The 57671-nt window shown below is 57.3% G+C and carries 51 protein-coding genes and 1 pseudogene (1 of these 52 running past the window's edge); 22 read left to right on the forward strand and 30 right to left on the reverse strand.

The features are described 5' to 3' along the window. Positions 1-290 precede the first annotated feature (290 nt). The 7 genes from pssA to radC form a co-directional block, all read right to left on the reverse strand. On the reverse strand, positions 291-1184 hold the full coding sequence (pssA, locus tag R84865_RS09315; RefSeq protein WP_435631744.1) for a CDP-diacylglycerol--serine O-phosphatidyltransferase: 894 nt from the start codon (positions 1182-1184) through the stop codon (positions 291-293). Between the two features lie 42 nt (positions 1185-1226). Beyond that, on the reverse strand, positions 1227-2240 hold the full coding sequence (gene trpS / locus R84865_RS09320) for a tryptophan--tRNA ligase (protein ID WP_435639486.1): 1014 nt from the start codon (positions 2238-2240) through the stop codon (positions 1227-1229). Positions 2241-2357: 117 nt separating this feature from the next. Then, on the reverse strand, positions 2358-3548 hold the full coding sequence (locus tag R84865_RS09325; protein WP_435639487.1) for a class I SAM-dependent rRNA methyltransferase: 1191 nt from the start codon (positions 3546-3548) through the stop codon (positions 2358-2360). A 34-nt stretch (positions 3549-3582) separates the two neighbouring features. Further along, positions 3583-4398 carry a bifunctional DNA-formamidopyrimidine glycosylase/DNA-(apurinic or apyrimidinic site) lyase gene (mutM, locus tag R84865_RS09330; protein WP_435639488.1) on the reverse strand — a complete coding sequence of 272 codons (816 nt, stop codon included), beginning with the start codon at positions 4396-4398 and terminating at the stop codon, positions 3583-3585. A gap of 150 nt (positions 4399-4548) precedes the next feature. Next, positions 4549-4704, reverse strand: a complete 156-nt coding sequence (rpmG, locus tag R84865_RS09335) for a 50S ribosomal protein L33 (RefSeq protein WP_025733537.1) — start codon at positions 4702-4704, stop codon at positions 4549-4551. A 210-nt stretch (positions 4705-4914) separates the two neighbouring features. Further along, positions 4915-5151: a 50S ribosomal protein L28 gene (gene rpmB / locus R84865_RS09340; protein ID WP_435631748.1), complete on the reverse strand. Its 237-nt coding sequence runs from the start codon at positions 5149-5151 to the stop codon at positions 4915-4917. 313 nt (positions 5152-5464) lie between these two features. After that, a complete protein-coding gene (gene radC, locus R84865_RS09345) occupies positions 5465-6139 on the reverse strand; it encodes a RadC family protein (protein WP_435631749.1) in 675 nt (224 codons plus the stop codon). A 236-nt stretch (positions 6140-6375) separates the two neighbouring features. On the opposite strand from radC, the gene gpmA reads away from it, so the two are divergent. The 5 genes from gpmA to slmA all read left to right on the forward strand — a co-directional run bounded on the left by gpmA (position 6376) and on the right by slmA (position 10516). After that, on the forward strand, positions 6376-7071 hold the full coding sequence (gpmA, locus tag R84865_RS09350; RefSeq protein WP_435631750.1) for a 2,3-diphosphoglycerate-dependent phosphoglycerate mutase: 696 nt from the start codon (positions 6376-6378) through the stop codon (positions 7069-7071). A gap of 48 nt (positions 7072-7119) precedes the next feature. Further along, positions 7120-8373, forward strand: coding sequence for a bifunctional phosphopantothenoylcysteine decarboxylase/phosphopantothenate--cysteine ligase CoaBC (gene coaBC / locus R84865_RS09355; RefSeq protein ID WP_435639489.1), 1254 nt, complete (start codon positions 7120-7122; stop codon positions 8371-8373). Between the two features lie 52 nt (positions 8374-8425). Then, entirely contained in the window at positions 8426-8878 is a 453-nt protein-coding gene (gene dut / locus R84865_RS09360) for a dUTP diphosphatase (protein ID WP_435631752.1), read from the forward strand. Positions 8879-8923: 45 nt separating this feature from the next. Beyond that, entirely contained in the window at positions 8924-9832 is a 909-nt protein-coding gene (gene argB, locus R84865_RS09365) for an acetylglutamate kinase (RefSeq protein WP_435631753.1), read from the forward strand. A gap of 81 nt (positions 9833-9913) precedes the next feature. Next, the gene (slmA, locus tag R84865_RS09370) at positions 9914-10516 is read left to right on the forward strand and encodes a nucleoid occlusion factor SlmA (protein WP_435639490.1); all 603 of its coding nucleotides are present in this window, start codon (positions 9914-9916) and stop codon (positions 10514-10516) included. A 77-nt stretch (positions 10517-10593) separates the two neighbouring features. Here the strand turns inward: slmA and rpoH are convergent, their stop codons facing one another. The 4 genes from rpoH to ftsY form a co-directional block, all read right to left on the reverse strand. Beyond that, entirely contained in the window at positions 10594-11469 is an 876-nt protein-coding gene (gene rpoH, locus R84865_RS09375; protein WP_435639574.1) for an RNA polymerase sigma factor RpoH, read from the reverse strand. Between the two features lie 289 nt (positions 11470-11758). Beyond that, positions 11759-12796, reverse strand: coding sequence for a permease-like cell division protein FtsX (ftsX, locus tag R84865_RS09380; protein ID WP_435631755.1), 1038 nt, complete (start codon positions 12794-12796; stop codon positions 11759-11761). Continuing rightward, positions 12793-13461 (reverse strand): cell division ATP-binding protein FtsE, encoded by a 669-nt coding sequence (gene ftsE / locus R84865_RS09385; RefSeq protein ID WP_435631943.1) that lies wholly within the window; start codon positions 13459-13461, stop codon positions 12793-12795. Before ftsE ends, ftsX begins: the two co-directional genes overlap by 4 nt. A 9-nt stretch (positions 13462-13470) precedes the next feature. Beyond that, positions 13471-15021: a signal recognition particle-docking protein FtsY gene (ftsY, locus tag R84865_RS09390; RefSeq protein WP_435639491.1), complete on the reverse strand. Its 1551-nt coding sequence runs from the start codon at positions 15019-15021 to the stop codon at positions 13471-13473. Between the two features lie 159 nt (positions 15022-15180). Between ftsY and rsmD the strand changes: the two genes are divergently transcribed. Both rsmD and R84865_RS09400 read left to right on the forward strand, forming a co-directional pair. Then, on the forward strand, positions 15181-15783 hold the full coding sequence (gene rsmD / locus R84865_RS09395; protein ID WP_435639492.1) for a 16S rRNA (guanine(966)-N(2))-methyltransferase RsmD: 603 nt from the start codon (positions 15181-15183) through the stop codon (positions 15781-15783). Between the two features lie 144 nt (positions 15784-15927). Next, on the forward strand, positions 15928-16215 hold the full coding sequence (locus tag R84865_RS09400; RefSeq protein ID WP_435631758.1) for a cell division protein ZapB: 288 nt from the start codon (positions 15928-15930) through the stop codon (positions 16213-16215). A gap of 80 nt (positions 16216-16295) precedes the next feature. Here the strand turns inward: R84865_RS09400 and R84865_RS09405 are convergent, their stop codons facing one another. The 7 genes from R84865_RS09405 to prfB form a co-directional block, all read right to left on the reverse strand. After that, positions 16296-16589, reverse strand: a complete 294-nt coding sequence (locus tag R84865_RS09405; protein WP_435631759.1) for a GNAT family N-acetyltransferase — start codon at positions 16587-16589, stop codon at positions 16296-16298. Between the two features lie 167 nt (positions 16590-16756). Further along, positions 16757-17671 (reverse strand): hypothetical protein, encoded by a 915-nt coding sequence (locus R84865_RS09410; RefSeq protein WP_435639493.1) that lies wholly within the window; start codon positions 17669-17671, stop codon positions 16757-16759. Between the two features lie 26 nt (positions 17672-17697). Further along, complete coding sequence (locus R84865_RS09415; protein WP_435631761.1) at positions 17698-18009, reverse strand: BolA family protein; 312 nt, start codon at positions 18007-18009, stop codon at positions 17698-17700. A 46-nt stretch (positions 18010-18055) separates the two neighbouring features. Then, positions 18056-19492, reverse strand: a complete 1437-nt coding sequence (locus R84865_RS09420) for an MFS transporter (RefSeq protein ID WP_435639494.1) — start codon at positions 19490-19492, stop codon at positions 18056-18058. A gap of 5 nt (positions 19493-19497) precedes the next feature. Further along, positions 19498-19869 carry a hypothetical protein gene (locus R84865_RS09425; RefSeq protein ID WP_435631763.1) on the reverse strand — a complete coding sequence of 124 codons (372 nt, stop codon included), beginning with the start codon at positions 19867-19869 and terminating at the stop codon, positions 19498-19500. Positions 19870-19933: 64 nt separating this feature from the next. Further along, positions 19934-21475, reverse strand: coding sequence for a lysine--tRNA ligase (gene lysS / locus R84865_RS09430; RefSeq protein ID WP_435631764.1), 1542 nt, complete (start codon positions 21473-21475; stop codon positions 19934-19936). 114 nt (positions 21476-21589) lie between these two features. Beyond that, positions 21590-22688, reverse strand: a protein-coding gene (prfB, locus tag R84865_RS09435) for a peptide chain release factor 2 (protein ID WP_435639495.1) whose coding sequence is annotated in 2 segments (ribosomal slippage) — positions 21590-22612 and positions 22614-22688 — 1098 coding nt in all. Because the reading frame shifts where the segments join, the coding sequence is not laid out codon by codon here. Between the two features lie 478 nt (positions 22689-23166). Here prfB and R84865_RS09440 point away from each other — a divergent pair. The 8 genes from R84865_RS09440 (at position 23167) to R84865_RS09475 (ending at position 35321) form a co-directional block, all read left to right on the forward strand. Continuing rightward, a complete protein-coding gene (locus tag R84865_RS09440; protein ID WP_435631766.1) occupies positions 23167-24738 on the forward strand; it encodes a peptide ABC transporter substrate-binding protein in 1572 nt (523 codons plus the stop codon). A gap of 222 nt (positions 24739-24960) precedes the next feature. Continuing rightward, on the forward strand, positions 24961-26565 hold the full coding sequence (locus R84865_RS09445; RefSeq protein ID WP_435631767.1) for a peptide ABC transporter substrate-binding protein: 1605 nt from the start codon (positions 24961-24963) through the stop codon (positions 26563-26565). Between the two features lie 86 nt (positions 26566-26651). Then, complete coding sequence (locus tag R84865_RS09450) at positions 26652-28244, forward strand: peptide ABC transporter substrate-binding protein (RefSeq protein ID WP_435639496.1); 1593 nt, start codon at positions 26652-26654, stop codon at positions 28242-28244. 268 nt (positions 28245-28512) lie between these two features. Next, positions 28513-30129: a peptide ABC transporter substrate-binding protein gene (locus tag R84865_RS09455; RefSeq protein ID WP_435639497.1), complete on the forward strand. Its 1617-nt coding sequence runs from the start codon at positions 28513-28515 to the stop codon at positions 30127-30129. 50 nt (positions 30130-30179) lie between these two features. Next, a complete protein-coding gene (oppB, locus tag R84865_RS09460; RefSeq protein ID WP_435639498.1) occupies positions 30180-31106 on the forward strand; it encodes an oligopeptide ABC transporter permease OppB in 927 nt (308 codons plus the stop codon). A gap of 96 nt (positions 31107-31202) precedes the next feature. Further along, entirely contained in the window at positions 31203-32102 is a 900-nt protein-coding gene (locus R84865_RS09465; RefSeq protein ID WP_435637411.1) for an ABC transporter permease, read from the forward strand. 12 nt (positions 32103-32114) lie between these two features. Beyond that, positions 32115-33764 carry an ABC transporter ATP-binding protein gene (locus R84865_RS09470; RefSeq protein ID WP_435639499.1) on the forward strand — a complete coding sequence of 550 codons (1650 nt, stop codon included), beginning with the start codon at positions 32115-32117 and terminating at the stop codon, positions 33762-33764. 411 nt (positions 33765-34175) lie between these two features. Continuing rightward, complete coding sequence (locus R84865_RS09475) at positions 34176-35321, forward strand: porin (RefSeq protein ID WP_435631773.1); 1146 nt, start codon at positions 34176-34178, stop codon at positions 35319-35321. A 107-nt stretch (positions 35322-35428) separates the two neighbouring features. Here the strand turns inward: R84865_RS09475 and recJ are convergent, their stop codons facing one another. From recJ to ffh, 10 genes are all read right to left on the reverse strand, one after another. Further along, the gene (recJ, locus tag R84865_RS09480; protein ID WP_435639500.1) at positions 35429-37237 is read right to left on the reverse strand and encodes a single-stranded-DNA-specific exonuclease RecJ; all 1809 of its coding nucleotides are present in this window, start codon (positions 37235-37237) and stop codon (positions 35429-35431) included. Then, positions 37237-38628: a threonine synthase gene (thrC, locus tag R84865_RS09485; RefSeq protein WP_435631775.1), complete on the reverse strand. Its 1392-nt coding sequence runs from the start codon at positions 38626-38628 to the stop codon at positions 37237-37239. The genes recJ and thrC overlap by 1 nt, the downstream gene beginning before the upstream one ends. Before the next feature lie 25 nt (positions 38629-38653). Further along, positions 38654-39994 carry a homoserine dehydrogenase gene (locus tag R84865_RS09490; RefSeq protein ID WP_435639501.1) on the reverse strand — a complete coding sequence of 447 codons (1341 nt, stop codon included), beginning with the start codon at positions 39992-39994 and terminating at the stop codon, positions 38654-38656. A gap of 138 nt (positions 39995-40132) precedes the next feature. Beyond that, positions 40133-40885, reverse strand: a complete 753-nt coding sequence (locus R84865_RS09495; protein WP_435639502.1) for a DsbC family protein — start codon at positions 40883-40885, stop codon at positions 40133-40135. 27 nt (positions 40886-40912) lie between these two features. Continuing rightward, complete coding sequence (gene xerD / locus R84865_RS09500; RefSeq protein ID WP_435631778.1) at positions 40913-41800, reverse strand: site-specific tyrosine recombinase XerD; 888 nt, start codon at positions 41798-41800, stop codon at positions 40913-40915. Positions 41801-42021: 221 nt separating this feature from the next. Next, positions 42022-42378, reverse strand: coding sequence for a 50S ribosomal protein L19 (rplS, locus tag R84865_RS09505; RefSeq protein ID WP_025733502.1), 357 nt, complete (start codon positions 42376-42378; stop codon positions 42022-42024). A 101-nt stretch (positions 42379-42479) separates the two neighbouring features. Beyond that, complete coding sequence (gene trmD / locus R84865_RS09510; protein ID WP_435639503.1) at positions 42480-43295, reverse strand: tRNA (guanosine(37)-N1)-methyltransferase TrmD; 816 nt, start codon at positions 43293-43295, stop codon at positions 42480-42482. A gap of 34 nt (positions 43296-43329) precedes the next feature. Then, positions 43330-43866 (reverse strand): ribosome maturation factor RimM, encoded by a 537-nt coding sequence (rimM, locus tag R84865_RS09515; protein WP_435639575.1) that lies wholly within the window; start codon positions 43864-43866, stop codon positions 43330-43332. A gap of 83 nt (positions 43867-43949) precedes the next feature. Further along, positions 43950-44201 carry a 30S ribosomal protein S16 gene (gene rpsP / locus R84865_RS09520; RefSeq protein ID WP_435631780.1) on the reverse strand — a complete coding sequence of 84 codons (252 nt, stop codon included), beginning with the start codon at positions 44199-44201 and terminating at the stop codon, positions 43950-43952. A gap of 278 nt (positions 44202-44479) precedes the next feature. Beyond that, a complete protein-coding gene (gene ffh, locus R84865_RS09525; RefSeq protein WP_435631781.1) occupies positions 44480-45877 on the reverse strand; it encodes a signal recognition particle protein in 1398 nt (465 codons plus the stop codon). Positions 45878-46088: 211 nt separating this feature from the next. Between ffh and R84865_RS09530 the strand changes: the two genes are divergently transcribed. The 4 genes from R84865_RS09530 to R84865_RS09545 all read left to right on the forward strand — a co-directional run bounded on the left by R84865_RS09530 (position 46089) and on the right by R84865_RS09545 (position 49572). After that, on the forward strand, positions 46089-46886 hold the full coding sequence (locus tag R84865_RS09530; protein WP_435631782.1) for a cytochrome C assembly family protein: 798 nt from the start codon (positions 46089-46091) through the stop codon (positions 46884-46886). 343 nt (positions 46887-47229) lie between these two features. Continuing rightward, complete coding sequence (locus tag R84865_RS09535; RefSeq protein ID WP_435631783.1) at positions 47230-47559, forward strand: PepSY domain-containing protein; 330 nt, start codon at positions 47230-47232, stop codon at positions 47557-47559. A 16-nt stretch (positions 47560-47575) separates the two neighbouring features. Then, entirely contained in the window at positions 47576-48262 is a 687-nt protein-coding gene (locus tag R84865_RS09540) for a response regulator transcription factor (protein ID WP_435631784.1), read from the forward strand. 53 nt (positions 48263-48315) lie between these two features. After that, the gene (locus R84865_RS09545; protein WP_435639504.1) at positions 48316-49572 is read left to right on the forward strand and encodes an ATP-binding protein; all 1257 of its coding nucleotides are present in this window, start codon (positions 48316-48318) and stop codon (positions 49570-49572) included. A 66-nt stretch (positions 49573-49638) separates the two neighbouring features. Here R84865_RS09545 and R84865_RS09550 read toward each other — a convergent pair whose 3' ends face one another. Further along, positions 49639-51558: an MFS transporter gene (locus tag R84865_RS09550; protein WP_435631786.1), complete on the reverse strand. Its 1920-nt coding sequence runs from the start codon at positions 51556-51558 to the stop codon at positions 49639-49641. Beyond that, entirely contained in the window at positions 51555-52169 is a 615-nt protein-coding gene (locus R84865_RS09555; protein ID WP_435637419.1) for a TetR/AcrR family transcriptional regulator, read from the reverse strand. Before R84865_RS09555 ends, R84865_RS09550 begins: the two co-directional genes overlap by 4 nt. A 383-nt stretch (positions 52170-52552) precedes the next feature. Here R84865_RS09555 and R84865_RS09560 point away from each other — a divergent pair, with 383 nt between their 5' ends. The 3 genes and pseudogenes from R84865_RS09560 to R84865_RS09570 form a co-directional block, all read left to right on the forward strand. Next, positions 52553-55438: an insulinase family protein gene (locus R84865_RS09560; RefSeq protein ID WP_435639505.1), complete on the forward strand. Its 2886-nt coding sequence runs from the start codon at positions 52553-52555 to the stop codon at positions 55436-55438. A gap of 333 nt (positions 55439-55771) precedes the next feature. Further along, positions 55772-56173 (forward strand): annotated as a pseudogene (locus R84865_RS09565) (heavy-metal-associated domain-containing protein); the annotation flags it as partial. Positions 56174-56404: 231 nt separating this feature from the next. Next, positions 56405-57671, forward strand: partial view of a heavy metal translocating P-type ATPase gene (locus R84865_RS09570; protein ID WP_435639576.1) — the 5' portion only. The gene runs 1235 nt beyond the window's last position; only the first 1267 of its 2502 coding nucleotides appear in the window; the start codon lies at positions 56405-56407; the stop codon falls past the right edge of the window.

A 57671-nucleotide genomic window follows, 5' to 3' on the forward strand; every position in this document is an offset into this window, starting at 1 on the left:
ATCGAAACGAGCGCCCACACAAATTGTCTGATCGATTTGTTAAAGAGCGTCGAACTGAAGCGCTAAACCGTGCCCCGTTCGAGTGGATGCGTATTCTACGCAATCCGGTGTAGAAGTCAATCGCTTTTTTGCTTTCGTTAACGTTTCCGTTAGCTCAACAACACCGCGCTTTACCTCCGGAAATCAACGGCTTAACAAATCCGCCAACTTCCCACTGCTGAGGACCTGCCCCAGCGGTGGAGGCGTACTTTACGCACCATCTCGGTGCTTTGCAAGGCGTTTTTTCGAAATCAATTTCTTTCTCTGCGTTTACGCCGTTTTGAGCGCAAACGAGCGCCGCGTATCAACGCAACAACCATCCCTGATAGCGCATAGCCGCCGAACAGGATGAGCAGCACAACAGAGGGCTGAATAGAGATCACCACGAAGGCAAGCACAACAACCAACAGCGCTACGAATGGCACTCGGCCCCTGAAATCGACTTCCTTGAAGCTGTAATAGCGGATATTGCTGACCATCAGTATTCCACCCAGCGCCACTAGAATGCCGATCAATAAATCGAGCATTTGCGAATGCACTTCGAAATTGTGGAATGACCACACGCAACTCGCCACGATAGCCGCTGCCGATGGACTGGGCAGGCCAACGAACCATTTTTTGTCGACCTGGGCCAGCTGTACGTTGAAACGAGCGAGACGCAGCGCACCTCCTGCCACGAACACGAAGGCGCAAATCCAGCCGAATTTACCCAATGAATGCAGCGACCAACTGAAAGCAAGCACTGCTGGCGCTACCGCAAACGACAGCATGTCTGCCAGACTGTCGTATTCTGCGCCGAACGCACTTTGGGTATTGGTCATTCGCGCTACACGGCCATCGCAGCCATCGAGCACCATCGACACGAAGATCGCGATAGCGGCTGTGGAGAAATCTCCTTTAACAGCAGACACTACCGAAAAGAACCCGGCAAAAAGCGCCCCGGTGGTAAACAGGTTCGGCAGTAGATAGATTCCTCGATGCCTTTCCGTTTCACCGTTATGAGTCACCTCCTCGACAACTTCACTATCCTCGAAGAAATCCTTGAAGGGATCGGTCGGCCAATTGCGCTTGTTGCCTTTCTGGGAAGAAGGCTCTCCGCCTGGCTGCGACTCGTCATGTGCAGACGAACCGGTGTCGTTAGTCATGAGCACTCCCGTTGTAATAGCTGACGTATTTTGGAGCTGCCATCATACGAATTGCCCCAGCCCTACTACGGAGCGCAGCCGCTCAACAAAGGGGGCCGCCTCAGCGCGAGCACGCTCAGCGCCTTGCTTGAGCACTGACTCAATGTGTGCGGGGTCTTCAAGCAGTGCCTGATAGCGTTCCCGCGGTTCCTTCAAATGCTCGTTAAGACATTCGAACACGATATCCTTGACCTCACCCCAACCGATGCCTTCCTGATAGCGTTTGCGCATGTCGTCCGCGCCGGCTTGATCAACAAAGGCGCTATATATCTGAAACAACGTACAGCCGTCGGCATCCTTCGGCTCGCCAGGCTCCAGAGAGTTGGTTTTGATCTTGCGCACCAGCTTGAGCAGCTTCTTCTCGGTGCAAAACATTGGGATGGTGTTGTCATAGCTCTTGGACATTTTTCGACCATCCAGACCATTGAGCACCTGCACTCGCTCGTCTACCTGAGCTTCAGGCAGAGTGAAGTAATTGCCCTTATAGATGTGGTTGAAGCGTCCCGCGATATCACGCGCCATTTCAATGTGCTGAATCTGATCACGCCCAACGGGCACGCGATTCGCGTTGAAGAGCAGAATATCCGCTGCCATCAGCACCGGATAGCTGAACAGCCCCATTGAGATTCCCCGATCGGGGTCCGGGCTTCCGCCTTCTTCATTGGCCGCCACCGCTGCTTTATACGCATGCGCGCGGTTCATCAGTCCTTTGGCACAGACACAGTTCAGCATCCAGCACAGTTCATTAACTTCAGGCACATCTGACTGACGATAGAAAAGCGCGTTATCGGTATCCAATCCCAGCGCGAGCCAGGTTGCCGCGATCTCGAGCCGCGACTGCTGCACTCGCTTGGGATCCTGCGCCTTGATAAGCGCATGCAAATCCGCAAGGAAAAAATAGGGCTGCACGGTGTCATCGCGACTGGCCTCGATGGCCGGACGGATGGCCCCCACATAATTTCCTAGATGAGGAGTGCCGGAAGTAGTAATACCGGTAAGAACGCGCGTTTTAGTCATGGAACTCTGTTAGCTCTTGCAGAAAGATTTTCAATGCTGGCACCGCTTGCTCGCCAGTGATCACAGCAATAATGCCCATAATCAGTAAAGGGAGGGCGTGCCAGCACTCATAAAATGTTAGTCGCGAAAGATACGCACGCCCAGCGCCTTCAGGTAGGCGGTTTCAGGAATGGCGGGATGCACCGGATGATCGGCACCCTGACGCCCTTCGTAAATGATTTGGGCATTGCGATCCTGATGGCGAGCAGCGCCCCTAACGATATCCGTTAGGTGGGTGGGATCCAGATGCATGGAGCACGAGCCAGGCATCAGCAAACCATCTTTCTTGATCAGCCTGATGGCTTCCCGATTAAGGCGTGCGTATGCCCGTTCGCCGCTAGCGATATCCTTTCGCTTGCGAATAAAGGCGGGCGGATCGACGATCACGATATCAAATTGTTCGCCCTCGGAACGCAGCGCAGCCAGCGCCTCAAACGCATCGCCTTCGGCCATGGTAACGCGATCTTCAACGCCATTGAGCGCCGCGTTCTCGGCCACTCGGTCTAGTGCTGCTGCGGAGCTATCAACACAGGTAACGCTCTCTGCCCCCTTGGCAGCCGCTTGAATACCCCAGCCGCCAATATAGCTGAAGACATCCAGCACACGCTTGCCCGACACCAACTGATTGAGCCATGCACGATTGGGCCGATGATCGTAAAACCAGCCGGTTTTCTGCCCTTCCAGCGCTGAAGCACGAAACTTCACGCCGTTCTCCTCCACATTGATAATGCCGTCGAATTCACCTTTCACAACGTCGATATGCTGCTCCAGGTTTTCGATGCGGCGCCCGCTGGTGTCGTTGCGGAGGACAATAACCCGCGGATTGAGCACTTTCTCAAGCGCGTCGATTACTTCATCGCGGAGCAGATCCATGCCCAGGGTGTTGAGCTGTACCACCACAACGTCGTCGAACCGATCGATAATCAGTCCGGGAAGAAGATCGCCTTCACTATGTACCAGGCGGTAAAAAGGCGTAGCAAAAAGCTGTTGGCGCAGGCTTAACGCCTGATTGAGGCGATGCGCCAACAGTGATCGATCAAGTCGCATCGACGTATTTCGTGACACGATGCGTGCGCAAATCAGCGAGTGCGGATTGGCATAAGCGACCGCTATGGCGCGTCCATTGGATTCTTCGATGATAACCTGCTGCCCTGGTTCGACCTGCTTCAGTGGCGTGGCAGCGTTATCGATCTCGTTGGAAAATATCCATAGGTGGCCGGCCTTGAGACGACGTTCCGCATTCTTCTTCAAGCGCAAATGTTGAGTCACTACATACATCCTGAAATAAACAGAGGAGCCAGTGTTAACGCTGGCACTTCGGACAGTATACCGTGGCGCGCTGGCCAATCACGACATGGCGCAGTGTGGTATCGCAATGGCGGCACGCTGCACCTGCTCGGCCGTATGCGTTCAGTCGCTGTGCGAAATAACCAGGTTCGCCCTGCCCGCTAACAAAATCCCGTAGCGTGGTGCCGCCCTGCTCGATTGCCGCAGCCAGTACGGTTTTAATGGCCTCGGCCAAGCGCCAATAGCGTTCGCGGGAGATTCGTCCCGCAGCGCGCCGAGGATCGATGCCAGCAGCATAAAGCGCTTCGGTCGCGTAAATGTTGCCAACGCCAACCACTGTTGCATTTTCCATGATAAAGGCTTTTACAGCGATCTTCCTGTTTCTTGACGCTAGGTATAGATGGTCGCCGCTGAAGGCTTCAGACAAGGGCTCAGGGCCCAACAATGCCAAGCGTTTATCGTCGTTCGGTGGACCAGCAATGAAATCAACGAAGCCAAAGCGTCGCGGATCGTGGTAACGAAGGCACCAGCCAGAACTCATACCAAGCTCGATGTGGTCGTGCTTTTTCAACGGAGCATCAGGCTTTACCAGCCGCAGCGAGCCTGACATTCCCAGGTGCCACAGCATATGCCCGTTGCCTATCGGCATAAGCAAATATTTGGCGCGGCGCGACATCTTGCCAACCGTCTTACCGCCTACGCTGTCCGCAAACGATAGCGGTACCGGAGAGCGCAATCGGCGCTCACGAATGTTTATGCGATCGATGCGAGCGCCTTCAACGAAGGGGGCGATACCGCGCAGCGTGGTCTCAACCTCTGGTAGCTCTGGCATTCATATCCCCTTTATTGGCCAACCCACAGCACTACCCATCGTTGACTGATCTATAACGCACTAAACCCGGCACAAGGCCGGGTTTAATCGCCTGGGACAAACCCCGGCAATAACCGCTCACACGCCGAACGCGGCGTGCGAAAAATACGATTACTTGATTTTAGCTTCGCGATAAACCACGTGCTTACGCACGACGGGATCGTATTTTTTGAATTCCAACTTGTCAGGCGTATTACGCTTGTTCTTGTTGGTGGTGTAGAAGTGACCGGTACCTGCAGAAGAAACCAGTTTGATCTTGTCACGCATGATAAAACTCTCCGGCTCGTTTAGAGCAATTAGACGGGCATTTGGCCCGGCCCAGGATATCTGACGTCAACGCAGCAGTGCGTTGGGGAGCGCTAGTGCATGTATCGCTGACTAGTGAGCCCGCTAGCTCACACTCTGGAAGTTTGCCGCAGCGCGGCGTGTAAAATTCCAGAGCGTGAACAACTGGCACCCACAGGAATAGCGATCTACTTAGACGCGCTCACCGCGAGCACGCAGCTCGCCCAGAACCTGATCGATACCTTTTTTGTCGATGATGCGCATGCCCTTGGTGGATACGCGCAGTTTGACGAAACGTTTTTCGCTCTCAACCCAGAAGCGATGCGTGTGCAGGTTCGGAACGAACCGACGACGCGTTTTACGCTGGGAGTGAGATACATTGTTACCCGTCACCGGACGCTTGCCGGTGACCTGACATACCTGGGACATGCGTGCCTCCAATCGTTAGTCTGGCCGATCGAACTCGTGGGTGACGGGTCCAACCAGAAAATCGTCTACCGAATTCCTTCGCCAGGCAAAACAGTGCTTGATGCCGTGACGACAAGCCACATGCAAGCAAGCGATACCACGACTGCCGCACGTAGCGAAGAAATTCAAAAACTTGTGTTCCCGATATCCTAAGAAGCCTGGACAATTCAAGCACGCACTGACTGGCCTGCAGTAAACACGGCGAATCGAAGCTCAGATATCAAAGGCGGCATTTTATACCAGAATGGCGAATAATCCACAACCCTAAGCACGTTTACAGAAGGCCGCGTTCGGCAAACGATACTACTTCGCCATCGCCCACCACAAAATGATCGAGCACCTTGATATCCACCAGCGCAAGGCCGTCGGTCAGGCGCCGCGTCAAACGAATATCCGCCTCACTTGGCGTGGCTGTCCCCGAAGGGTGGTTATGAGCAAAAATGATCGCGGCAGCGCCGTGCGCCAATGCCTTCTTGATGACCTCACGAGGATATACCGCCGCTGCATTCAAGGTGCCGTGAAACAGATGCTCGAACTCCAGCATGCGATGCTGGGAATCCAGAAACAGGGCGGAAAACACTTCGTGATCGAAATCACGCAGCTGCGCCACAAGAAAGCGTCGCACGGCATTGGGCGATTCGAATGCCGACTCCATCGCGAGTTCCGAGTGATAATGGCGCCGCCCTAGCTCAAGGGCTGCCTGCAGGGTAACGAAAGCCGCCATCCCGAACCCTTTGCCACGGCAAAACTCCAATTGACTGGCACACAATAGCTCCCGCAGTCCGCCGAACTGGAGCAGTTGTTGACGCGCTACATCGACCGCTGACATGCCGGTGATGCCGACCCGAAGAAAAATGGCCAGCAGCTCAGCGTCGGAGAGTGCACGTACGCCATGTTTCACTGCTTTTTCCCGTGGCCGCTCATTAGCGGGCCAGTGCTTGATACTCATCGTGCAGCCTCTAGAGAATATGAGCGAAACGTACCCGAACCACCGGCTCTTTATCGGCTGCATCTTTCCTTTTTTAAGCAACAAGTAGAAAGTGTGGCGACAGCTCAAGGTATAGAGGCCCCTACCCTCGGCGGGCCTGATATACTCAACGCATTAAAGGGTCGACAGCCTCACACTGTTGGCGCGAGCATGTTGCTTCATCCAATACACCGTTTTATCCGATCAAGGAGCATTCAATGGCTAAGCTGGTACTGGTTCGTCACGGCGAGAGCGAATGGAACAAGGAAAATCTGTTTACTGGCTGGGTCGACGTTGACCTTTCCGAACAGGGTGTGAAGGAAGCCAAACTGGCCGGCCAGCGACTCAAGCAAGCTGGCATCACATTCGACATCGCCTACACCTCAGTGCTGAAGCGCGCCATCAAAACGCTTCACTATGCGTTGGAAGAACTCGGGCAGCTGTGGCTTGAAGAACACAAGTCGTGGCGCCTCAATGAGCGTCACTATGGTGCACTGTCCGGACTGAACAAAAAGGAAACCGCCGAGAAGTACGGCGATGAGCAAGTGCATATCTGGCGTCGCAGCTACGATGTTCTGCCTCCGCTGCTGGATAAAAGCGACAAATACCACCCGGCCAATGATCCACGCTACAAAGACCTGGATCCGCGCGTTTTGCCTGCTGGTGAAAACCTGAAGGTAACGCTTGAGCGCGTTATTCCCTTCTGGAACGACCGCATTGCGCCACAGCTGCGCGACGACAAAACCGTGCTGGTAGCGGCCCACGGCAACAGCTTGCGCGCGCTGGTCAAATACCTTGAGTCAATCAGCGATGACGACATCATGGAACTGAACATTCCAACCGGTGTACCGCTGGTATATGAGCTCAACGATGAGCTGGGCGTCGAGAACAAATACTACCTCGACAAAGACTGATCATAAGCAGCCGCCTCACTGGGGCGGCGCTTGTATCTGGAGACGTCCATGAGTGCTCAGGCAGCCCTGCCGACATTACAGGGCAAACACATTGTGCTTGGGGTAAGTGGCGGAATTGCCGCTTACAAGAGTGCGTTGTTGGCACGCCTGCTGAAAAAAGCGGGCGCTGATATAAAGGTAGTAATGACCCAGGGCGCTCACGCCTTTATTACGCCTCTCACCTTTCAGGCACTTACCGGCAACAGCGTTCACGACACCTTGCTAGACGCTGACGCTGAAGCCGGCATGGGGCATATCGAGCTGGCACGCTGGGCCGATCTGGTTGTGATTGCGCCAGCCACTGCCAATGTGATCGCGCGCTTGGCGAACGGCCATGCCGATGATCTGCTCACTACTATTTGCCTTGCCAGCCCTGCGCCCAAGTATTTGGCCCCCGCCATGAACCAGCAGATGTGGAGCAATCCCATCGTTCGCGCCAATACCGAGCGACTGGAGACATTTGGCTGGAGCTTGCTGGGCCCCGATGATGGCGAACAAGCCTGCGGCGATGTCGGCAGCGGCAGGATGCTCGAGCCGGAAACCATTGTTGAGCGCTTGCTCAGCAGTACATCCTCTCCTGCCGAGCGAGCATCACACAGCGGCATCAGCGGCAAAAAAGTGGTGATTACCGCTGGCCCAACCCGCGAAGCGCTCGATCCAGTGCGCTATCTCAGCAACTACAGCTCGGGCAAGATGGGCTATGCGCTCGCCGCTGCCGCTTATGCAGCAGGAGCCAGCGTCACGCTTATCAGCGGCCCTGTTCAGTTGGAGCCACCCCGCGGCGTAACGGTAGTTAACGTTACCAGCGCGGAACAGATGCTCGATGCGGCCCGCAGTGAAAGCAGCGATGCTGATATTTTCATCGCTGCCGCCGCTGTCGCCGACTTTCGACCGCAGCAGGTTGCTGAACACAAAATCAAAAAAGGCGGCGACAGCACGGCTTCGCTTGAGTTGGTCAAGAACCCCGATATCGTGGCGACCATCGCTGGCGAATATGCGTCGCTTTTCTGCGTTGGCTTCGCCGCTGAAACACAATCGCTGCTCGAGAATGCCAGCAGTAAGCTGACGCGCAAGAAGCTCGACATGATTGTCGCCAATCAGGTAGGCGAAGGCCTCGCATTCGATCAGGACAGCAATGCCGTTACGCTGCTGTGGCAGGATGCACAGCAAACGCTTCAGCAGCGCGCATTCCCGATGCAATCGAAACACCAATTGGCGCGCCAACTTCTGGACGCCATTTTCGCCCATTACCAAGCGCAATAAAGCACGCCGCGCTTGAGCGTTAACGGATATACCTTGCAAGGAGAACGCCTCAATGCCGCGCATTGAAGTCAAGATTTTGGATCCACGGGTGAAGCAGCACCCTCTCCCTCACTATGCAACGGAAGGCAGCGCGGGCATGGATTTGCGCGCCCTGCTGGACGCACCGCTCACGCTTGAGCCCGGCGATACCGAACTGGTACGCACCGGATTAGCGCTGCATATCAAGGACCCCGCTTACGCAGGCGTAGTGCTACCTCGCTCGGGCCTTGGCCATAAGCATGGCATCGTGCTGGGCAATCTGGTGGGGCTGATCGACTCTGATTACCAGGGAGAGCTGATGGTATCGATGTGGAATCGCGGCCAGAACACCGTCACTATCGAGCCTTTCGAGCGCATCGCTCAGTATGTGCTGGTACCCGTCATCAAGGCGGAGCTCGAGGTGGTGGATGAGTTCGAGGAAAGCAGCCGCGGTGCCGGCGGTTTCGGTAGCTCAGGTCGCCAGTAGTTCACACCGCACCCTTCGCTTTCGTTCCATTCAATCGAGGACAGCATGAAGCATCCTATTCCGGCAGCACACTCCCACGATCCCGCCACTATCGTTGAAATTCTGGCGGAGGCGCTGCCCTATATCCAGCGTTACGAAGGCAAAACCATTGTCGTGAAGTACGGCGGCAACGCCATGACCGACGACACCCTGGTCGACTCTTTCGCACGCGATATTGTGCTAATGAAGACCGTTGGCCTGAACCCAGTGGTGGTTCACGGCGGCGGTCCGCAAATTGGCATCGTGCTGGAGCAGTTGGGCATGAAGTCGACGTTCATCGAAGGCATGCGCGTGACCGACAGCGATACCATGGATGTCGTCGAGATGGTGCTGGGCGGTCAGGTCAACAAAAGTATCGTCAATCAGATCAATCTGGCGGGCGGCAAAGCCATCGGTCTGACCGGCAAGGACAATGCCCAGCTTCACGCCCAGCCGATGAAGATCACGGACCAGCAGGGAACAGCTGTTGATTTGGGCCACGTGGGCGAGATTACCCACGTGTCTACCGACCTGATCGAAATGCTGACCGGGGCCGACTATATTCCCGTTATTGCGCCGATTGGCGTTGATGAGCACGGCGCCTCGTTCAATATCAATGCCGATGTTGTCGCCGGCAAGGTCGCTGAAGCGCTGAAGGCAGAGCGTCTTATGCTGCTCACCAACGTGGCGGGATTGCTTGATACTGAAGGCAATGTGATGACGGGCTTGAGCATCGCTGACGTCAACCGATTGATCGACGATGGCACCATTTACGGCGGTATGCTGCCGAAGATTCGCTGCGCGCTTGAAGCTGTGGAAGGCGGCGTCGACAGCGCGGTGATCGTGGACGGCCGAGTGCCCCACGCCACTCTGCTCGAGATATTCACCAACGCGGGGGCAGGTACCCTGATTGGCGCCACGCCGGACAGTGTCTGATATGTTGGCATCACACACCAGACAGGCCGCCACTAGCTCACAGCGAATATACCTTTTGTCTTTACTAGAAATGATCGGATCATGACGCAGCAAACCACTACGCAAAGCCGCCGCGAACACATTCTCCAAACACTCGCGGAGATGCTTGAGAAAGACAGCGGTGGACGCATTACCACCGCCGCGCTTTCCAAACAGGTAGGCGTATCGGAGGCAGCGCTCTATCGCCACTTCCCCAGCAAGGCGAAGATGTTTGAAGCGTTGATTGGCTTTATTGAGGAGTCGGTGTTCTCGCAGATTCACCGACTCATTGAGGCGACACGTGAAGATGACATATCGATCGATGAGCGTTTGCGCTTGATTCTTACCTTTGTGTTGGCTTTTGCAGAGCGCAATCCCGGCCTGTGCAGGCTGCTTAATGGTGAGGTACTCAGCGGAGATGTAGCGCGCTTGCGCCCGAGAATCGCGCAGTTTTACGAACGCGTTGAAACCCAGCTGAAGCAACTGTTGCGCGAAGCCGAGCTCGCTCAACACCTGCATCTGCCGTGCACCATTACCGCCTACGCCAACCTGATTGGTGGCGTTATTGAAGGGCGCATAGGTCAATACGTGAGAAGTAATTTCAGGCGCAAACCCACGGATATGTGGCAAGACCAGTGGCGCGTGCTGGCTGCGCCGCTAGTGTAATATTTGCGCGAGCAGCCGCCATAAAAAATCCGCCGACCCCATTGGGACGGCGGATTTTTTGTTCAGATGAAAAGAACTTAAGAGGCGAAGGCGAGTGATTCTTCACCCATCATGTCGCGCACCTTTTTCATCGCGCTCTTTTCAAGCTGACGAATACGCTCGGCGGAGACACCGTAAGTATCAGCCAACTCATGTAGCGTAGCTTTGCTGTCGCTCAACCAGCGCTGCTGAAGGATATCGCGAGCACGATCATCAAGCTTCGCCATGGCATCGCTCAAGCGACGAGTAGCGTCCTGCTCGTAATCTTCGTCTTCGAGCTGCTGCGCAGGGTTAGCGCGCATATCTTCCAGGTAGTTGGCAGGTGCCAAATATGCCTGATCGTCGTCATCGTTGGCAAAGCCATCGAAGCCGGCATCAGTAGAAGAAAGGCGGCCTTCCATCTCACGAACCACGTGTGGCTTAACATCGAGGTCCTTGGCAATGGCATCGACTTCGTTGTTGTTCAGCCATGCGAGACGCTTTTTAGCACTGCGCAAGTTGAAGAACAGCTTGCGCTGCGCCTTGGTGGTGGCCACTTTCACGATACGCCAGTTACGCAGTACGTATTCGTGAATTTCTGCCTTGATCCAATGCACTGCAAAGGACACCAGACGAACGCCTTGAGTAGGATCGAAGCGTTTGACGGCTTTCATCAGACCCACGTTACCTTCCTGCACCAGATCGGCCTGCGGCAGACCATAGCCAGAGTAGCTGCGGGCAATGTGTACCACGAAACGAAGGTGGGACATTACCAGTCGACGTGCAGCAGAAATATCGCCGTTTTCACGCAGACGTGTGCCCAACTCGCGCTCTTCCTCTACGGAGAGAACGGGAATGGAGTTAACGGTCTGGATGTAGCCGTTAAGGTCGTGCCCCGGCGAAAGCTCGCCAGTAGCCTGAAGGTTGTTACCCATTGTGGTTTGAAGACTCTTGCTCATCTGTAGCTGTCTCCTGAAAGTGCCTGCATGCTGCGCCTTTGCGCAGTCCCGATGCTCAGGGAGATGACGGCAGGCGAGTATAGACAATAACTGAATACGGATACCTGAAAGACACTCACTACGCTTTTACATTGTCTTCCTGAATGTTTCCTGTCTGAGATGTGGAGCAAAAACGGGTAAACCGATTAAACACGTGCGAATGCGTTAGTGCACCGCTGCTATTAAGACCGCTGATCTGATCAGTAGTTCCCTTCGAGAGGGAGAATTACCGGGCTCGGATATCGGCCAAGTGCCTGCCTACTGCGATCCAAGCGCCCAATAGCCCTAACAGTATACTACAAATCAGCAATAACAGCGAACCGCCAACCCCTAGCGACGGCATCGTGTAATCGCTGCCGTAACTTTGCGCTAGAGAGCTAATAGGCGACGACAACCAGCCTCTTCCCAGCGTCAGCAAGGCAACGGCCAGCACGCCACCGCCGAGGCCATACCAGGCACCGCTATACAAAAACGGACGCCGCACGAAGGCGTGGGTAGCACCAATCAAGGTGACTACTTCGATTTCCTTGCGCCGGTTCTCGACGGCCAAACGAATGGTATTACCCACCACCAACAGCACGCCGAGACCGAACAACACCGCCAAACCAAGCGTGACACGCTGTCCCAACACCCCTATTTCGTGCAGACGCTCTAGCCACTCAAGATCGACGCGCGCTTCGTCGACGCCGTCCATTTCGCCGAGCTGCTGGCTCAGCGACTGCACCGCGCCCGGCTCACGCTCTTTCGGCGTCACCAATAAGGTAGCGGGCAGCGGATTGGTATCGAGCAGTGACGTGGCATCGTTGACGCCCAAGGCTTGCTGGAATTCGTGCAGCCCTTCGTCAGCGGTAATCACTTTTACCGACCCGACGCTTTGCTCGTCGCGGATCTTATCGGCAAGATTGGACACCTGCTGAGAAGACGCCCCGCTTTCCATGTAAACCGTGACACGGGCGCTGCTATCCAGATCGTAATCGAGCGCTCGAACGCTACCCAGCCCTAGCCACAGCATTGCCGGTAGCACCAGCGCGATCGCGATCGCCAGCATGGTAAGAATCGACGCCACCGGATGACGAATGAGCCGTTCGGCGCTGTCTACTGCGACCTGACGGTGGTGGCGTAGCCAGGACTCATAACGCGCATCGAGGGAAAGCTTGCTGGTGTTGGCACCACGCTTACGCTTTTGCACCGTGCCTGCGGATTGAGCAGCAGCCTTTTGCTGCGCCGATGATTTGCCAGCGCTGTTTTTATCGGGTTGCGTCATGCCCCCTCCTCGTCAGCTATCAAACGCCCTTGACGCAGGCGCAGAATACGGTGGCGTAAACGGGCAATAAGTGCCAGATCGTGGCTCGCCAGCAGTACCGTCGTGCCAATGCGATTGAAATCCTCGAACAGCCGCATGATATCGGCGGAAAGCTGTGGGTCGAGGTTACCGGTTGGTTCGTCAGCCAACAGCAGCGCAGGCTTATTGACCACCGCACGGGCAATGCCAACACGCTGCTGCTCACCGCCGGAAAGCTCAATCGGCAGCGCCTTCTCACGGTACAGCAGCCCCACTTTATCGAGCGCCGCACGCACGCGGCGGGCGGCATCCTGCGGGGGGATACCCTGAATCAATAGCGGCAGCGCAACGTTGTCGAACACAGTGCGGTCGAACAGCAGTTGGTGATCCTGAAAAACTACGCCAATTTGACGCCGATAGAACGGAATCTGTGCATTCCTTAGCGTATTCAGGTCACGCCCGCCGACTACCACTTTGCCGCGCGTCGGGCGCTCAAGGCAGGTCAGCAGCTTGAGCACCGAGCTTTTACCGGCACCGGAGTGACCGGTAAGAAACACCATCTCGCCTCTTTCAATCGAAAAATTGAGATCGGCAACCGCCTCGAAACGGCCCCCGTAGCGTTTACCCACATGCTCAAAGCTAATGATTGCCATTGATTATGCTCGCTCGTCGAACAGTGCATCGGTGAAAGGTTTCGCCTCGAACGGACGTAAATCCTCAAGCGTTTCTCCTACACCAATATAGCGAATGGGAATGCCGGTTTGCTTGGCCATCGCGAAAATTACGCCGCCCTTGGCGGTGCCATCCAGCTTGGTCATCACCACGCCGGTAATCGGCACTGCATCACTGAAGGTTTCGGCCTGACTAATGGCATTTTGACCAGTGCCCGCATCCACCACCAGCATGACCTCGTGCGGTGCGCTGTCATCCAGTTTGCCCATCACGCGGCGCACCTTCTTCAGCTCCTCCATCAGGTGAGCCTTGTTGTGCAGGCGTCCCGCCGTGTCGGCAATCAAGACATCGACATTACGTGCGCGCGCCGCTGACAGCGCATCATAGATAACGGATGCGCTGTCAGCGCCGGTGTGCTGAGCCACTACCGGCACGTCGTTACGCTCACCCCATACCTTGAGCTGTTCGACGGCAGCGGCCCTGAAGGTATCGCCCGCCGCCAGCATGACTGAGCGCCCTTCGCTTCTATAACGTTTGGCAAGCTTGCCAATGGTGGTGGTTTTACCCACCCCATTAACGCCAATGACCAGAATGACAAACGGCCCTTCGCCTTTGGGCGGCAGCTGCAGCGGCTGTTCGACAGGAGCGAGAATAGTCGTCAGTTCTTCCTGCAACGCCTTGTAGAGGGATGAAGCGCTCGATAGTTCCTTACGCGAGACACGCTCGGTCAGGCGATCAATGATCTCGGTGGTTGCTTCCACCCCGATATCCGCCACCAATAGCTGAGTCTCAAGGTCTTCGATCAATTCATCGTCGATCTCTTTCTCACCCAGAAACAGCGTTGCCAAGCCGCCGGTCAGATTACTGCGGGTTTTACTCAGCCCCTTGCGGATACGCGAAAAGAAGCCACCGCGCGAACTTTCCTCTTCAGCCTGCTGAGGAGTTTCAGAGACTACTGGTGCGGGCTCCTCAGAGGGCGCATTGCTTGGCGCATCACGCTCGCTGGACGTAGTAACGGCGCTGCTTGCGGATGCGTCTGAATGCGCTGTCGCAGCGCTGGAGGATGAAGCTGTTTCCGACGGGTCGGTATGGGCGCTGTGCTGCGATTCGGTTGACGGCGCGTCTGCTTCTTCCTGGCGAGCATCGGCAGGTGCTTCTACTGACGGGATCGTCGGCGCTTGGTCGGTGATTTGCTCGCGCTGAAGGTCGGATTTGCGCTCCTCAGCGTCGACCTCTTCACTACCAGCACCAGCGTCGTCGACGCTGGACGACGATGCCTGCTCATCGGCAGATTCGACGCGTGCGGTTTCAGTGAAAGACTGCTCATCATCCTCGCGCTCATCGATGATGGTAGGTGCTGCGGTCGGTGTAGATGCCTGATCAGACGGTTGTTCCGATGCGTCGGGCTCGATAGTAACCGGTGCTGCATCTTCTGACGCCTCCGGCGCTTCCTCGACGGCGGGAGCCTGTTCAACCGATGATGACTGATCGTCGGCGTCGTTATGCTGCTTTTTGCGCTTGAAAAAACGGAACATGGAGAGCTTTCATGCCTGTAAAAAATAGATGACGATACGGTAGCGCTAACGCTACAGCGCCTGACTGACTGATCGAGCCTGACCGCCGCTGTGGTGTGACGCATTCAATATCTCAGCATCCTACCATTTGCGACCGCTACACGGGTACAATCGTGCACCATGAGTAAACACTCTTCTTCCCATCGACGCCAGCGCAGTGCCACTGGTCGCGTACGCTTGATTGGCGGCCGCCTAAAGCGTAGCCAACTGGACGTGATCGATAGCCCTGGGCTGCGGCCCACGCCCGATAGAGTACGCGAAACGCTGTTTAACTGGCTATCCTTCGACGTGCCCGGCAAACGCGTACTCGATCCCTTCGCCGGTACCGGCGCGCTCGCCTTCGAAGCAATTTCACGCGGCGCCAGTGATGCCTGGCTCATCGAGCAGCAGCCCAAGGTAGCCGCACTGCTCGAGCACAACGCTGAGCGCCTGAAGGTGGCCGACCAACTGAAGGTGACCAAGGGTGACGCGCTCGCCTTACTGGCGACACCGGCGTCCTATCGCGCTGGGTTGGTATTTCTCGATCCCCCTTTCCATCACGGGCTGGCCAGCAGTGCGGCGCAACTGCTGGAACACCACGGGTGGCTAGAGGACGAGGCACTCATCTACCTTGAGTGTGAATCCAGCCAGCCGGCACAGGTTCCCGACAACTGGACCCAACTGCGCTGCACTCAGGCTGGAGAGAGCATGGCCTTCCTGTATCAGCGACAACCATCTTCGTAAGCCTTCGCTTGAGCAGTAGCCGCTGTATGCATAAGATGCCCTCTCAGCTTTCGCTACCGTTTTTTCTACTGCATTGGCTGGATAACAGCAGCATTAAAATACCGCGTCACCTTGATCGCGATTAGTCCCAGGAGAATAGTAGATATGAGCACCGAACTCTTCGATCAGCTCGAACAGAAAGTCAGCCACGCGCTCGAAACCATCGAAATGCTACGCCTGGAGGTAGAGGAGCTGCGCGACGAGAACCAGAAGCTGAAAGGCGACCGTGACAACGGAGCGTCACGGCTTAACGACATTCTGGCGCGTTTTTCGCAGTTGGAGCAGTCGTCTTCAAGCGACACTGATAGCGATAGTGCCCCAGCAGCCGGCGGCGAGCATTCGCCAAGTGAGCAGCACACCTCGCAGCCGCACCATCCATCTCACCAGTTCTAAGCATCACTGGTAATTTGGCCGATCCAAAAACGCCCGACCGCATAACAGCAGTCGGGCGTTTTGATTTGACGCACTGGCGCCTATTGGTTGTCAGCGAGCGCGTTCCACGACATCAGTAGCGCGTCTTCACGTCCGCCATCCGGCGTAGGGTAATAGCCGCGCCGGCGACCATCGAGCGCAAAGCCGCACTGTTGATACAGCGCCAAGGCTGGTGCGTTGGAGGCCCTTACCTCGAGCAGCAGCCGTTCGCGTTGCTCTTCGTGCAGCCGCGCTTGCGCCGCTGCCACTAACTGCCTGGCGACACCGCGACGACGCCACTGGTGCGCCACCGCCAGCATTTCGATCTCGATATCGAAAGGGCCTATCGACACCATGCAGAATCCTCCCGCACAGCTCGCGTTCGCGGGCAGCCATAGCGCAACCTCCACACTCTCGCTTTGCGCAGATGTGCGTAACGTAGCGTCATTCCATGAGGGATCAGCGGCGATTGCCGCGAGTTGGCTTGCCGAGTGATCGTCGAGTGAGGCCCGCCACTGAATCATCAGCGTGCTGCGGGCGTGTCGAGCAGTTGCTGCTGTATCGGCAGCAGCTGCCGCCATAGCTGGCGCTTGGCATCGGCGCTGGTCATAACGTCATCGAGCGATGCCGCACGTACCATTGGCAGCGAGAGTAGCTGGCTGCGTCCTTCTGCTATGTTAAGCACCTCCGACAGCACTTGCGCGTGTTCATCCTGTGGGTCGGCAAATAGCCATACGCACTCGGGCGCGCCGCCTTGATGCTTGCGCCCTTCCGCAAAGGCGCGCATTCCTTCACGTGCCTCTTCAAGCGGTGCTTCCGAAGAGAAGCCATCGATCATCGGCCAATGGAAATCGACGGGGCGCGTTGCCGTACGGTGCGGCTCGCCCAGCGCAGATAGCACCGCATCAAGAAACGCCAGCACCGGCGCGGTAAAGGCACCATCGGTGGTTAGAATCAGCCAGCGCTGCCCAAGCATCAGTGCGTTGAAAGCGAACCGCAGCGGTGCCTGAGGCTCGGCTGAAGCGGCAGCGGGCGTGGCTTGCTCCGAAGGGGGCGGCTGCGCGGCGTCAGCGGAGGGGGCGACTTCGTGGTCAGGCGTCGGGGCCTGATCCGCTTTTTGTGCGTCCGGCGTTAACAGCGAGCGGATTTGCGCGGAATGCTGCGCACCTCCCCCCTGCTGAGGAGGGACCTCTGCGGCTTCAGGCTGATGCGGCGTAGTGGGCACAGCAGACGTCTGAGCGGTTTCGGCGTCCTTGAGCAGTTGGTGCAGCCCTTGTGTCGAGGCGGTATCAGGTGCGGCTTGCGACTCGGGCCATTCGCACTCGCTGCTTGCCTGCGCATTGGGCAACCGATAGCGCGGCACCCACAGCGTAATGCCCATGGCGTCGAGATACTGCGCCTGCTGGTGGGTGGGCAACGCCTGTGAATGCTGTGACATGGTAGGTCTCTTAAAGTAGCCAGTGCTTAGGGGCGAGCGCCGCCGCGACAGTTAGGCGATGCCGGAATATCACCCGCGCGACGATCCCATTCAGCGGGCGTGTAGAGGTGCAGAGCGAGTGCATGCACCGGCCCGGCAAGCTCTTCATCCAGCACACTGTAAATCCGCTGGTGGCGCTTGACCGGCATCAGTCCCTCGAAGGCACTGGACACGACCGTCACTTTGAAATGTGTCTCCGAATTGGGCGGAACATGATGACGATGGCTTTCGTTCTCGACGTCAACAAAGCGAGGCGCCAACACCTTCAGCTTTGCCTCGATATGCTGCTGCACACTCATGACACTCTCCACACAACTATTGATTTGGCCTGCCAGCGCAGACCTATTACTGCTGCGGTGTACGCAGCGCGATCAGGCGAATGCAGCCACACAGCACTGCGATCAGCGCAAATACCCAGGCAATCCAGAACGCATTATTGACCAGAGCGCCGCTGTGCTGTGAAGCACTCGCGCCCGACAGTGCAAGCGCCACCAGCGCCGCGCCGATGGCCTGCGCAAAGGTACGCACGGTCGCCTGTACCCCCGATGCTCTGCTGCTCAGCTGGCGCGGCACCGAGCCCATTAGCTCGCGGTTATTGGGCGACTGGAACACCGCGAAGCCCAGACCACACAGCGCGGTACAGAGCAAAATGACCGCTACGTTAGCGCAATTGAACAGCGCCATTAGCGCTAGCAACAACACGGCGATACTGAAGATGCTCGATCCTATCACCGACAATTTAGGCGCCGATACTCGATCAGCCAAACGGCCTGTTAACGGTGCTACTACCATAATCAGCAGCGGCCAAGGCGTAAACAGTAAGCCGGACGCCAGTGGCGAGTAGCCGTAGCCATTCTGGAGCAGAAAAGGCAGCGCAAACAGCGCCATGGTTTGAGCAATGAAGCTAAACAGCGACGCCAGCGCTGCCATGCTGAAGCGCCTTTCCGCAAACATCGATAGCGGCAGCAGAGGTCGCGATGAGCGCCGCTGACGAACAATAAATGCCGCAGCGGCAATGACTGCTATCGCCAGCCAACTCCAGGCCACTCTCGCGGAGGAGGCGTGTCCCACCATGCCCAGCCCCACCACGCTAGTGCTGAGCATTACAATGGAGAGCAGCGCACCCACGCCGTCGAAGCGTTGCTGAACGGGCGCTTCACGCGGCAGAAAACGCCACGCCATTACCAGCGCCGCGCCCCCCACTGGAATATTGACCAGAAATAGCCAGCGCCAGTCGGCAATGGCCAGCACGACACCGGTAAAGGCTGGGCCTATGGCGAGCGCCGCCGCCACAATCATCGCTACCATACCGATGCCGCTGCCCAGCAGGCGCGAGGGAAAAATGCGTCGGTTAAGGGAAGGCCCCAGGCTCATGACTGCCGCCGCGCCCACACCCTGGATGCAGCGCCATACCAGCAACGCACTAAACCCTTGCGCCAAGGCACATCCCAGAGAGGCCAGCACGAACAGCGCCAATCCTGCGATATAGAGCCGGCCGGGGCCGATGCGATCCGCCAGGGCCGCGCAGCTTAGAATCAGCGACGCCGCGATCAGTTGGTAGCCGTTGCTGATCCATACCGAAGAAGAGGCCGCGACACCGAGCGCCTGCCCCAGATGCGGCAGTGCGGTGCTCATCATCGAGCCATCGAGCACCACCAGCAAGGTACCCAGCAGGATCGACCACAGCGCAGGAAGGCGACGTTCGGGCGGTAACCCGTCGTCGCCTTCCTGATGAGAACGTAATCCTTGAGTAGGGCTAGCCGCCTTGCGTGCTGAAAACATTCGAATCAAATGTCATCGTCATCGGCGAACTCGGAAGCTTCGAGCGTTTCTTCATCGTCAAGATCGACCGCCAGATAGCTGTGCTCGATGCGCAGGAAGCGATCGAACAGCGCGCGATCGACTTCATCGGGCCACAGCCGCTCGTCGCTCTCCCACGCCTGTAGCTCATTCTCGAGGATGTCGAGATAGCGATCATCGATATAGGCACGCAGCGCTTCTTCGCTGTCCATTTCGGGAATCAGATAAATGGTGCTCTCATGTTCCACATCGGCAAGGATGAGATCATCCTCGCCAGCGGTAGCCTCAAGCAGATTTATCCAATCGACGAACGCTTGGGTGGGAGTGACGCTGAGTGCCGAACGGTTAACCAGTTTCATGAAGACGCCCTCCAATGAGCAATTGCCCGATGATACCCCAATACGCCAGCGATGCGCAGAACGATTAATCGGCCTGCGGACGCATGGCCGGGAACAGCAGCACATCACGAATCGATGCACTGTTGGTCAGCAGCATGACCAGACGGTCGATGCCAATGCCCTCTCCTGCGGTCGGCGGCAAGCCGTACTCTAGCGCACGTACATAGTCGGCGTCGTAATACATGGCTTCGAGATCACCCGCGTCCTTCTCGGCCACCTGAGCACGGAAGCGCTCCGCCTGATCTTCTGCGTCGTTAAGCTCCGAGAAACCGTTGGCGATTTCACGACCGCCGACAAAGAACTCGAAACGGTCGGTCAGTTCAGGGTGCTCGTCGTTGCGGCGCGACAGCGGACTCACTTCGGCGGGATACGCGGTAATGAAGGTCGGCTGAAGCAGACGATGCTCGGCCACCTCTTCGAAAATCTCGGATAGCAGCTTGCCCTGCCCCCAGCCTTCCTTCACGTCGATACCCAGCTCTTTGGCCAGTGCTGCCGAGCTGTCGCGATCGGCCAGCTGCTCGCTGGTAATGCCATCACCGTACTTGATCACAGCGTCGTGCATGGTCAAACGATCGAAAGGCTGGGCCAGATCGATGTCGAAGGCGTCGTCGTCATGACCAACGGTAACACGCGTATCGCCGAGCACTTTCGTGGCAACCTCGCGAATCATCTCTTCGGTCAGCTTGATCAGGTCGTTGTAATCGGCATAGCCCCAGTAGAACTCAAGCATGGTGAATTCGGGGTTATGGCGGGTGGAAAGCCCTTCGTTGCGGAAGTTACGGTTGATCTCGAACACTCGCTCGAAACCGCCTACCACCAACCGCTTCAGGTAAAGCTCCGGCGCTACACGCAAGTACATGTCCTGATCGAGCGCGTTGTGGTGCGTGGTGAAGGGACGCGCCGTCGCGCCGCCGGGAATCGGGTGCAGCATGGGGGTTTCGACCTCCATGAAGGCACGCTCACTCAGAAACTGGCGAATCGCCGAGATAACGCCGGCGCGAATCCGGAAGGTATCGCGCACTTCAGGATTAACGATCAGATCGACATAACGCTGGCGATAGCGCTGCTCCTGATCGGTCAAGCCGTGGAATTTGTCGGGCAGCGGACGCAGCCCTTTGGTCAGGGTGCGGGCTTCTTCCATATTCACGTAAAGATCGCCGCGGCCAGACTTATGCACCGGCCCTTTAGCCGCCACAATATCGCCGATATCCCAGCCCTTGACGGTTTCGACCGTCTCTTCCGGCAGCGCTTTCTTGTTGAAATACAGCTGGATGCGGCCACTCACGTCTTGCAGCACAATAAATGGGCCACGCTTGGTCATCACGCGTCCGGCTACCGCCGCCTGACGGTTGAGCGCTTCCAGTTCGTCCTTTTCCTTGTCGCCAAGTTCTTCGCTCAGCTCGCCAGCCAGACTATCGCGACGAAAATCGTTCGGAAACGCACTCGTGCCATGCTCACGCGCTTTTTCGCGCAGCGCGGCAAGCTTGTCGCGACGCTCCTGGATCAGACGATTGTCCGATTCCTGACTGTGTTCGGCGGTCTGTCCATTGGGAGTGTGCTGTGACATGGCAAATTTCCTGTTGAGCGCCGCTGTGCCCTGTAATGCAAGCGACGCCAGATATATCAATATAGAGAGAAGAACACGCTCAACCACCCAGTGGTCAAGCGCTATGCACTAACATTACAGCCCTTGCTTCAGGCTGGCTTCGATAAAGTCGTCGAGATCGCCATCGAGCACCTTGTCGCAGTTACTCGACTGCACCCCGGTACGCAGATCCTTGATACGCTGATCGTCCAGCACATAGGAGCGGATTTGGCTGCCCCAGCCGATGTCAGACTTGCTGTCTTCGAGCTTCTGCTTTTCGGCGTTACGCTCTTGAACTTCCCGCTCGTAGAGGCGTGCTTTCAGCATTTTCATCGCCTGATCGCGGTTGGAATGCTGTGAACGCTCGGACTGACACGCTACCACCACACCGGTCGGTTCGTGGGTAATACGCACCGCAGAGTCGGTGGTGTTGACGTGCTGACCGCCCGCGCCGCTGGAGCGGTAGGTATCGACGCGCAAATCAGCCGGATTGATATCGATCTCGATGTTGTCGTCGATTTCGGGAGAAACGAACACCGACGCAAACGAAGTATGGCGACGACCGCCCGAGTCGAAGGGACTTTTGCGTACCAACCGGTGCACGCCGGTTTCAGTGCGCAGCCAGCCGTAGGCGTAATCGCCTTTTATGTGCAGCGTGGCCGATTTGATACCGGCGACTTCGCCAGCACTGACTTCTACCACTTCGGTAGTGAAGCCATGATGCTCGCTCCAGCGCAGATACATGCGCAGCAGGATATTGCCCCAGTCCTGGGCTTCAGTACCGCCAGAACCCGCCTGAATATCAAGATAGGCGTTATTGGCGTCCATCTCGCCAGAGAACATGCGCTGGAATTCGAGCTTGTCGAGATGCGCCTCGAGGCGCTGCAGGTCGTTAATGACCTCCTCGACGGTGTCCTCGTCTTCTTCTGCAACCGCTAGCTCCAGCAGTTCGGTGTTATCGGTGACACCGCTTTCCAACGCTTCGATAGTGGTAACGATTTGCTCAAGCTGGGCGCGTTCACGGCCCAGTTTTTGTGCGTAATCAGGGTTATCCCATACGCTAGGCACTTCCAGTTCGCGAGTTACCTCTTCCAGCCGATCCTTCTTTTCGGCATAGTCAAAGATACCCCCTCAGGACATTGGCGCGCTCGGCCAGGTCCTTGAGCTGGTTATAAATGGGATTGATCTCTTGCATGGTGGCATCCCCAACAAAACAAGTAGGCAACGGCGATACAGTGCCGCTCGTTGCTAACAGAAACGATGCGCCAGGCGGCGCATGAAAGAGCGCTATTGTAGGGCATTAGAGGGCTTAGCGTCATCCCGTTGACGCTCACGCGCGCACCATCACGGTAACTGCACCGCTGCCAGGCAACGCGCCTAGCAACTTCGACGATTGCCGGTGACGATGCAGCCATTGTGCTGCGCAATCCGCTAACATTGACGACCGCTGATAAGCACAACGCTTATAAGAACATACCCAACGCTTATTGGCTGTTACCAAGCCGAGCTGTTTACAGTGAGCCTGAAAAGCTGTGCCTGACCAACAGCGGCCGCTTAGGCCCCTGCGCACGCAAAAACCGCAATAACGTCACTGATTTCACGCTAAAAGCCTCGCTTCGTCGCCGCACCACCAGACGATCAGCGCTGCACCATAACCAAAAGAGATAGACACGATGAAGCGCACTCTGCTTAACGCCTCGCTACTGTTTACCGCTTTGGCCCTGCCGGGGCTTTCGTCAGCAGCCACATTGAACGTGGGCATTATTGACGATCCTGCGTCGCTGAGCCCGCCCAAAATTACCGGCGGCGTATGGGAGGAAGATGTACTGCGCGACATCTTTGCTGGGCTGGTCGATGTTTCAAAGGAAGGGAAGGTGATCCCGGGGGTGGCGACGCGCTGGGATATTTCCGACAACGGCAAGACCTATACTTTCCATCTGCGCGATTCCAAGTGGTCGGACGGCAAGCCGGTAACCGCGCACGATTTCGTGTTTGCGCTGCGCTACATTATTAACCCCAAGAATGCCGCCACTGGCCTGGAGCGTTTGTATCCGCTGCAAAATGCCGAGAACATCGCCAAGGGCAAGGCCGCACCTGACACGCTAGGCGTTAGCGCTCCCGATGACCACACGCTGGTCTTCAAGCTAAACGAACCGGCCGCTTACTTCCTGAAGATGCTGGTACTGCCGCCCTTCTATCCATTGCCGGAACATGCAGTGAAGCAGTACGGCGATCAGTGGAGCAAGGCCGACAACATTGTCGTCAACGGCGCCTTCAAGCCAGTTAAATGGGTACAGGGCACCGAGCTGGATACGCGCAAGAACGATAACTACTACGACGCCAAGGAGGTTGCCCTGGATGGCGTTAACTACTATCCAATGCCCGATCGCGAGGCCGGCATTACCCGCTTCCGCGCCGGCGAGTTGGACGTACTGCGCGACTTCCCGGCAGCGCGCTACAAGTTCCTGCAGAAAACCCTTGGCGATGCCGTCAAGGTAACGCCGAACCTTGGCACCGAATATTACGTGTTCAACCTGCGCAAGGGGCACCCCACCGCTGACCCGAAAGTGCGCGAAGCCCTGAGCATTGCCATTAACCGCACGGTCATTGCTCGTCAGCTGCTGGAAGGCGCCGTCAAGCCTGCCTATTCGCTGGTTCCGCCGGGCACCAGCGATTACAGCGTTCAGGTTCAGCCGGGGCTGAAGCATGACATCGATGAGCGCCAGCAGCGTGCCAAGGAACTGCTCAAGCAGGCTGGCTATGGCCCCGACAAACCGCTCAAGCTGTCGATTCGCTATAACTCAGGCGATCAGCAGCAGCGTGTGGCAGTGGCGATCGCCGCGATGTGGAAACCGCTGGGCGTACAGGTCACCATGGATAACAGCGACGCCAACGTGCACTACAGCACGCTGCGCCGCGGCGATTTCGAAATTGGCCGCGCCTCGTGGATCTCGAGCTACGACGATCCGCAAAACTTCCTGCAATTGGTATACGCCGTTGGCAATAACTACGGTGACTATCAGGACAGCAAATTCCGCCAGCTATTTGGTGCGTCCAATACCGAAATGGATAAGGCCAAACGGCGTTCGCTGCTACAGCAGTCCGAAGCGCGCCTGTCGTCTCAGTACATCGAAGCGCCGATTTTCCACTACACCGCACGCAACCTGGTCAAATCAGAGGTTGGCGGATGGCAAAACAACGCGCTTGATATCCACCCTGCGCGCTGGGTCGATAAAAAGGACTAGCCATCAGCCCAGCCCTACTGCCGAGCCCCGCTTCTATAATGAAGCGGGGCTTTTGTATAAGGGGCATTTATAAGGCGCTCGTCTTGCCGGAAAGTGCACAACCCCGTAGATTGAAGCCATGCGATAAATCGTCCGACACCTTGATAACCACTCAAGGCAGATGTCGCTGTTTCAAGGCTTGCACCTCTGGCCCCTACAATTCCAACAATCAGGATATTTTTCATGAAGGCCACCACACCACTTCTCGGCACACTATTACTCTCTGCATCACTGGGCTCATTGGCATTCACCGCACAGCAGGCAGAAGCACGCACGCTGCAAATGGGCATCGGCGGCGAACTGGCTTCGTTCGATACCTCCCAGGTTTCAGGGGGCGTGTGGGAATCACAGGTATTAATGGATGTGTTCGAGGGGCTGGTTCAGAAAGACCCCAAGGGTAATCTGGTGCCGGGCATGGCGAGTGACTGGGTGGTTTCGAAGGACGGCAAAACCTGGACCTTCCGTATTCGCAGCAATGCCAAGTGGTCGGACGGCACCCCGGTAACCGCCGACGACTTCGTGTTTGGCTGGCAGCACCTGCTGAATCCCGACAATGCGTCGAAATACGCCTATATGCTCTATCCGGTCAAAAATGCCAAGGCGATCAACCTGGGTAAACAAGCGCCCGATACCCTTGGCGTAAAGTCGCTGGATGATGGCAACACCTTCCAGGTAACGCTCAATGAGCCGGTGCCCTACTTCGAAGAGCTGATGACGCACTACACCGCTTACCCCTTGCCGAAACACGTGGTTGAGAAATACGGCAAGGATTGGGTGAAAATGTCGAACATTGTAACCAACGGTGCCTTCACGCCTACCAATTGGGTATCACAATCGAGCATCACCACCGTTAAGAACCGCTACTACTACGATGCCAAGAAGGTAGCGTTGGATGGCGTGGTCTACAACAACATCGAAAACCTCAATGCCATGGTGGCGCGCTACCGCGGGGGCCAGCTGGATATCGCGCACTCGCACGGTTTCCCGGTCAGCCAGCTGAAGTCGCTTAAGCGCACCATGCCTAAAGATACCCATACCGCACCTTGGCTGGGCAATGAGTACTATGTGCTCAATCAGCGCAAGGGCGAGCCCACCGCTGACCCGCGCGTGCGCAAGGCGCTTAGCCTGGCGATACGCCGCGATATTCTCGCCGAGAAGATTGCCCAGGGTGCTTTCAATGCCACCAACGCCTTCGTGCCAGCCGGCATTCATGGCTACCAGCCACAGGCCAACGATGAACTCAGCAAACCCTATGACGAGCGTTTGAAAGAAGCCAAGGCGCTAATGAAAGAAGCGGGCTACTCCCCGGAGCATCCGCTTCATCTTCATCTGCGCTTTAACAGCGACGATTGGAACAGAAGCAACGCGGTCGCCATTTCTTCGATGTGGCAACCGCTTGGCGTGACGACTGAGCTGGATAACGCCGAGGCCACCGTGCACTATCAAGCAATCGCGCGCGGCGATTTCGATGCGGCTCGCGCAGGCTGGGTCGCCGACTACAACGATCCGCAAAACTTCCTGACGCTAATGGAAACCGGTGTCGGCAATAACTACGGTGCCTATTCCAACAGTGCGTACGACAAGCTGATGCACCAGGCAGCGACCACCATGGACCCAGGCAAGCGCTATCAAATTCTTGAGCAGGCCGAGAAGCTGGCAATGAACGATTACGCCGTGATTCCGCTGCTGACCCAGGTATCGCGCAACCTGGTGAATCCAGACATCAAGGGTTGGGAAGACAATATCAGCGACGACCACCCCTCACACTGGATTTCATTCACTAAATAATCCAACCTTGCAAAAGTGCTATCGCCCGGGGCCTCACTGGCCCCGGTTTCGTTGTGCCAGATACCCTATTGCTCGCGAGATAACGAATGACCGCTCACCTACCTGCCCGCTTGACACTCTTATCTGTCGCCTTTGCAGCGAGCGCTGCCGTTGCACCTAGCGCGGATGCCGCCACCCTCAGGCTGGCGATACAGGCCGAGCCGTCGTCGCTGGCACCCAGTGAAGTGAACGGCACGGTTGCGGATGGCGACGTTATCGCCGATCTGTACGAAGGGCTGACCAGCGTTGATGCTGAAGGCGCGATCATTCCGGGCGCGGCAAGCGAATGGCAGGTAAGCGATGACGGCAAGCGCTACACCTTCACACTGCGCGACAGCGCGCGTTGGGCAGACGGTAAGCCGGTCATTGCTGACGACTTTGTTTCGGCGTTTCGCGCGGCACTTAACCCTGAAAGCCCTTCCGTTTATGCGGCGCTGCTCTATCCGCTCAAGAATGCTCAGGCAGCAGCATCGAACAAGATGTCTCTCGACAAGATTGGCATTCATGCCAAAGACAACGACACCGTTGTTATCGAGCTGGAGCGCCCTACTCCGTACTTGCCAGCACTACTGGCCAACTCAGTGGCTTCGCCTATTCCTACCCACTTGATTCGCAGTAAGGGAGACAAGTGGAAAGAGCCCGGCACGCTGGTCACCAACGGTGCCTTCACGCCTACCTCATGGGTGCCTCACGATCACCTTAGCGCCACTAAAAACCGTTATTTTCACGACGCCGATGACGTTAAGCTGGAAGGTGTGGAGTACATTCCCACTGAAGGTGAGGCTGCCTCTGTACAGCGCTTTCGAGCCAAGGAATTCGATATCCTGCGCAGCTTCCCGGTTAACCAGATTACGCTGTTGAAAAAACAGCTCGGCGATCAGGTCAAGCTAACGCCTGAGCTCAACACCTATTACTACGCGCTTAACCAGCGCGAGGGCCAGCCCACTGCCGACAAACGGGTTCGTGAAGCGCTTAACCTTGCCATTGATCGCGACATCATCGCGCAAAAAGTCATGCAGGATACGGTAAAACCTGCCTCTGGACTGGTGCCTCCCGGCGTGTCGAACTATCACCCGGCGCATATGCGCGGGCTCGATGAGCCGCTTACCAAGCGCCAGCAGCGCGCGCGTGAGTTGCTCAAGGAAGCAGGCTATGACAGCGAGCACCCGCTCAACATCACCCTTAACTACAACAAGACCAGCGTTAACCAACCGGTAGCGGTGGTGGCAGCGGCAATGTGGAAAGCGGTCGGCATTCATACCTCCATGGCCAACACTGAAGCCAACGTACATTTCTCCAATCTGGCGGAAGGGAAATTCGGCGTCGGCCGTGCCACCTGGCTGGGCGACTACGACGATGCCAATACCTTCCTCGATTTGCTGACCAGCGATAATGCCAAAAACTACGGCGCTTACAAAAGCTCTGCCTACGACGCGCTGCTCGATAAAGCCAACTCGATGACCGATCTTGAGCGACGCGCCTATCAGCTGCGCAGCGCTGAGCAGCTGGCGCTCGATGATTACGCTCTGCTGCCCATTTACTTCGATACCTCGCGCAATCTGGTTGCTGACCGGGTGCACGGCTGGCAGGCCAACACCATTAACCGTCATCTGTCGCGCTGGCTGTCGATAGCGGAATAACGCAATACCGCGCGGCCTGCTTATCCGCCACTTACCATCCAAGCAGTGCAGTCACGCAGCCGTTGGCATTAGGCGGCCGCCGCCGCTGCTTATTCGCCCCGCATCTATCAGTAGTAACGATCTGTTGTGATCGCGGCTGGCTTTTTGTCCCAAAACTGACACAATCAAAACAGCGCTTTGAATTGAAAGCGTGCCTGAAACGCTCAGCGGCCATCGGTCGCCATAACAATGTCAAAAGCCCGATAAGGGCAAGCGTCAGGAGACATCGATGTTCAACGCTGTTGCGCCGCGTATGCGTGAAGTTAGCACCACCGCTTTAAAAACCCTTGCCGCCGCCCTGACGGTATCGCTTGCTGCCGCTGCGCTGCCCGCTCAAGCAGCGAACCTGAACATCGCCAACGGCGATGAGCCCGGCACACTTGACCCGCAAAAATCCTCGGGCAACTGGGAGACCCGCATCACTCGCGAGCTGTTCGCCACGCTGGTGGCTATCGACAGCAAGGCAGAGCTGGTCCCGGGGCTAGCCAGCCGTTGGGAAATTTCAGACGACGGTTTGACCTATACCTTTCATTTGCGCGATGCCAAGTGGTCCGACGGCAAGCCGATTACCGCCGATGACGCCGTATTTGCGCTTAGGCGTGAGATAAGCCCTGCCACTGCGGCGTACAACGCCAACCTCTACTTCACCATCAAAAATGCTAAAGAGATCGTTGCAGGCAAGGCCAAGCCAGAAACACTGGGCGTGGAAGCCGTTGATCAACACACGCTGAAAATACATCTGACTCAGCCCACGCCCTCCATGCTGCAAGCCTTGTCGATGCCCGAAAGTGCGCCGCTGCCGCGCCACTACATTGAGGCGCAGCAAGGCAATTGGGTCAAAGCAGGCAAGCTGGTGGTCAGCGGCCCCTTCCAGCTAACCCGCTGGATACCGCAAAGCGACATAGAGCTGAGCAAGAATCCACAGTTCTACGCCGCCGACAGCGTGAAGCTCGACACCGCCCATTTCTATCCCATCAACGATGCACAAGCGGCGCTCAACCGCTTTCGCACCGGCGAACTAGGCATTTCCTACACAGGGGTGCCCGCCACTCAGTTCCCCACGGTCAAAAAGAACTTTCCCAATGAACTCAAAGTGGCGCCGCTGCTGGGTGAGTACTACTACGTGCTCAATCTGAGCAAAGGCCAACCCACTGCCGACAAGCGCGTGCGCGAAGCGCTCAATTTGGCGGTGCGGCGCGGTATCATCGCTAACCGTATTTTGGGACAAGGCCAAACGCCCTCGTACTGGTATCTGCCCAAGGCGATGGAAGGCGATGCTGGCGGCGAAATGCCGTTTGCTCATCAGCCCATGGCTGAGCGCTTGAAAAAGGCCAAGCAGCTACTGGCGGACGCGGGCTATGGCCCGGAGCATCCGCTGCATCTCGAAATTGCCTATAACACTCTGGAAGACCATCGCCGTATCGCCGTGGCCATCAGCGCGATGTGGAAGCAAATTGGCGTAACAACTACGCTGACCAATAGTGAAGCCGCGGTGCACTTCAACACCCTGAAAAATGGCAACTTCGAAGTAGGCCGCTATGGCGGCGTAGCCACGGTCAACGATCCACAGGATTTCCTGAAGAACTTTGTCACCGGCTATGAAGGTAACTACAGCCGCTATCACAACGCGCGCTACGACAAACTGGTCGATGCCATCGGCCGTGAACTTGACCCGCAAAAACGTGCTCGATTACTCACCGAGGCGCAGCAGCTACTGCTGGATGACTATGCACTACTGCCAATCTACGACTATGTCTCGATCAACCTGGTATCCGACAAAGTGAAAGGCTGGCACACTAACCCATTGGATGTTCACCCGTTGCGCTATCTAAGCGTGGCGCAGTGATTGTTCATTGTTGACCTTCGACCCTTGATGCAGCGGATTCCAATAACGATATGCTGAGCTACATAATCAAACGCATCGGTCAGGCGATTCCCACGCTACTGATCGTTATCACTGTCTCTTTCTTTCTTATGAGGCTTGCTCCAGGTGGCCCCTTCGACGGTGAGCGCCAGCTGCCGCCGGAAATCGAAGCCAACCTGATGGCCGCCTATCACATGGATGAGCCGCTGTGGCAGCAGTATGTGCGCTACCTGGGTGGCATAGCACACGGCGACTTCGGCCCCTCGTTCAAATACAAGGATTTCAGCGTTACCGACCTGATCTGGCAAGGCTTCCCCGTCAGTTTGAAGCTGGGAGCCTGGGCCATGCTGGTGGCACTGATCATTGGCTTACCGCTCGGTATTATTGCCGCCATCAAGCGTAACTCGGCGATCGATTACATCGTGATGGGGATAGCGCTGGGGGGCATTGCAGTGCCCAGCTTCGTGATCGCCCCCATTCTGGCGCTGGTATTCGGCGTTATTCTGGCGTGGCTGCCGGCGGGTGGCTGGAACGATGGTGCGCTGCCCAATCTAGTGATGCCGGTAGCGGCTCTGGCGCTGTCGCAGATAGCCTCGATTGCGCGCCTGATGCGTGCCTCGATGATCGAAGTGCTCAGCAGTCAATATATCCGCACGGCTCGCGCCAAGGGCCTAACGCCTACCGAAGTGATTGTGCGCCATGCGCTGCGTCCTGCGCTGCTGCCGGTGCTCTCCTATCTGGGCCCGGCCATCGCGGCGATCGTCACCGGCTCGGTGGTTATCGAGCAGATTTTCGGTCTGCCCGGCATTGGCCGCTACTTCGTACAGGGAGCACTCAACCGCGACTACACGCTGGTGATGGGCGTGGTGGTGTTCTATGCCATTTTGATTATCGTAATGAATCTAATTGTCGATCTGCTGTACAGCGTGCTCGACCCACAAATTCGCTACGACGATTGAGCTTTACTGACGGACGCCGCCGATGTGCGGCGTTGGGTACACAACGACAACAATACAACAACGTATTTGTTGCCCTGGCCTAACCGGTAATTATTAATGAGTACACATACAACATCTTCCGCCAGCGCTACCCGCGATGAATTTCAGGCGGGCGAGAGTCTTGCCGTAGAAGCCTGGCGCCGTTTGCGTCAGAACAAGGCTGCCATGGGCAGTCTGGTGCTATTGATTGTGCTAACGATTGTTTGCATCTGCGGCCCATGGCTACTGCCTTGGGGGCTTGATGACGTCGATTGGAACAGCTTCATGACCGCCCCTTCCAGCGAGGGCGCGCATTACTTCGGCACCGATGCCAACGGCCGCGACCTGCTGGTTAGAACGCTTTACGGCGGACGCATTTCGCTGTCGGTAGCGCTGGTCGCGACCATCGTCAGCCTGGTAATTGGCGTGCTATACGGCGCCATTGCCGGCTATTTCGGGGGCCGCATCGATAACCTGATGATGCGATTCGTCGACATCATGTTTTCACTGCCGTTCATGTTCATGGTGATTCTGCTGATGGTGGTGTTCGGTCGTAACATCCTGCTGATTTACGCTGCCATTGGGGCCGTCGAATGGCTGGATATGGCGCGTATTGTGCGCGGGCAAGTGCTGTCGCTGAAGCGCAAGGAGTTCGTCGAAGCCGCCACCGCGCTGGGCGTGAAGGACACCAAGATTGTCACCCGCCACTTGATTCCCAATGCGATTGGGCCAGTAATTGTCTATGTCACCCTCACCGTGCCCAAGGTCATTCTGCTGGAAAGCTTCCTGTCGTTTTTGGGGCTGGGAGTGCAAGAGCCGCTCACCAGCTGGGGCGTGCTGATTTCAGAAGGTCAGCAAATGATGGAAAGCGCTCCCTGGATGCTGATCTTCCCATCGGTATTTCTGGCGGTAACGCTGTTCTGCCTGAACTTCCTTGGTGATGGCCTGCGCGACGCGCTCGACCCCAAAACACGCTGAGGAGCTATTCCCATGACAACATCTTCCAACGCTACCAACACTTCCTCAGCGCACTCAGCCCCACTGCTGGAGGTTAACGGTGTTAACGTCGATTTTTCGCTGCCCAAAGGCGATGTCCGCGCCGTTGATAACATTCGTTTCAGCATTGCCAAGGGCGAGATCATGGCGCTGGTGGGAGAATCAGGCTCGGGCAAGTCGGTTACCTCCAACGCCCTGATTCAGCTGTTGCCCGAACTGGCCAAGGTATCGGGTGAAGCGCTCTTTGAAGGGCGTAATTTGCTGACGATGTCCGCAAGCGAGATACGCAAGATTCGCGGCAACGATATTTCGATGATCTTCCAGGAGCCCATGACCTCGCTGAATCCGATGCTGCGCATTGGCAAGCAGGTGTCGGAGGTAATTCTCAAGCACCGCAAAGCTTCGGGGGACGCCGTTAACAAGCGCGTGATCACCCTGCTTGAGCAGGTGGGCATTCCTGAACCCGAGAAGCGCGTCAAAAGCTATCCCCACGAACTCTCGGGCGGACAGCGTCAGCGCGTGATGATTGCCATGGCGCTGGCCTGCGAGCCTAAGCTCTTGATTGCCGATGAGCCAACGACGGCGCTGGACGTCACCGTGCAGGCGCAAATTCTGGCGCTGCTGAAAGAGCTTCAGCAGGAAATTGGCATGTCGATTCTGTTTATCACCCACGATCTTAATCTGGTCAAACGCTTCGCCGACAGCGTTTGCGTTATGCGCCATGGCAAAGGCATCGAAGCGGGCTCGGTGGCCGAGGTATTTGCCGCGCCGAAGGAAGAGTACACGCGCATGCTGCTGGCTTCGACGCCCAAGGGCAGCAAGGCGCAGGTTGCCGACGATAGCCCAGTGGTGCTTGAAGCCGATGACGTCAAGGTATCCTTCACCACCAAGAAGCACTGGTTTCGCGCCGATGAAAAATTCGACGCGGTGCGCGGCATCAGCCTCGAGGTAAAGCGCGGCCAAACCATCGGTATTGTGGGCGAATCAGGCTCGGGCAAATCGACCCTGGGACGCGCTATCCTGCAACTTCTGGAAAGCGAAGGACGCATCGTCTTCGACGGCACCGATCTTGCGGGCCTTAGCACCAGTGAGATGCGCCCGGTGCGCTCGAAAATGCAGGTGATCTTTCAGGACCCTTACGGCTCGCTCTCGCCACGACTTAACGTCGGCGAAATCATCAGTGAGGGGCTCAAAGTTCACTACCCCGAGCTAAGCCGCAAGGAGCGTCAGCGCCGCGTCGTAGAGGTGCTCGAAGAGGTGGCGCTCGATCCACGCATGGCAAGCCGTTACCCCCATGAGTTTTCCGGTGGGCAGCGCCAGCGTATCGCGATTGCTCGCGCACTTATTTTGAAGCCCGAGTTTCTGCTGCTCGACGAGCCAACGTCCGCCCTCGACCGATCGGTACAGGTGCGGGTCGTCGAGCTGCTGCGGGAGGTTCAGCGCAAGTATGGGCTGACCTATGTCTTTATCAGCCATGATCTTGCGGTGGTAAGGGCATTGGCCGATCACGTTTTGGTAATGAAGCAGGGTGAAGTGGTCGAACAGGGCGCTACCGAGCAAATTTTCTCTGCGCCTAAAGAGCCTTATACCCGTGCGTTGATCGATGCCGCCTTCCTAAATCTGGAAGATGTCGACGTCGCCTGACGCGCCCCCAACATTCGCTCCTGTTTGCGCGCAATGTGGCAACAGGGGCGAACGATATAATTGCGTCGTATAGCGATATGCGCGCAAGGATATATCAATTTCCCCGTCAGCCTTAAAATTAGTTATTCACTATTACAGCTCTATTCTTAATCTTTTATTTAAATCGAACTCGACCATTTAGGGGGGTGAGCCCGCCTACTTTTTTCGGTATAAATTAAAATCCGTCGGCAAAAAGCTCGGTGTACAAAAAATATACGCTCGCTGATCGCTTTTTTCTTCGCCTGCGGCACCTCATTTGAACCTCGCAAACGAGCTCGGATGAACTACTTCGTAGTATCCAAGGCGTCGTCTACCGCATTCGCGATACAACGCCCCACTACAATACGCTTCACATAACGGAACATTGCCTTTATGCCGCGCACAGCAGCCTATACTTCCTTGACTCGCTCGACCCTCGCTGTAGCTATTGGATTTGCTTCACTTGGCGTCGCTTATCAGGCTTCCGCCTTCACTGCGTTTGAGAACGAAGACAACAAGTTTGTGATCAGCGGTCGTATTGCGTACAGCTACGACTGGAACTATCAAGGCACCAGCAAAGATACCGGCCTGAACAACGGAGGCTCGCGTATCAACCTGGCGTACGAACACTACTTCGACAATGGCTGGACAGGCTTCGCACGCTGGGAAGAAGGTCTCGACCCCCTCTTCACCACTGGCGAAAACGATGCCCACTTCAACCGCTATCGCTATTTGGGCGCTAGCAACCCGACCTACGGCACCATTACCTATGGTCGTCAGGATTCGTTGATGTATGACTACGTCGACGTCTTTACTGACCAACCGTGGAACTTCACCGACTACACCGCGCAGGCGTGGATGGGGTCGGATTTGAAGGGCGGTACGCGCCCCTCACGCAGCCTCAAGTACTCGGTGAACATCGACAAGTTCACGGTCGGGGCGATGTATGGCTTCTCCTACGGACACGTGAGGAGTGGCGGTCCTTCTTCCGAACAGGATTACGGCTACAAGCGTAAGTACTTCTATGAAATTGGTGGTCAGTATCGCCCTGGCTACGACGTAACGCTGGGTGCTGCTTTCCACCACGCCAAATTCAAGGCGGGCGAAGGCGAGCCGGAGACCAATGGCAACACGTCGCTCTCAAGCAATGGCTGGGAGCTGGGCGCCAACTGGACGCCGGGCAACTGGGTGTTCTCGGCACTGGGCGGCGAATCACGTAACCACGCCGACTTCAGCGGCCATACCTGGCGCAACTACGATACCTTCGTGGCTTACACCTGGCCCAAGCTGCTTGGCCCTGCGGGTGATCTACAAGCCTATGGCGAATACAGCTATGCCAAGGATCGCAAAGAGAAAGAGAACACCATCAACCGTTCCATTCTGGGTGTTGCCAGCATCTCGTTCAGCGGCCACTTCATTGTTGCGCTTGAGCACATGTGGATGGACGACACCGAGCACCACACGCCCGCAGACGGCGGTGGCAAATATGATCTTTACGATCACGACGCGACCACGCTGTTTGTTCGCTACAACTACTGATCGATTGGCATAACGCGACAGCACGCCAGCAAAAAGCCCTTCCGGTGGATACCGAAAGGGCTTTTTTGATGCGTACCGCTGAGCGTCGATGGGCGCTATGCCGTGACTTAATGCAGCGCTTGGGCAAACTCGATCATCAGCTGCAGCGATTCCCGACCGCGAAACCGATTGCGGGCCGGCCGGAAGGCGCAGCGCATGACCATGCCTGCGGCCAAGGGCGCCGACTGACCCGCCGCTGTGGCGCGGAACCAGATCGCACGCACGGACCGCCCTTGACCGGTATCAAGCTCCATCATCAGGTGGGTGCCATCGCTACCGACCAAGCGAGCCTGCTTAACCACAAACTGCCCCTCGAACAGCGGCGCTTCGAACTCGCGCCCATAGGGCCCCAACCGCTCGATCTCGTCCAGCAGGGCCAGGTCGAGTTGCCCCGCCTCGAGCTCGCCGTCAGTGTGGATGATTGGAAACAGCGCACGGCCGTTAAGCTGCTCGCCAACCGCTTGTTCGAGCGCGGCGGTGAAATCACTCAGGGTTGAGGCGACAAGGGTGAAGCCAGCGGCCCCAGCATGGCCGCCAAAACGCACCAGCGCGTCGGGCTGCAGCGAATTAACGCGCTCCAGAGCATCGCGCAAATGCACCCCCTCGATCGAACGAGCGGACGCTGCCAACTGCCCCGCCGTCGAGCCCGGCGTAAGCACCACGCAAGGTCGCCCGAAGGCCTGCACCAAGCGCGACGCCACAATGCCCTGCACCCCCGCGTGCCCATCTTCTACAAACAGCGTTAGCACCGGCGCTTCACGCTGAAGCTGCGGCGCGGCAAGGCGTTTGGCCTGCTCGACCATATCGGCTTCGATCGCCTTGCGCGACTGATTATCCTGCTCCAACAGGTCAAGATAGCGACGCGATGTCGCCGTGTCGCTCGCCAGCATGAAGTGCAGCGCGGCGTAGGGATCATCGAGACGCGAGCGCGCGTTGATACGCGGCCCCATCTGAAACCCGAGCGTTTCGGCGGTAAAGGGCAGGCTATCATCCCCCAGCCGCTCGGCCATCACCTGCCAGCAAGGCTCCTGCATGCGATTGATAATTTGCAGGCCGTAGCTGACGACAGCGCGGTTGATGGCGCTATCACCAAGGCTAACGCAATCGGCCACCGTGCCCAGCGCTACATAGGAGAGCCATGCCGATAGCTTTGGCGTTTGGGCGGGCAGCACGCCGGTGTCGATCAGCAGCGTTCTGGTGAGCGCCATGATCAGCCATGACACCATGCATCCGGCAATGGTGCGATCGGGATAGTCGCAGTCGAGGCGCGATGGATTAACGACGGCGTAGGCCGAAGGCGGCGGCCCTTCTACCGGCACCGCGTGGTGATCGGTAACCACCACGTCGACGCCGCCAGCCTTCAGGCGGGCGATGCGCGCTTCGTCGGAGGAGCCGCAATCGGCACTGATCACCAGCGAGGGACGCGGCGAACACGCCAGCGTGCGCTCGACCAGCGGTTGAGAGATACCATAGCCGTCGTTGATACGATGCCCGATCAGGCTGGTAATGCGACGGCGCGGAACACCAAACAACTCGACCAGCGTGCGTAGAATCACCACGTGCGAGGTAATACCATCGACGTCGTAGTCGGTGAGAATGCCAATTTGCTCACCTTCGGACACCGCGCGCGCAATGCGCTCGGCAGCACGCTGCCCATCTTTCAAACAGGCAGGATCGATCAAATGGCGAAGCCCAGGCGCGATGAGTGCATCGAGAGAATTCTGCGGCGCACTCACGCGCCCCGCCATGATTCTGGCCTGTAGCGGCGACAGCCCCGCCGCGAGCGCTTGCTGCTCGACGGCGGCATCGCGCTGGCGCTGCATTAGCCGTGGACGCGTGCTATCTGACAAGGAAGAAGCGGCCGTTGCCTCGGCCATTACTGACGGCGCGCGCTAGCGACGTAGCGTTGCACGTCTTCGATCGACGCAGGCATCACTTCGTAGCGCTCTTCGCGCGATAGCAGATCGCTCATGTTATCGGGCAGCGGCACTTCTTCGAAGCCGGCCTGCTCGACTGCCTCGGCAAACTTGGCCGGATGCGCTGTGGCGAGCGTAATCATCGGCACTTCCGGGTGCTGGTTGCAGCGCTCGGCAGCGCGGTAGCCAATGGCGGTGTGAGGATCGAGCAATTCTCCGGTGCGCTGATGCGCTTCACGAATCGTCGCGAGAATTTCCTGATCATCAACGGCGGCGCTGGAAAACAGCTTGCGCAGCGCCGCCAGCGGCGCTTCTGCCAGCGCTGCCGGTGACTGCTGGAACTGCTCGAGCAGCTCGGATACCGCTGCCGCATCACGGTCATAGGCGAAGAACAGCAGGCGCTCGAAATTCGACGACACCACGATATCCATCGACGGCGCCAGAGTTGCCAACAGCTCTCGACGCGAGAAGTCGTTGGCAGAGACCACCCGATGAAGGATGTCGTTGGCATTGGTAGCGATTACGAACTGGCGCACCGGTACACCCATTTCGCGCGCCAGATAGCCCGCGAAAATATTGCCGAAGTTGGCGGAAGGAACCGTGAAGCTCACTTCGCGATGCGGTGCACCCAGCGCTACGGCGGCGGCCACATAGTAGGCGGTTTGCGCCATGATGCGCGCCCAGTTGATCGAGTTGACCGCCACCAGCCGCGTGCCTTTCAGGAAGTTTTGGTCGGCAAAGCTGGACTTCACGATTGCCTGACAGTCATCGAAGTTACCTTCGACCGCAACGTTGAACACGTTGTTCTCAAGCACGGTCGTCATCTGACGACGCTGTACTTCGGAAACGCGCTGATACGGATGCAGAATGAAAATATCAAGATGATCGCTGTGCTTGCAGCCTTCGATGGCCGCAGAACCGGTATCGCCTGAGGTAGCGCCCATCACTACCGCACGCTCACCGCGCTTGCTCAGGAAATGATCGAGCAATCTGCCGAGCAACTGCAGCGCAACGTCCTTGAACGCCAGCGTTGGGCCGTGGAACAGTTCCAGCAGGAAATGGTTGGCATTAAGCTGCTTCAGCGGCACCACTGCATCGTGGTGGAAGGTGGCATAGGTGTCATCAACAATGGCTTTGAAGGTAGCGTCATCGATGGCGCCATCGACAAAAGGCTTCATGACCCTGAAGGCAATCTCTGCGTAGGAAAGCCCCGCAAACCCAGCCAGTTCTTCGCGACTGATTTGCGGTAGCGTTTCCGGCACATAGAGGCCGCCGTCAGATGCCAGCCCCGTCAGGACAACATCTTCAAACCCTAGTGCGGGAGCCTTCCCGCGCGTGCTTATATAACGCATATCGTTTCTCTGTATGGTAGCGCGATCAGTCGTCGGAGCCTTCAACGCGAATGCGCATGATGCTGCCTTCTACATCGTCGAGTGCTTCTAACTGCGCGATGGCGGCATCCATGTTCTCTTCAACGGCGCGGTGGGTCAGGATAATCAGCGAGGCGCTGCCTTCATGACCAGCCTCACGCTGCACCAGCTTTTCGATGCTGATATCAAGATCCGCCAGGATGCGCGCAATACGCGCCAGCACGCCGGGACGATCAACGGCATTCAGACGCAGGTAATAGGCTGAAACAACCTTCGATATCGGCAGAATAGGCAGCTCACGGCGACCTTGGTCGATGCCGCGGAAGGCCAGATAAGGAGTGCGATAGCGGGGATCGGTGGCAGTGTCGCGAGCGACATCGAGAATGTCGGCAATAACCGCCGAAGCCGTGGCTTCATCGCCTGCGCCCGGACCGTAGTAAAGACTGCGCCCTATCGCATCGCCCATGACCTCGACGGCATTGGCGACGCCATGCACATTCGCCAGCAGGCGCGATTTGGCAATCAGCGTGGGATGCACCCGTAGCTCGACGCCTTCATCGGTGCGGCGCGCAATGCCAAGGTGCTTGATGATATAGCCAAGCCGATCGGCCTGCTCGACATCTTCAGCGGTAATCTTGCGCAGCCCTTCGGTGTAGGCAAGATCGAACTGCAGCGGCACACCAAAGGCAATCGACGCCAGAATGGTCAGCTTGTGTGCGGCATCTATGCCTTCGACATCGAACGTGGGGTCAGCCTCTGCATAGCCAAGCGCTTGGGCTTCGGCAAGCACATCATCAAAGCTGCGGCCATCGTCGCGCATATGGGTCAGAATGAAGTTACCGGTACCATTGATGATACCCGCCACCCACTGAATACGGTTGGCGCCAAGCCCTTCACGCAGCGTTTTGATAATGGGAATTCCGCCGGCCACCGCCGCTTCGAACGCCACGATCACGCCTTTCTTGGCGGCAGCGTCGAAGATTTCATTACCATGCACCGCAATCAGCGCCTTGTTGGCGGTTACCACATGCTTGCCGTGCTCGATGGCTTCAAGCACTAGCTGCCGAGCAATGTCGTAGCCGCCAATCAGTTCGACCACCACATCGACATCAGGGTTGCGCGCCACCTCGAAGATATCGCGCGTGACGTTGACGCTTGAGGTATCGCAGTCAGGGTTATCGCGGCGCGCCCCCACCTGCTCTACCACGATAGGCCGCCCTGCTCGACGAGCAATATCCTCAGCGTTGCGAATCAACACATTGAAGGTGCCGCTACCGACGGTACCTAGACCGCAAATACCTACTTTGACGGGCGTTAGCGATGGCGCTGCGCTGCTCTCGGAATCCACGATTGTCCTGACTCTCTTATTGCCGATGAAAGGTGGCTTTATCAACTGCTACGCGTTGCCCAGCAGCCCGAACCACCCGATAAATGTACGTTGATTGCCGCCTCCCTGGCCGTTGACCAGGAGCGCGGCAAGCGTGAGTTACTGCGCGTGCTGCTTGAAGTGTGACACCAGCTGCCCTGCGGGCAGATAGCCTGGCACTAGGCTGCCATCAGGATAAACGATGGCTGGCGTTCCCTGAACACCAAGCTGCCGACCCAGCTCGTAATCACGCGCGATAGTGCTAGCGCACTGCTTACCACTGTTATCGGGCATTTTACCGTTAAACGCCGCTGACATGGACTGCTGAGGGTTACGACTGCACCATATTTGCGCCAGTTCAGCCGCCGCCGGAGAGTGATCACCCGCGCGCGGGAAGGCCAGATAGCGTACCGCGATGCCTTGCTTGTTCAGCGTCGGAATCTCTTTATGCAGCTCCTGACAGTAGGGGCAGGTAATGTCGGTAAACACAGTGAGCGTGCCTTTGATATCGCCCGCTGGCCGGAAGATAACGCTATCACGCTTATCAAGCTTGGCGAGTGCTTCACGACGCTGCTCGTTAGCGGCTTTCTCGCTTAGGTTGATCAGTCCATGCTCGCCGTTTTCGTATAGATCACCAGTAAGCATGTAGTGGCCTTGCGGGTCGGAGAAGACCACATCGCCGCTTTCCAATGTTAGCCGATAAAGGCCCTTGATGGGGGTGGTCCGTGCATCAGTGACGGCGACCTTACGGCCACCGATGGTCAACGAGGAAATATCTGGCGCACTGGCCGCGATCACCGGAGATACAATGCCCATCGCGCCGGCACAGGCGATGGCGGCGATTGCAAGACGGCGAAATCCAAACACAAACATACAAAAACTCCGTAGCAGAGGCTGTACTCAGCCGCGCGGATGGTGCTGCTGATGCAGCTGCTCAAGACGACGTTGAGCAACATGGGTGTAAATCTGGGTCGTCGACAGGTCACGGTGGCCCAACAGCTCCTGAACAACACGCAGGTGGGCGCCGTGATCCAGCAAATGCGTTGCGAACGCATGGCGCAGCGTATGCGGTGACAGAGGCTTATGGATGCCTGCCTGCATGGCATGCTTTTTAATGCGATACCAGAACGTCTGGCGGGTCATGAAGCCATCATGACGACCGGGAAACAAGGGGGCGCGAGTGATATCCGCCATCAGCAGACTGCGCCCCTGGCGCATGTAGCGCTCGAGCCAATCAACCGCCTCTTCACCGAGGGGGACCAAGCGCTCCTTGTTGCCCTTGCCCAATACTCTGACCACGCCTTGGCGCAAATTAAGGCTATCGACGCGTAGCTCTATCAGCTCGGTAACCCGCAGCCCGCATGCGTACAGCACTTCGAGCATGGCGCGATCGCGCAGCCCGAGCGGATCCTCAGTGTCGGGCGCGGCAAGCAGGCTTTCGACATCGGCTTCATCAAGGGTTTTGGGCAGGCCAGCACGCACCGGCGCGGTTTCTACATGACTAATGGGATCGCTTTCGATCAGACTTTCGAGCATTGCCCAGCGATAGAAGCGGCGCAGGCTCGACAGCAGACGCGCATCACTACGTGGGCTATACCCCGCCGCCCGACGCTCGCCAAGAAGATTTTCCAATGCCTCGGGCGGCGGTGCCAGCAGCATCGCGGGATCATCCAAATGAGACACCCAGCACTTCAGGTCGCGGCGATAGGCCGCCAGCGTGTGGGGGCTAGCGCCTCGTTCAAGCCAGAGTGAATCGAGAAAACTGTCGATGAGTGCGGTGTAGAACATAAGGAGCGCGTTTCAGGATTAGGCCTGACAAAATACCACCGATTCGGAAGAATTGCCGCCCTCGATAGCGCTGTTTACTGACGCCATGATGAATCTGCAGCAAGCTGGACAAGCACCGTGTTAACTAATAGCAAAAAACCCGCGCCCTTGAGAGGACGCGGGTTTTTGGTCGGCCTTTGCCGATCGCTGGTACCGGCAAGCGGCACCAGCGAAAGCCGGTATCAGGAAAGTTTTTCCTTGATACGGGCAGCCTTGCCGCTGAGTTCGCGGAGGTAGTAGAGCTTGGCCTGACGAACGTCGCCGCGACGTTTGACAGAAACGCTGTCAACGAGGGGGCTGTAAGTCTGGAAGGTACGCTCAACGCCAACACCGTGAGAGATTTTGCGAACGGTGAATGCGGAGTTAAGGCCACGGTTACGCTTACCGATGACCACACCTTCGAACGCCTGCAGACGCTCGCGGTTACCTTCTACTACCTTTACCTGAACAACGACGGTATCGCCAGGAGCGAACGCCGGCAGTTCCTTGTTGATCTGCTCGTTTTCGATCGCCTGGATCACTTTATTACGATTGCTCATTTTCAAACTCCTGTAGGTTGCCGGAAGCTTCCGGCAGCGTGACCCCGGCAACAGAGCGGGGATCGTTATGTGGATGACGCCTTGACCGCCCTTAGGCTGCCCTAGGCACCGCCGTCGCCGGAGGAGTTGTTCTCTCCAGCGCCGTGTTCGCTAACGAACGCGTCGAGAAGCTGCTGTTCTTCTCGCGTAAGCGTTCGCGCTTCTAGAAGCTCAGGACGATGCAGCATCGTACGCCCGAGCGACTGTTTCAACCGCCAGCGTCGAATTTCGCCGTGGTTGCCTCCGAGAAGGACGGCTGGTACACGTTTGCCATCAACTTCTTCGGGACGCGTGTAGTGCGGGCAGTCGAGCAGTCCGTCGCTGAACGAATCCTCTACTGCGGAGCGCTCGTGACCCAGCACCCCCGGCACCAGCCGCGACAGCGCATCGATCATTACCATTGCTGGTAACTCGCCACCGCTGAGCACGTAATCACCAATCGACCACTGCTCATCGATATCGCTCTCGATGACACGCTCGTCAATGCCTTCGTAACGCCCTGCCACCAGCACCAGCCGCTGGCGGCCAACAAGCTCGGCTGCCCCTGCCTGATTGAACACCCGACCCTGCGGCGATAGATAAATCACCTTGGGCGGCTGACCGTTTTCGGTCAGGGCATCGCGGGCATCGCGAATGGCAGCGCGCAGCGTGTCGACCTTCATCAGCATGCCGGGACCACCACCGTAGGGGCGATCATCGACGGTGCGATGACGATCCTGAGCGTAATCGCGCGGATTCCAGCAGCGAATATCGAGAATTCCCTGCTTTACCGCGCGGCCGATAACGCCCTGCTCAGTGAGCGCCGGAAACATTTCCGGAAAGAGCGATACGATGCCAATACTCAGGCTTGGCTGATCCGACTTCGCCTCGGTGCTCATGACAGGAGTTCCAGAATCAACGCGACGTTCGGTTTCAAAAGTCCGGATCCCAGTCGACTGTCATGTGCCCCGCGTCCAGATCAATATCAATGATGACATCGTCGGGAATAAACGGCACCAGCCGTTCCTTGCCATCCTCGGCGCCCTTGATCACGAGGACATCGTTGGCCCCTGTTTCAAACAGGTAGGCAACGCGCCCCAATGCCACGCCATCGGTAGTGGCAACCGCCAGCCCTTCGAGCTGATACCAGTAGAACTCACCCTCGGACAGCCGCGGGAGTTCTCCCGCCGCCAGCCGAATGGTGGCACCACCCAGCGCCTCTGCGGCATCGCGAGAATCGACGCCTTCGAGCTGCACCACCAGACCTTTGCCCTGGCGCCGCCCCTGCAGCACGCGAAAACGGCGCTCGACACCGTTTTTCTCGACGCTCCAGTGCGGATAATCGAGGATACCTTCCATCGGACTCGTGTGTGAATACACCTTGAGCCACCCCTTGATGCCATAGGGGCTGGTAAGGCTGCCCATGACCACGCGCTGATCGTTCGACTGCTCAGCAGCGTTGCGGTCAATGCTCATGCCCTAACACCTATCCGACTAATGGAAACTATCCAGCGCTTGCGCCATGTACAACGCAAGCTGGCACCAGCTGCGAATTATGCAGCTTCCTTGCGAGCAGATTTGATCAGCTCAGCAACACGATCAGAAACCTGCGCACCCTGGGATTCCCAGTGAGCAACGCGGTCGAGATCAATGCGCAGACGCTCTTCACCGCCACGCGCGATCGGGTTGAAGAAGCCGATACGCTCGATGAAGCGACCGTCGCGTGAAACGCGAGAGTCAGTTACGGAGATATGATAAAACGGACGCTTTTTAGCGCCGCCACGTGCCAAACGAATGGTAACCATCGCTAATTCTCTCTAGCTGTATTCGATAACAGTATGCTCTCGGTGCGAACCGGAGCACGACGTCAGACGCTGAACCTGCGGGGGTACTGCCCGCCCATTAGCATCTTCATCGTTCCTGGGGCCTGGACGCCAAACAACCTGTAGCGCCGAGGCGGGATTTTTACCGGCGAGCCGATACGCGATGCAGCTCGTGCAAAGAGGCGGTATTCTACGGCAATTTTCAACCTCTGCAAACAGCACAGCGGAAGATAATTATCTGTTACCGCGTGCGCCGCGACTCAGCGACGCGGAAAACCGCCCATTCCACCCATGCCGCCGGGACCTCCGGGGCCGCCACCGCCCATCATCCCGCTCATGCCGCGCATCATTTTCTGCATGCCGCCCTTTTTCATTTTCTTCATCATCTTCTGCATTTGCTTGTGCTGTTTGAGAAGACGATTGAGGTCGGGCACCTGAGTGCCGGAGCCTGCGCAGATGCGCCGCTTGCGCGAACCGTTGATGAGCTCGGGCTTGCGTCTTTCCTTGGGCGTCATGGAGTTAATCATGGCTTCCAGCTTGCCGAACTCTTTCTCGGCATTCTGATTTTGTGCCATCTCTGCCATCTGGCCCATGCCCGGCAGCTTATCCATTAGCTTGCCCATGCCGCCCATGCTCTTGAGCTGCTGGAGCTGATCGCGAAAGTCTTCGAGATCGAAGCCTTCGCCCTTTTTAATCTTCTTGGTGAGCTTCTGAGCCTTGCTCTTGTCGACCGTGCGCTCTGCTTCTTCGATCAGGCTCAGTACATCGCCCATGCCCAGAATACGGGAAGCGATACGGTCAGGATGGAAAGGCTCCAGCGCGTCGGTTTTTTCACCGACACCGATAAACTTGATCGGTTTTCCGGTCAGATAGCGCACCGACAGCGCCGCACCACCGCGCGCATCGCCGTCGGCCTTGGTCAGCACTACGCCGGTTAGCGGCAGCGCGTCGTGAAATGCCTTGGCGGTGTTGGCAGCATCCTGACCGGTCATCGAGTCGACCACAAACAGCGTTTCAGCCGGTGAAATGGCACCGTGCAGCTGTTTGATTTCGGTCATCATGTCTTCGTCGACATGCAAGCGACCAGCGGTATCCACCAGCACGACATCGAAGAACTGAATCTTGGCGTGATGAATGGCCGCGCGCGCAATATCGACTGGTTTCTGCGAAGAATCCGACGGGAAGAACTCGACGCCCACTTCCTCGGCAAGACGCTCAAGCTGATCGATGGCCGCAGGACGATAGATGTCGGCGGACACCACCAGCACTTTTTTCTTTTCGCGCTCGCGCAGATAGCGGCCCAGTTTCGCCACGGTGGTGGTTTTACCGGCCCCCTGCAAGCCAGCCATCAGCACGACCGAAGGCGGATGCTTGAGATCGAGGGGCACATTGCCCTCGCCCATCACGCTCTCGAGTTCGTCGCGTACAATCTTGACGAATTGCTGACCCGGCGACAGGCTTTTGGATACTTCCTGCCCTACCGCCCGCTCACGAACGCGCTCGACGAACGCCTTGACCACTGGCAGCGCGACGTCAGCCTCGAGCAGCGCACGCCGCACCTCGCGCAGCGTGTCACGCACGTTGTCTTCAGTGAGTCGGGCCTGACCGGTAATACTGCGCAGCGTTCCCGATAACCGATCGGATAAACTATCGAACATGAGCGCCTCCATGGACCGCCAGCGTTTACGCCGCGCGGCAAATTCTGTAACCGAAGCCAGCGATTGCGAGGCTGTTTCGGCGATGGGTCGCGAAGTATAACTTTTTCATCAGCGTCTCTCCATCCATCACCTACCGTTAGCATGCAAGAGTCGCTATAGTGGAAGACGTTTTTAACGCTAATCCTTTCTCACTTACCAGGCCACTATCGGGATGTATGCAGTATTACCCTGCGCACTGCTCGCCATTCTGCTTTATCTAGCAGGAGGAATTTGGCAAGCCTGCGTGCTGGGCCGCAAAACCGACTCTAACCCCGCGCTGGTAAGAAGTACCGGGCTGATCGCCTCTGCGCTGCACGCCGTTACGCTTTACGTCATTATCTATAAAGGCGCAGGCACCTATAACCTGGGCATTCTCGAAACGCTTAGCCTTGTGTGCTGGGTAATGACGCTGCTTACTCTGCTTGCTAGTCTGGCAAGCCCTCTCATTGCCGCCACCGCGGTGCTACTTCCGCTTAGCGCCATCAGTCTGGTCACGCTAGTAGGCCTGCCAGCTTCATTGAACTACAACCACTTTCCGCCAGGCGTGCTGGCGCATATTGCCGGCTCTATTCTCGCCTTTTCGCTGTTTGCGATTGCTGCTGCGCAAGCCTGTCTGATTGCACTGCAGGATCGTGCGCTTAAAACCAAGCGTCTGCGCGGTATCGTGCAGGTGCTGCCGCCGCTCACGCAAATGGAGCGCATGCTGTTCGCCTTGATTACGCTCGGCATGATCTTCCTTACCCTCGCGATTATCTCTGGCGCGCTGTTTGTGTTCGATTCCTCGGCCGAATATCTGACGTCCAAGGCACTGCTATCGATACTGGCATGGCTGATCTTCGGCGCACTGCTATGGCAACGTCAGTCAAGCGGCTGGCGAGGCCGCCGTGCTGCGCGCTGGACACTGATCGGCATGGGCGTGCTAGTGCTTACCTACATAAGCAGCCGTTTGATACTGGACACAGCGCCGTAACCCATCGCCATCAAACGTTAGCCCCACCGGCCCCCACCATTAGCGGTTCGCGGCTAGAGAACCGCCTCCCGGCAAATGCTACTCAAAGCGCTCGGACTAGCCCCTTTCAGCATTTTAAGGCTCATAACAGGCGACGACGGCTCACCGCTGGTCTTATGTGCGAAAATGTTCCGGATGCCCCGTGTACCTGAGATACCCTAACAGGCTACTCGAGCGCCTCTGCCGCTTCTCTGAAGATCAAGACACCGACTCCCTTACGATGTCCATTTCTATCACGATACTTCTCTGCGAGCAGTCACGGCGACTGCTAAACTGTTCGTTAACGAAGTCAAGGAGAAACGATATGGCAATCTCCCGGCTTTGGATTTGGGCCGCGCTGAGTCTGCTCGCGTGTGCATGGCTGAGCCTGACCGCACCGTACGCAAGCGCTCACGAGTGCAAGCGGAAAGAGATTGATCACGAAGAGGCACTTCAGCTAACGGCCAGCGGCGCCATCCTGCCACTTGAAAGGGTCATCGGCATTGCTCAGGTCACGCACCCCGGGAAAATGCTGGAAGCATCTCTTGAGCGCTACCACCATCGGTACGTGTACTCGATAGAGATATTGGATGAACAGGATCAGGTATGGGACCTGCTGATCGACGCGGTCAGCGGCAAACGTATCAACCCCTGAATACAGGATTTGAGATATGCGCTTGTTACTTGTTGAAGACAATGTCCCCCTTGCCGATGAGCTGAACGCACTGTTCACACAAAATGGCTACGCCGTCGACTGGTGCACTGATGGTCGCGATGCAGCCGTAATGGCGATTAATATTCCGTTCGATGCCATCGTACTCGATTTGGGATTGCCGGGACGTCCCGGCCTTCAGCTACTGGAAGAGTGGCGCAAGAACGGTCTGGATACGCCCATTCTTATCTTGACCGCCCGCACCAGTTGGAGCGAGCGCATTACCGGCTTGCGTGCAGGCGCTGACGACTATGTGCCCAAACCCTTCCACCCCGACGAGTTGCTGCTGCGTTTGCAGGGCCTGATGCGCCGCCGTCATGGACGCAGCCCCACCCCCAAACTGTCCGTCGGTGGCGTGGTACTGGATGAAGCCAGCCAATGCGCGGCAACGCTCAGCAGCGCCGATCCGGTCGGCCTGACGCGCGCCGAATTTGCCATCCTGCGCTACATGATGCTGCACCCGGAGCATGTTATCCCGAAAGACCGTCTACTTGATCACCTCTACGACAGTGAACATGAGCGCAACCCGAACGTGGTCGAAGTGCATATCAACCACCTGCGCCAGAAACTGGGCCGTGGCGTCATTGTGACTCAACGCGGGCAGGGCTATCGTTTTGGCGGCAGTGCGAAACCAGAAACGGCGTGATTTCCCTCACCAGGCGACTGGCCCTAGGACTTTTGGCAGCAGGGTTGGTCGTTATGTTCCTGCTGGCTCACGGCAGCGTGCTGTTATTCGACCGCGCCTTTCGTGATTACCTAGGGTCGCGCCTTCAAGAGGACGCCCAAAGCCTGATGAAAGATGCCATCGACCGTAATGGCAAACTCAATCTTTCATCGCTGCCTTTCCGCGGTCGCTATAACCAGGTGTACTCGGGGCACTACTTCTCCCTTCAGATGGACAGAGCGACCGAGATTCGCTCGCGCTCCTTGTGGGACAAACGTCTTCCCGAAGTATCTCCCGGGCTTGCCCGCCGACTCGCTCAAGGACCGGAGCACCAGCAGCTCCTGGTCTGGAGCGGCACCTTCCGTCAGGATGGCCATCGCTTCGACATCACGACCGCCCTCGATTACACCAGCGTTGCGGAAAATCTCAATTGGCTGCGCTTTTCCATATGGATGCTGGGAGGGCTACTGGCGATCCTGCTGGTGGTCATTCAGCAGCACGTTATTCGTATAGTGCTCGCCCCCTTGGGTCAGGTACGTAAAGAGCTGGAGCTGCTGAATGATGGCCATCGTCTCCAGATTGATACCTCGGTGCCCGTCGAAATAGCGCCAGTGGTTAACGAGCTGAATCACCAGTTGGAACGCATCGAGCGCGTGCTAACGCGTTCCCGAGACGGCATTAGCAACCTGGGGCATGCACTAAAAACACCCATCGCTGTGATGGAAGCGCAGCTGGGACGGCGTGAATTCGACCAGCTTCCTGAATTACGCGACGCCCTTGCTGCTCGGCTCGCCGATATTCACCGCTTGGTGCAGTGCGAGCTACAGCGTGCCCGGCTCGACACGCGCAACTCGACGCACAAGTCGCACTTCCAGCCCGAGCAAGAGCTGCCCGCACTGATTTCCACACTGGCAGAAATTTACCCGCACATCGCGTTTCACTACTCCACCGCACAGGCTCCCGACACCTTGCCGTGGGAAAGCGAAGATGTGCTCGAAGTATTGGGCAACGTGCTGGATAACGCGGGCAAGTGGGCGCACTCTCAGGCCCGGTTGACCTTGCGCCAACACCACAACAGCGTCGAGTTTATTATCGAAGACGATGGACCGGGCATTGCGCCGGAAAAACGCACTCAGGTGCTCAGCCGCGGCACTCGTCTCGACGAACGCGTTAGCGGCCACGGATTGGGCCTAGGTATCGTGGAGCAGGTGGTTAGCTTCCACGGCGGCAAACTTTATCTGGAAGAGAGCGAACTGGGCGGCCTCAAGGCCATTATTCGCTTACCGCTATAAGCAAACGAACAACGCCCACCGTTGAATCTCAACGGTGGGCGTTGTCTTTGGTACCAGGCTAGACCGCTATTTACCGCCGCCTAGCTCTTCTTTTACCTGCAACACGCGGTCGCGCAGCACGCGCCGATCGTTCCACTGGGTGTAGGGCACCGAAGCACCAAAACCAAGCCGCACCTTGCGCCTGAAACGCGTTGGCCAGCGCTTGAACGGCCGCCCCCTGCGATACGAACCCCACGAGCCCCACAACCCTGAAATTGCGGCAGGTATAACCGGCACAGGGTCGCGCTTCAGAATGGTTTCTACACCACGGCGGAATTCGGCAATATTGCCGTCTCGGGTAAGCCTTCCCTCGGGAAAGATCATGACCACTTCGCCATTGCGTAGCGCAGCGCTCACCTCGTTCAGCGCACGCCGCAAATCCTTCGGGTTGCGCTTGCCAAGATCGACCGGGATCGCGCCCGCAATACGGCAGAACCAGTTGAGCCAAGGCGACTCGTACGCCGGCGTATCCATCATGAAGCGCAGCAGTCGCGGGCTGGTACCGCCTAGCAGCAGTGCGTCCATGTAGCTGACGTGATTGCACATTACCAACGCGGGCCCGGTATCGGGAATGTTATGTCGCCCTGACAGCTTCAAGCGATAGCAAAGGCGCAGCACAATAAAGATACAGATACGCAGCACCGGACGCGGATACTTTACCGCCAGCAGAATGCCCAGGCTTAGCGAGAGCGCGGCGACCAATCCGAAGTAAAGATGCAGTGAAATGCCCAGCACGCCCAGCAAGAACGCTGCACCGAGCGCTGATATCACCATGAACAGCGCATTGATGATGTTATTGGCGGCAATAATGCGAGAGCGATGTGCGTCGTTGCCTGATGTTTGCAAACGCATATAGAGTGGAATGATCAACAAACCGCCGCCCACACCGATCAAGGCGAGATCGACGAACATCCACCACAGCCGCCAGCTAAACAGCAGCTCCGCCAGCGAGTGAAGCTGAGCGGAATCGGAGAAGGCTGGGTGATACGCGAAATCAAGGCCAGCCAGGCCAATCAGCAGCGCGCCGAGGGGAATAAGGCCAAGCTCCATGCGCCCCGCCGACAAGCGCGCGCACAACAGTGAACCCAGCCCGATACCAACCGCGAAGGCCGCCAACAAGAAGCTGACAACACTGCCGCTGCCGTGTACCACCGTGGCCACCCACTGGGGGAGCTGAGTGAGGTAGCTAACCCCCAGAAACCAAAAGGTGCTGATGCCAAGAATCGTGTTGAAAATGCGCCGCTGCTGCCAGGCCGTACGCAGCACCTCAACGCTTTGGCGAACCGGCGCGATGGCTACCTTGTGCCCTTCCACGGGCGGCGCCGAAGGTACGAAGTAGGCGGCAACCACGCCTGCCGCCGAGACACCTACCAACACCAGCGACACACTAACGCTCGCCCACCAGCCGGACAGCGACACTAATACGCCTGCCAACACGATACCCAACAGAATGGCGAGGAAGGTGGCAAGCTCTACCCACGCATTGGCAACGACCAGCTTACGACGCGGCACCTGCTGCGGCAGAATCGCGTACTTCACCGGCCCGAACAGCGCCGCTTGCGTACCCGCCAGAAACAGCAACAGCAGCAACCCTACGAATGCCTGATACCAGATCAGCAGCGCCGCCACGCTCATCGTTATCAGTTCGAGCCACTTGATGGCGCGTATCAGGGTGCGCTTGTCGATAGCATCAGCGAGAGTGCCGCCCCAGCCCGAAAACAGCAGCAGCGGCACGATAAACAAGCCCGCGGCGACATTGTTAACGATGCCGATATCCCACCCATACGCCGGCACGGCGACATAGGTAAGCAATAGCAGCAGCACCTGTTTGAAGAAATTATCACTGAAAGCACCGCAGGCTTGTGCCCAAAAAAGCGGCGCAAAAAAGCGCGCGCCCATCAGACCGCGCCGTGAATCCATTGAGGGTGTAACAGTCGATTGCGTCATTGCGTGAACTTACGATTCCCCAGCGCGGCGAGCGTCATGGCGAGCAGTTGATCCAGCAGATCTTCTACCTTGATAGGATTGCCCTGATAAAACCCCAAACGCTCGGTCATGCCCAACTGCACCAGTCCATGCACGCTGCCCCACAGCGTGCGTGCCAAACGATAAGCATCGTCGGCGCTGAAACTGGGATGGAGTTCCTTGAGCGCCTGCTCAACACGCACAAAGGACGACTCGATCGCCAGATTTTGGCGTTCATCGAGCTCTCCTTCCTGCGCTAGCGGATACTCGAATAGCAGTTGCCAACGGTGCGGATGCTGATAAGCAAACTGCCAATAGGCATGCGCCAGTACCCTGAGACGCTCCTCGGGACTGAGCGTATCTGCGTGCTGGATGTCAGCGTTAAGAGAGGTGAGCGTTTCAACGTTCACATACTGCAGTAAATTGTTGAAACTTCCGTAAAGCTTAAGAAGAGTGCTGGGGGCGCACCCCAAACTGCGTGCAATTGAGCGCAGCGAGAGCGTTTGCACGGGCTGAGTGTCAAGCCACTCGTCGCACGCAGCCATCACCTGCGCATGCAGAGTCTCGGGCGCATGTTGACGTGGACGAGCCATCATCTACTCCTGAAAGATAGGGCGACATTAGTGTAATATAAAACAGTGTTTTCGTATCTTATCCATGCGGCACGTAAAGGCAAACAAAAAAGTCTTAACGTTTCGCCATGCGAATCCTGTCTTGGGTCGCTTCTTATACTACAAGATTAAGTATCCCTTATGTCGATCGGTTGAGAAGCACGCGATTTCGCCTAACAATAAGCACTTGGCCCCAGCGTAAAAGAGCATGCCAAACGCTGGAGCGATCGTTCATGGTCATACCCACCGCGCCGTTCACCCGAGGATCCTGTTGCGCCGCGGTACATCCGTTGCGGGCAGCGTCATTGCGTCAATTGGCCGTATCCGCTCCACTCGACTGCTTCTTTTATTTGTCAGGACTACCTATGCCAGCTCACTCGATGCGCCACCGTGCCCTTCTTATCATTCCTGCGCTCGTAATCAGTGCAGGGATAGCGGCTCCGCTGCCCAGTGCCGCGTGGGCGGCACCTCAGCAAGCGTCCAGCCAGCAATCCTCTACCGCGCTGCCAGGGCTGCCGCCTTACGCGCCCGATTCCCAACAGGTCCATAAAAGTCCCAACGACAAGGCAGACTATCGTGCCTTGCGCTTGCCGAATGGATTGGAAGTACTGCTGGTGCATGATGATCGCGCTGATCGCGCGGCGGCGGCAGTCAATGTACGCGTGGGATCCTCGGCGGACCCGAAGGATGTGCCCGGGCTGGCGCATTTCAACGAGCATATGCTGTTTCTGGGCACCGATCGCTATCCGCAAGCGAGCAATTATCAGGATTATCTGGGCAATCACGGCGGCAATTCGAACGCCTTTACCGCTGATCGCGACACTAACTACTTCTTTGATATTCCGCCTGCGGCCTTCACCGGAGCCTTTGATCGCTTCGCACGCTTTTTCGTCGCGCCGCGTTTTAATGCCAGCCACGTTAACCAGGAGCGCCATGCGATCGACTCCGAGTATCACATGGGACTGCGCAACGAGAATCGGCGCACTTGGGACGCACTAAGCCATGCCATTAATCCGGCGCATCCCTTCGCGCACTTTGCAGTGGGTAACCTGGATACCCTGAAAGATGGACAGCAGCCGCTGCGCCAGCGCTTGCTCGAATTCTATCGCCAGCACTACTCCGCTGACCGCATGACGCTCACCATGATGGGGCCGCAGTCGCTGGATACGCTGGAACATCTGGCGCGCACTCGCTTCAGCGATGTGCCGGAACACAAGGTCGCGCAGACCAATATCGATGTCCCGCTGTTCGCACAGGGGCAGCTTCCCGAGAAGGTCGAGGTGAAGTCCAACGTCGATGGCCGTAACCTCAGCTTTAACTTCCCCGTGCCTGATTCCGAGCGCTACCCGCGCAGCCAGCCCGACAACTACCTTGCCAACCTGATCGGTCACGAGGGCCCCGGTAGCATTCTCGCTGCTCTGCGCCATGCGGGATTGGCGGATGGACTCAGCACAGGCCTTAGCCGCAGCGATGGTAACCATGCGCTGTTCACGGTATCGGTAGAGCTGACTCCTAAAGGTGCCCAGCATCAGGATGACGTTCAGGCGACGCTGTTCGCCTACATCGACAAGATTCGACAGGGCGGCATTGAACAGTGGCGCTTCGACGAGCAGTCAACCCTGCTGCGCCAGCATTACCCGTTCGAACAAACCAGCTCCGACGCCAATCGTGCCAGCGGGCTGAGCATGGCAATGGCGCGCCTGCCGGTAAGCGAAATCAATGTCGCGGGCTACCGCATGGATCACTTCGATCCGGATCTCATCAAGCACTATCTTGATCAGATGCGCCCCGACAACCTGCTGCGCGTGTACGCCAGCCCTGACGTGAAAGGCTCGCAGCAAAGTCAGTGGTATCACACCCCCTACACCCTGACGCATGTTGAGCATTGGCCGCAGGCGCAAGCCGTTGGCCAACTCGCGCTACCTGAGCGGAATACCTTTATCGCCAAGGACTTCACGCTTGAAAAGGTACAGGACCCACGCCCGCGCCGACTGATCAATCAGCCCGGGATGGATCTCTGGTACCAGGGCAACCATTCATTCGGTACTCCTAGCGTTAACTGGTCAATCGCACTATTCAGTCCGCTGAAGGGAACCGACGTGCGTGAAGGCTTGCTCACTACCATGCTGGCAGGCTGGCTGAACGACAGCTTATCGGAATCGCTATATCCCGCGGCCCTTGCTGGACAAACCGCAGGCGCCTCTGTACAGCGCCGTGGCATTGCCATTGATCTGTCAGGCTGGCGCGATCGTCAGCCCGAGATCTTCGATACGCTGATTCATCAACTCAAGGATGCCCCCATCGATCAGGCCAGCTTCGAACGCCTGAGCCAGCAGTTCAAGGATGACCTCAACAACCAACGCCAAGGCTATCTGTACCACAGTCTGATGCGCGTTATTCCTGACCAGCTGATTACTCCGGAGTGGAACTCGGCACGCGGCCTGGATGAACTCAACCACATTACCCTTGAAGATTTGCGCCAGTTCCGCGAGCGCTGGCTGAAGTCGCTGCACGTAACGGCGCTGGCGGTGGGTAACCTGACGCAGGATGATGCGATCGCTTCTGCGAAGGTGCTCGATCAGCTCAAGCCGCGCGTGGCAATGAAGGATATTCCTGCCCTCCAAACCTTGTCGGTAAGCGACAACTTGCCCGCTTTCCGCCCGACCACTGAAAGCACCGATGCCGGGGCGCTGATGGTAAAAACCATCCCTGACACCACGCTTGCGACCAAGGCGGCCTGGTCGGTGCTGGGGCAACTGCTATCGTCTCCGTTTTATGACAGCCTGCGCACCGAGCAGCAGTTGGGCTATGTCGTTAACGCTGACTATACGGCGATCATGCGCGCTGGCGGCATAGCCATGCTGGTGCAGTCGCCCACTCATTCGAGTCAGCAGCTGTTTGACCGTATCAACGACTTCACCGAGCAGTTCTCGCCAACCATCGACAAGCTCGACGACGCGACCCTGGCGCACTACAAAAGCGCCATTCGCTCGCAGCTGCTTGAGCGTGACCATACGCTGGGCGAACTGGCTAGCTCGCAGTGGTCACTGTTGAATTTACAGGAGCTCAACTTCGACTACCGCCAGCGCCTGGCGCTTGCGGTTGACCGACTCAGCGTGGCTGATATCAAAGCGGCATGGAAAACCTTCAAGCAGGCGCCCGCACTCAAGGCCGCCAGCGATAAGGGCGTGCCGCCAAACGATCGTGACTACAACGCCAGCGACAGCCTGAAGCCGTTTACCGACAGCTAAACGCTCCGCTGTTCACACCAGAGCCCGTCCTTCCGTTAAGGTTGGACGGGCTCTATTCATGCGATCTTTCCACCGCTTACCCCACGCATATACGTCGAGCCTTCGCCATGGATCTCACATGATCTATCGCTGCTCGTCATTGACGTCCCACTCATATTAATTGGTGTTGAAAGCGAGTTGCGCCCCACTCGCGGTACTCATACACTCGGCCGCATCAAATTTGATCGGCTTCCCGCTTCAGCGCTGCCGCTTTCTTCTTCGACCAACCGTAAAACGCTGTACCATGTGAGCCCCATTGTTTAACGCTTTGTCTAAAGCAGTCCGAGTAGCCTCATGCACAATCAGGACGATACGCTCACGCATCTCGAGATTCCCTTGGCCAGGCCACTCGAGGCCTCGCGAATAGCCTCAATTCAGACGGCGCTCACCTCACTGAACGGAGTAACCGCTGCCAACGTTAACGGCGATCGCACTTCGCTGTCGGTCACCGTGAATGCCGATGCGCGCCATGGCGACATTCTGAACTGCCTTGAAGCTCAGCAGATAGCGCTTGCCATCAACGACATCGATCTGCGGGTAGCGGGCATGTACTGTGCCGCCTGTGCTACCACCATTGAACAGCAGTTTGAAACGATCGAAGAAGTTCGCCGCTGCAGCGTTAACGTGGCCATGGGCACCGTCCATCTCTCGGTCATCGAAGGCACCGATGAACAGCGACTGAACGGTGCCATAGCGCGCGCCGGCTACCGCTCACTGGGGCGACAAAGCGCACACTACGCCGTCGATGATGCTCGCAGGGAGCGCCGTCGGCTCGGTATTGCCACGCTGGTAGCCGCACTACTGGCAACGCCCATCATGGCGATCGAGATGGGCCGCCACCTGATTCACGACCTCGACTTCTGGCTGATGTTTACTCCCAATGCTTATTGGCAGGTGGCAATAGGCATGAGCGTACTGGCAACGCTAATCCAGTTCGGCCCCGGCTGGCGTTTTTATCGCCACGGAGTGCCCGCGCTGTGGCGTGGCAGCCCCAACATGGACTCGCTGGTGATGCTCGGCAGCAGTGCCGCCTGGGGATATTCGACGCTGATTCTGTTCGTACCGCAGCTATTACCGCCAAACAGCCATCTGCTCTACTTCGAATCATCGTCGATGATCGTCACCCTGATTCTGTTTGGGCGCTATTTGGAAGCCATCGCCAAAGGCCGTACCAGCAGCGCTATCGAGAAGCTACTGGCGATGCAAGCGAGCACAGCGCTGCGAATTACCCCGCAGGGGGAAGAAGAAGTCGCCATTAGCGAGATCAACAGCGGCGAGCGTATTCGCATTCGCCCCGGCGAACGGTTGCCCGTAGACGGTGTGGTCGAAGATGCCGATGCCTATCTCGATCAATCAATGCTAACCGGCGAATCCCTGCCAGTACTTCGCCAGCGCGGCGAACAGGTCGAAAGCGGCAGTATCAATTGCGGCAGCAGCTTTACCTGCCGCGCCACGCGGGTGGGCGAACACAGCACCTTGTCGCGCATCATTCAGATTGTGCAGCGCGCCCACGCCAGCAAGCTGCCCATTCAATCCCTCGCCGACCGCATTACGCGCCGTTTCGTGCCGGCCATTCTATTGATTGCCGTTGGCTCACTGGTCACTTGGCTAACGCTGGCACCTCCCAACGTGGCCTGGATGATGGGCATCGTTAGCGCCATTTCCGTGCTGGTGATTGCTTGTCCTTGTGCCATGGGGCTGGCCACGCCGACATCAGTAATGGTCGCCAGCGGTGAAGGCAGTCGAATCGGCCTTCTGTTCCAGCGCTCCACTGCTCTTCAGCAGCTTGAAACCATCGACTACGCCATTTTCGACAAGACTGGCACCCTTACCCGCGGCAAGCCGGAACTTCACCGGTTGATTATCTATCACGGCAGCGAAACGGCGGCACTTGGCGCAGCAGCAGCGCTGGAGCGCCACTCGGAGCACCCGCTAGGACGCGCGCTGATCAATGCGGCGCAAGCGCGCAACATCAATGGCTTTAGCGCTAGCGAGGTCGTTTCGACGCCGGGCAAGGGCATCGCCGGAACGGTGAACGGACAGCACGTAGTAGTAGGCGGCAGCGGCGCGATGACCACCGCACAGATTGATCCCCAACCCTTCGAGCAAGACGTCAACAACGCCGCTGCGCAAGGATTGACGGCGGTATTTATCGCGGTGGAAGGTCGCATTGTCGCGCTGGCGATTATTGGCG

Origin of the sequence: Carnimonas bestiolae (genome assembly GCF_051251145.1) — a bacterium.
Lineage (GTDB): Bacteria > Pseudomonadota > Gammaproteobacteria > Pseudomonadales > Halomonadaceae > Carnimonas > Carnimonas bestiolae.

What these genes read in the sequence shown, in the direction of transcription:
- rpmG (WP_025733537.1), bottom strand. Translation starts at nt 4,704, where the DNA reads ATGCGTGACAAGATCAAACTGGTTTCTTCTGCAGGTACCGGTCACTTC.
- R84865_RS09415 (WP_435631761.1), bottom strand. Translation starts at nt 18,009, where the DNA reads ATGAGTGTGCAGCAGCATATCGAGGCAAAGCTGAAGGTGTTGGCGCCT.
- rplS (WP_025733502.1), bottom strand. Translation starts at nt 42,378, where the DNA reads ATGAGCAATCGTAATAAAGTGATCCAGGCGATCGAAAACGAGCAGATC.
- R84865_RS09450 (WP_435639496.1), top strand. Translation starts at nt 26,652, where the DNA reads ATGACCGCTCACCTACCTGCCCGCTTGACACTCTTATCTGTCGCCTTT.
- R84865_RS09555 (WP_435637419.1), bottom strand. Translation starts at nt 52,169, where the DNA reads ATGGCTCGTCCACGTCAACATGCGCCCGAGACTCTGCATGCGCAGGTG.
- xerD (WP_435631778.1), bottom strand. Translation starts at nt 41,800, where the DNA reads ATGTTCTACACCGCACTCATCGACAGTTTTCTCGATTCACTCTGGCTT.
- thrC (WP_435631775.1), bottom strand. Translation starts at nt 38,628, where the DNA reads ATGCGTTATATAAGCACGCGCGGGAAGGCTCCCGCACTAGGGTTTGAA.
- R84865_RS09560 (WP_435639505.1), top strand. Translation starts at nt 52,553, where the DNA reads ATGCCAGCTCACTCGATGCGCCACCGTGCCCTTCTTATCATTCCTGCG.
- R84865_RS09410 (WP_435639493.1), bottom strand. Translation starts at nt 17,671, where the DNA reads ATGTCACAGCATTCACAGGCGTTGCCCACCCACCAGCAGGCGCAGTAT.
- argB (WP_435631753.1), top strand. Translation starts at nt 8,924, where the DNA reads ATGAAGCATCCTATTCCGGCAGCACACTCCCACGATCCCGCCACTATC.
- R84865_RS09420 (WP_435639494.1), bottom strand. Translation starts at nt 19,492, where the DNA reads ATGTTTTCAGCACGCAAGGCGGCTAGCCCTACTCAAGGATTACGTTCT.
- slmA (WP_435639490.1), top strand. Translation starts at nt 9,914, where the DNA reads ATGACGCAGCAAACCACTACGCAAAGCCGCCGCGAACACATTCTCCAA.
- radC (WP_435631749.1), bottom strand. Translation starts at nt 6,139, where the DNA reads ATGAGTATCAAGCACTGGCCCGCTAATGAGCGGCCACGGGAAAAAGCA.
- rpmB (WP_435631748.1), bottom strand. Translation starts at nt 5,151, where the DNA reads ATGTCCCAGGTATGTCAGGTCACCGGCAAGCGTCCGGTGACGGGTAAC.
- R84865_RS09405 (WP_435631759.1), bottom strand. Translation starts at nt 16,589, where the DNA reads ATGGTGTCGATAGGCCCTTTCGATATCGAGATCGAAATGCTGGCGGTG.
- ftsY (WP_435639491.1), bottom strand. Translation starts at nt 15,021, where the DNA reads ATGTTCCGTTTTTTCAAGCGCAAAAAGCAGCATAACGACGCCGACGAT.
- R84865_RS09475 (WP_435631773.1), top strand. Translation starts at nt 34,176, where the DNA reads ATGCCGCGCACAGCAGCCTATACTTCCTTGACTCGCTCGACCCTCGCT.
- trpS (WP_435639486.1), bottom strand. Translation starts at nt 2,240, where the DNA reads ATGACTAAAACGCGCGTTCTTACCGGTATTACTACTTCCGGCACTCCT.
- R84865_RS09425 (WP_435631763.1), bottom strand. Translation starts at nt 19,869, where the DNA reads ATGAAACTGGTTAACCGTTCGGCACTCAGCGTCACTCCCACCCAAGCG.
- R84865_RS09465 (WP_435637411.1), top strand. Translation starts at nt 31,203, where the DNA reads ATGAGTACACATACAACATCTTCCGCCAGCGCTACCCGCGATGAATTT.
- rpoH (WP_435639574.1), bottom strand. Translation starts at nt 11,469, where the DNA reads ATGGGTAACAACCTTCAGGCTACTGGCGAGCTTTCGCCGGGGCACGAC.
- recJ (WP_435639500.1), bottom strand. Translation starts at nt 37,237, where the DNA reads ATGGCCGAGGCAACGGCCGCTTCTTCCTTGTCAGATAGCACGCGTCCA.
- rpsP (WP_435631780.1), bottom strand. Translation starts at nt 44,201, where the DNA reads ATGGTTACCATTCGTTTGGCACGTGGCGGCGCTAAAAAGCGTCCGTTT.
- R84865_RS09535 (WP_435631783.1), top strand. Translation starts at nt 47,230, where the DNA reads ATGGCAATCTCCCGGCTTTGGATTTGGGCCGCGCTGAGTCTGCTCGCG.
- R84865_RS09530 (WP_435631782.1), top strand. Translation starts at nt 46,089, where the DNA reads ATGTATGCAGTATTACCCTGCGCACTGCTCGCCATTCTGCTTTATCTA.
- coaBC (WP_435639489.1), top strand. Translation starts at nt 7,120, where the DNA reads ATGAGTGCTCAGGCAGCCCTGCCGACATTACAGGGCAAACACATTGTG.
- R84865_RS09440 (WP_435631766.1), top strand. Translation starts at nt 23,167, where the DNA reads ATGAAGCGCACTCTGCTTAACGCCTCGCTACTGTTTACCGCTTTGGCC.
- R84865_RS09455 (WP_435639497.1), top strand. Translation starts at nt 28,513, where the DNA reads ATGTTCAACGCTGTTGCGCCGCGTATGCGTGAAGTTAGCACCACCGCT.
- lysS (WP_435631764.1), bottom strand. Translation starts at nt 21,475, where the DNA reads ATGTCACAGCACACTCCCAATGGACAGACCGCCGAACACAGTCAGGAA.
- R84865_RS09545 (WP_435639504.1), top strand. Translation starts at nt 48,316, where the DNA reads ATGTTCCTGCTGGCTCACGGCAGCGTGCTGTTATTCGACCGCGCCTTT.
- R84865_RS09495 (WP_435639502.1), bottom strand. Translation starts at nt 40,885, where the DNA reads ATGTTTGTGTTTGGATTTCGCCGTCTTGCAATCGCCGCCATCGCCTGT.
- R84865_RS09470 (WP_435639499.1), top strand. Translation starts at nt 32,115, where the DNA reads ATGACAACATCTTCCAACGCTACCAACACTTCCTCAGCGCACTCAGCC.
- gpmA (WP_435631750.1), top strand. Translation starts at nt 6,376, where the DNA reads ATGGCTAAGCTGGTACTGGTTCGTCACGGCGAGAGCGAATGGAACAAG.
- pssA (WP_435631744.1), bottom strand. Translation starts at nt 1,184, where the DNA reads ATGACTAACGACACCGGTTCGTCTGCACATGACGAGTCGCAGCCAGGC.
- R84865_RS09550 (WP_435631786.1), bottom strand. Translation starts at nt 51,558, where the DNA reads ATGACGCAATCGACTGTTACACCCTCAATGGATTCACGGCGCGGTCTG.
- mutM (WP_435639488.1), bottom strand. Translation starts at nt 4,398, where the DNA reads ATGCCAGAGCTACCAGAGGTTGAGACCACGCTGCGCGGTATCGCCCCC.
- R84865_RS09540 (WP_435631784.1), top strand. Translation starts at nt 47,576, where the DNA reads ATGCGCTTGTTACTTGTTGAAGACAATGTCCCCCTTGCCGATGAGCTG.
- oppB (WP_435639498.1), top strand. Translation starts at nt 30,180, where the DNA reads ATGCTGAGCTACATAATCAAACGCATCGGTCAGGCGATTCCCACGCTA.
- R84865_RS09400 (WP_435631758.1), top strand. Translation starts at nt 15,928, where the DNA reads ATGAGCACCGAACTCTTCGATCAGCTCGAACAGAAAGTCAGCCACGCG.
- dut (WP_435631752.1), top strand. Translation starts at nt 8,426, where the DNA reads ATGCCGCGCATTGAAGTCAAGATTTTGGATCCACGGGTGAAGCAGCAC.
- trmD (WP_435639503.1), bottom strand. Translation starts at nt 43,295, where the DNA reads ATGAGCACCGAGGCGAAGTCGGATCAGCCAAGCCTGAGTATTGGCATC.
- R84865_RS09445 (WP_435631767.1), top strand. Translation starts at nt 24,961, where the DNA reads ATGAAGGCCACCACACCACTTCTCGGCACACTATTACTCTCTGCATCA.
- rsmD (WP_435639492.1), top strand. Translation starts at nt 15,181, where the DNA reads ATGAGTAAACACTCTTCTTCCCATCGACGCCAGCGCAGTGCCACTGGT.
- ffh (WP_435631781.1), bottom strand. Translation starts at nt 45,877, where the DNA reads ATGTTCGATAGTTTATCCGATCGGTTATCGGGAACGCTGCGCAGTATT.
- ftsX (WP_435631755.1), bottom strand. Translation starts at nt 12,796, where the DNA reads ATGACGCAACCCGATAAAAACAGCGCTGGCAAATCATCGGCGCAGCAA.